Genomic DNA, 55,284 nt, shown 5'->3' on the forward strand with positions numbered 1-55,284 from the left:
CGCAAGCTGATCGGCGGCCAGGAGGACCAACTCATCGACATCGCCCTGGAGATCCAACGGGAGCGAGCCGCGAAATAATCGCGGCATGACCACACGGCCGCACGCCCAGGCGATTCTGGAGCAGCTGGCCGGACCCGGCGCGCAGCTGCGCGACGACCAGTGGACCGCGATCGAGGCACTGGTGGTCGCGCGGCGGCGCGCGCTGGTGGTGCAGCGGACCGGGTGGGGCAAGTCGGCGGTGTATTTCATCGCGGCGAAGCTGCTGCGCGCTGCCGGGCACGGACCGACGGTGATCGTGTCGCCATTGCTGGCGTTGATGCGCAACCAGGTCGCGGCAGCGGAGCGCGCCGGTGTGCAGGCGGCCACCATCAACTCGTCAAACGTGACGCAGTGGGCCGACGTGCAGCGCCGGGTGGCCGCGGGCGAGCTGGACGTACTGCTGGTCAGCCCGGAGCGGCTCAACAACCCCGATTTCCGCGACGAGGTGTTGCCGGCGCTGGCCGCTAGGGCCGGGCTGGTCGTCGTCGACGAGGCGCACTGCGTGTCGGACTGGGGCCACGACTTCCGGCCCGACTATCGCCGCATCCGCACGCTGATCGCCGAGCTCGGCGCCGGAGTCCCGGTGCTGGCGACCACCGCGACCGCCAACGACCGGGTGGTCGATGATGTCGCCGGCCAACTCGGCGTCGGCGGTGCCGACACGCTGGTGCTGCGTGGCGGCCTGGACCGGGAAACGCTGCGGCTGTCGGTGGTGCAGGCGGGCGGCCCGGCGCAGCGGGCGGCGTGGATCGGCGCTCACCTGGACCGGCTGCCCGGATCGGGAATCGTCTACACGCTCACCGTCGCCCAAGCCCACGACGTGGCTGCCGACCTGCGTGCCCAGGGCTTTGCGGTGGCCGCCTACACCGGAGCGACCGACTCTGCAGACCGCGAACAACTCGAGGCCGACCTGTTGGCCAACCGGGTCAAAGCGCTGATCGCCACCTCGGCGCTGGGCATGGGATTCGACAAGCCCGACCTGGGTTTCGTCGTCCACCTGGGCGCGCCGTCCTCGCCGATCGCCTACTACCAGCAGGTCGGGCGGGCCGGGCGCTCCGCCGCGAGCGCCGAGGTCGTGCTGCTGCCCGGTACCGAGGACTCCGACATCTGGAACTACTTCGCGTCACTGGCCTTTCCGGCCGAATCGTTGGTGCGCAAGGTGATCGGCGAACTGTCTCTCGAGCAGCCGCTGTCGACCCCGGCGCTGGAGGCCAGGGTCGACCTGAATCGGTCGCGGCTGGAGATGGTGCTCAAGGTCCTCGACGTCGACGGCGCGGTGCGCCGAGTCAAGGGCGGCTGGCTGGCCACCGGCGCCCCGTGGACCTACGACGAGCCGCGCTACCGCAAGCTCGAAGAGCTGCGCCGAGCCGAGCAGCAGGCCATGCTCGACTACCAGCGCACCGACGACTGCCGGATGAGCTTCCTGCGCGCCCAACTCAACGACCCGCACCTGAGCGCCGGTGAGCGCTGCGGGCGCTGCGACAACTGCGCCGGTCCGCGCTTCGACGCCGAAGTGGATCCCGCTGCCACCGCAGCCACCCGGGAGCGGTTGATGCGTCCCGGCGTGGAGATCACCCCGCGGCGCCAGTGGCCGTCGGGACTGGCGCAGCTCGGGGTGGACTTGTCGGGCCGGATCACCGACGGACCGCAACCCGGCCGGGTGATCGGCCGGCTCACCGACTTGGGGTGGGGCGTGCGGCTGCGTCGCCTGCTCGACGAGCCGGACCGCGAGGTTCCCGACGACGTGGTGCGTGCGGCTGTGAACGTGCTGGCCGGCTGGGAGTGGCAGCAACGGCCCACCGCGGTGATGGCACTGGATTCGGCGACCCACCCGGTGCTGATCGATTCGCTGGCCGATCGGCTGGCCGAGCTCGGTCGCCTGGCGCGCCTGGACACCCTGCGGTATGCGCCCGGCCGGCGCGCGACGGCGGCGGCCAATTCGGCTTACCGGGTCGCCGCGCTGCAGGGCTGCTGGCAGCCGCCGGCGCCGCTTCCCGCCGGCGTCGGTCCGGTGCTGTTGATCGACGACGTGACCGACACCGGCTGGACGCTGACCATGGCGGCCCGCGTGGTGCGCGCGGCCGGAGCGCCGCAGGTCCTGCCGTTCGCCCTGGCCAGCGTGAACTAGGACGCGGGTACCGTCGAAAGATGAGCGGTATTACCCGAGCGATTGCGGTCGGCCTGCTGAGCGCGGCGGGGGTCCTGACACCGGTGGCCAACGCCGAACCGTGCGATCAAACAGTGGGCGAATCCATCGACGCATACCTGAACCGTCATCCTGATGTCAGGGCCGAGCTGGATGAACGGGGAAAGCAAGAGGATCCCGGCGCGCCCAATCCGGTGCTGTCCTATCTGGAACGCCACCCGAACGTGCGCCAGGCGCTGATCACGCTGTCTCAGCAGTGTGCGTGACGAACGGCAGCCGAAACACATAGCGGCTGGTGGGCACCGTGTCGATGTCGCGGTGAGCACCGAAGCGAGAGACGCTGTCCACCATCTTCTTGACGCGGTCACCGAGGTCGGCGGCGTCGGCCGCACCGTAGAACGCGTAGGGGTCATGGACCGCTTCGTCGCAGAACAACTCCTCGACAATGGCGTCGATGCGCGGCGCGTCCGCGGTGAGCGGGCGAACCACCGTGTTCTGGGTGTAGCCGAATGTCGCCTGGGTGTCTATCGCCACCTGGGTGTGGTCGATGTGCCAGCGATGCAGCCAGGTCGCCTCGTCCAGCTCGGCAGGCCGGCGTAGCAACGCCACGTTGGCCAGACCGCGGGTGCGGCGGCCCTCGCCGGGATCCGGCGGCGGCATAGGCACCGATTCGGTTACCAGATACGCTGCCGCGGAATCGGATTCGGCGGCGATCGCCGCAATGGCGTTGCGTGTCTGTTCCCCGTAGTACTGCTGCGTCCACAGGGTGATGACGGCCGCCGCCGGCGGGTCCATTGTCGTCAGGACCATCATGGAGTCGCGCACCGGCGCATCGCGCACGTTGACCACCAGGCCCGGCAGCCCCAGGTCCAGCAACGCCGCCGCGACCGGGCCCCGCAGCCGTTGGCACCACTGCTCGTTGAAATCGGCTGTCCGCGCAACGATCATGACCTTTTCCATCGGCGTCTCCTTAGGTTGCGGCGCGGAACGCCGCGACGAGTTCGGTGAGCAGATCGGTGGCCCGCTCGGGGTCGCGGGGCAACGAGCAGGTGACGCGCACATCGGTGACCCCCGCGGCCACCAGTGCCGGGGCGCAGGCCGCGGTCGCTCCGGTGTCGAGGGAGCCGTCCGGGCGTTTGACGGTGGCTGCGTGACCCAGTACCTGTAGGTCGCCCGGGTCGCCGCCGAAAGCGGTGATGCGATCCTTCATCGCGGCGATGGCGCCGGCCGGGTCGCGCATGGCAGGGCCCCACGGGATCCAGCCCGACCCGAACCGGGCCAGCCGGCGCGCTACCGCGTCGTTGACCGTCCCGCTCACCCAGATCGGAATGCCGCCGGGCGCCGGCGGTTTGGGCATCTGATGAATGTTCTCGAACGTCAGCTCCGGGGAGGTGTAGCTGCTGCGCTGCTGGGTCCACAGCGCCTGGCACACCTCCAGGGTGTGGTCCAGCAGGCGCCCACGGCGCTCGAAGGACAGGCCGGCGGCCTGGTATTCCTCGCGCTGCCAGCCGACACCGACACCGAGATCCAGCCGCCCTTGCGACAGCACGTCCAGCGTGGCCAGTTCCTTGGCCAGCACCGCGGGCCGGCGCAGCGCCGCCAGCAACACCGCGGTGCCCAGCCGGATGCGGGTGGTGGTCGCGGCCAGCGCGGTCAGCACGATCAGGGGGTCCAGCCACTGGCCGTCCGGCCCGGTCGGCTGGCGTCCGCCGGCGATCCCGCCGAGCCGGGGGTCGGCGTAGGCCTGGGGGTTCTCGCCGAACACCACATGGTCGGAGACCACGACGCGATCAACGCCGGCGGCGTCCATCGCCCGGCCGAGCGCCAGGGTATTGGCCCAGTCGTGATCCGGGTCGTCGGTGAAAGTCCGCAGCTGCAAAGAGATCTGAGGTGGGCGGGCAGGTGTCATGACCGCACCTGATCAGCCGGCCGGGATTCGATGGCGTCGATGGTCAGCGCGCGCCGGGCGATCCGCCAGTCCGGCCCGACACGGTGATAGGTGTCGCGGTAGCGCAGGTACCAGACGTAATCGGTGAACGTGGCCCCCCGTTTCATCCAATGATGCGCAATCCCGGTGATCTCGCCGAACGCGACGTCGCCGCCGGGTTTTTCAGTGCCGGCGCCGGTGTAGAACTCGCCGACGACGCCGTGCTGAGTCCGGATGACACCGGCCAGGCCCGTCATCGCCTCGCGCACGCCGGCGTGGCCGTGGTGGTGCACACAGGGCTCCAGCCGATCCGGCGGGTCGGGCAGGACGAGTTCGGCCTCGGCGGTGAACAGTTGGGCAAGTTCGTCGAATCGCCGCGCGTCGACGTACCCGGCGTAGCGGTGCACGAGTTCGGACAGTGCGAGTCGTTCGGCGGCCGGCAACGTCATGGCGCCGTGCCTGTCGGCGGCGCGGGCTTGCTGCCGCCGAGTTGGGCGGTGAGCGCGTCGGCGGTCCGGAGCAGCCCCCGGGCCCACTTGGTGATCTCGGAGTCGGTCAGCGCCTGCCTCGCGTGCAGCGACAGCACCATCGCCTGGCGCTGGTGGTGATCGTAGACCGGCGCCGAGAGCACGCTGATGTCGTGCCGGCCCCGGCCGCCGGCTTCGCTGCGCAGATACACCCGTTCGCCGATATCGGAGACGAGTTCGCTGAGCAGGGCACGCAGTTCGCCGGGCAGGTCGCTGGGCAGGCCCGCCATCAACGCGTACAGCCGTTGGCCGCCCGGCGTCAGCCGCTCGACCAGATACCCGTCGGCGCGGCACTCGTCGATGACGCGCTGCAGGCGCTCGCTCTCCGATCGCAACGGGACGGTGGGTGCCCGGGACAGCCACTCCCGCAGGGCGTGGTCGTCCCAGAGCACGAACATCAACCCGACCGGCGGGGCGAACGGATAACTCTGGCCGGGCTGAACCCCCAGATGCGCGTTGGGAGCCGCCGCAAGTTCGAGCACGGTGATCCGGTCGTCGACCACCGCGCTCAGCGCGGCGGAGGTGGCGAACTCCGCGGACAGCCGGCGCAGGTGTTCGCGTGCCTCGGGACCGACCCGAAGCGACTGCTGGGCGGCGCGGCCCAACGAGATCAGTCCCGGCCCGAGGCGGTAGGTCTTCTCGGAATCGTCTCTGCGCAGGTAACCCGCATCGGCCAGGGCGTTGGCGATGCCCAGACACGTCGGCTTGGCCAGTCCGGTGCGGCGGGCGAGTTCGGAGACACCGAAGCTCTGGTCTGGATGGCGGGCCAGGAATTGGAGAACGGTCACCACGCGTTCGGTCGGGGGCGACGCGCGCACGGCTCGTCGGGGTGCCGAGGGTTCGAACGCCGCCTGTTCAGCCGCAGCCATTGCAGCATGCTACCGCGACCGTCTACAGTCGGTTCGAGATATCTACCACCTCGGTTCAATAATGGACCACCCTGGCGAATTGAGAGGTGCTGCAGCGATGTACTCCGAACCCCTGTCGGCCGCGATCGCCGAGGCGGAGAAGCTGGTAGCCGCGGCCCCGCACATCGAGACCGAGGCCGACCTGCTCGAAGGCCTGCAATACCTCGCCGGCGGCATCGAGGCCTGCGTGCATGCCGCCTTCAACGGCGAGCGCGACCACCCGTTCCTGCTGTCGGGCACCGGGCCGTTCACCAAGATGGGTCTGGACAACCCCGACACGCTCTACTTCGGCACCGTGGTGCGCCCCGGCAACGACTACGTGGTGCGCGGCACCCGCGGAACCACCACCGACCTGAGCTTCCAGCTGCTCGGTGGCGAATACACCGATGACCACGTCCCGGCCAGCGAGGCGGCCTTCGACGACCGCGAGCTCGACATCGCCCCCGACGGCACCTTCAGCTGGCGCTTCCAGCCGAAGACCCCGGCCCAGCTGGTGATCCGCGAGGTCTACAACGACTGGGACGCCCGGCGCGGCACGCTGTCGATCTCCCGCACTGACACCGAGGGCACCGCCCCGCCGCCGCCGACCCGCCAACTGATCGAGAAGCGTTATGCCGCAGCCGGAAAGCAACTGATCAACCGGGTCAAGACCTGGCTGGCCTTTCCGCAGTGGTTCTACCTCAACCTGCCGGTCAACACCATGGTCGCACCGCGCCTCACACCGGGCGGCCTGGCCACCCAGTACTCCTCGGCCGGGCATTACGAGCTTGAGCCCGGTCAGGCCCTGCTGATCACCCTGCCGGTCTCGGATGCGCCGTACCTGGGCTTCCAGCTGGGCAGCCTGTGGTACATCTCGCTCGACTACATCAATCACCAGACATCGCTGAACGGAACTCAGGCACAAGCCGATCCGGACGGCAAGATCCGGATCGTGGTCTCCGACACCGACCCCGGGATCACCAACTGGGTCGAGACGTGCGGGCACCGGCGCGGCTTCCTGCAGTTCCGCTGGCAGCGGGTGTCGCGACCGCTGACCGAGGCCGACGGCCCAACCGTGGAACTCATCGACGTCGACGGTGTCGAGGCCGCACTGCCCTTCTACGACCACAACAAGATTTCGCAGGACGGCTGGCGCGCGCGTATCGCGCAGCGGCAGCGCCAGATCGCCAACAGGATGCTGGGGTGAAGATGACCGGAATGCTGGCCGACAAAGTCGTTGTGATCAGTGGAGTCGGGCCGGGGCTCGGCACCACTTTGGCGCACCGGTTCGCCGCCGAAGGTGCCGACCTGGTGCTGGTCGCGCGCAGTGCCGATCGCCTCGAGGAGGTGGCGCAGCAGGTTCGGGCCGCCGGGCGCCGGGCGCTGGCGGTGCCGACCGACATCACCGACGACGACCAGGTGGCCCAGTTGGTGCAGGCGGCCTCTGCGGAGTTCGACCACATCGACGTGCTGATCAACAACGCCTTCCGGGTGCCGTCGATGAAGCCGCTGGCGCAGACCACTTTTTCGCACATCCGTGATGCCATCGAGCTCAGCTGCCTCGGTGCGCTGCGGCTGACGCAGGGTCTCACGCCCGCCCTGGCCGCGGCCGACGGCGCCATCGTCAACCTGAACTCGATGGTGATCAGGCATTCGCAGCCCAAGTACGGCGCCTACAAGATGGCCAAGGCCGCCCTGCTGGCGATGTCACAGTCGCTGGCCTCTGAACTCGGAGAGCAGGGCATCCGGGTGAACTCCGTTGCGCCCGGGTATATCTGGGGTGACACGCTGCAGGGCTACTTCGCCCATCAGGCCGGCAAGTACGGAACCACCGTCGAGCAGATCTACGCCGCGACGGCAGCGCAATCCGATCTGAAGCGGCTGCCCACCGAGGACGAGGTCGCCTCGGCCGTGCTGTTCCTATCCAGCGATCTGGCCAGCGGCATCACCGGCCAGGTCCTCGACGTCAACTGCGGGGAGTACCACAACTGATGACGACGCGAACCAACGTCGGAACCGTCGAGGATCTGCACGCCTCGGCCACCAAGATGGTGGGCCTGGACGACTTCGGCCCCGACGACGACAACTACCGAGAAGCGCTGGCGGTACTGCTGGAGTCCTACCGCGCCGAGGCCGATCTCACCGAGCTGGGCAGCAAGATGAACCGTTTCTTCCTGCGCGGTGCGCTGGTGGCGCGGTTGCTCTCGCAGGCAGGCTGGAATCAGCACCCCGAGTACGCCCAGGTCGCCGTCGAGCGGCCCATCTTCGTCACCGGACTGCCCCGCACCGGGACCACCGCGCTGCACCGGCTGCTGGGTGCCGACCCGGCCAACCAGGGCTTACAGATGTGGCTCGCCGAGTTCCCCCAGCCGCGTCCGCCACGCGAAACCTGGGACAGCAACCCGGTTTTCGCCCAGATGCAGGCGCAGTTCGCCCGCCACCACGAGGAGAACCCCGAGTACACCGGGCTGCATTACATGACTGCCGACGGCCTGGAGGAGTGCTGGCAGTTGCTGCGCCAGTCCCTGCACTCGGTGTCCTACGAGACGCTGGCGCACCTGCCGACGTACTCGCGCTGGCTCTCCCAGCAGGACTGGACTCCGGCGTACCGGCGACACCGCCGCAACCTGCAACTGATCGGGCTCAACGACCAGGACAAGCGGTGGGTGCTCAAGAACCCCAGCCACCTGTTTGCGCTGGACGCGATCATGACGGTCTACCCCGACGCGCTGATCGTGCAGTGCCACCGCCCGCCCGAGACCATCCTGGCGTCGATGTGCTCGCTGGCCCAGCACACCACCGAAGGCCAGTCCAACACGTTCGTCGGCGCGCAGATCGGCGCCGACGAGATGGAGACCTGGGCGCGCGGGCTGGAGCTGTTCAACGCGCAACGCGCCAAGTATGACCAGGCCCAGTTCTGCGACATTGACTACCGGGATTTCGTCGCCGATCCGCTGGCCACCGCGGCGAGCATCTACGAGCGTTTCGGTATCGAGCTCTCCGATGAAGCCCGCCAGGCCATGGCCGACGACTACGCCGCCAGCAAGACCGGTCCGCGGGCACCCAAACACGAGTACTCGCTGGCCGACTACGGATTGACCCCCGAACAGGTCCGGGAGCGCTTCGCCGGACTGTGACGGCCCCCTGTTTTCCCTTTGCGCGAGCAGACGTGAAAGCCCCCAAATCCGGGTCGATTTGGGGGCTTTCGCGTCTGCTCGCGGATGGAAACGGAGCTAGTCGATCCCGTCGCCGGGCGGGGGAGCGCTGGAGAACTCCTCCAGTGCACCCTCGGCGATCGCGTGCGCGATGCTCTTCGCCAGCTTCGGGCAGCCGCGGCTTCGGCCGCTGCTGTGGCCGGCCTCGCGTTCGGCGGCGAAGTGGGCGCACTGCTTGACCGCCGCCGAATCCCACTGCACCGAGGTGTGTCCGGGACCCAGCTTCTTCACCTCGACAGTGGCCGTGCAGTGCCGGCACTGCACCGGCATCAGGCCCGAATGCAGGTAGCGGTCGGTATCGCGTTGCGTCGCAGCACGAATCGCCGCGTAGCGTTGTGGGTCCGCCGGATGCCGCGAATACCGGGTATCGGGGCCGTCGTCGGCGGGCGCGTCGCCGTGCCCGTCATGGTCGTCGTGCGGGCCGTAGAACATCAGCATGGACCGGGCCAGCTCGCCGGCGTCGGGAACCTCGCGGGCCATGGCGTCGGGCCTACTCTGCCTTGACGGTTTCTGCGTCCTTCGCCTGCTCGGCTTGCACGCGCAGATTCTCGGCCACTTCGGCGTTCCACTTCTCGTTGGCCACCGTGGCGTCGATCTCGATCTCGAAGCGATCGGTCATCTCCGGGGTGACGTCAGCGGCGTCGACGTAGAACTGCGAGTACCACCGGCGCAGCTGGTAGACCGCCCCGTCCTCCTCGACCAGCAGCGGGTTCTCGATCCGGCTCTTGTGCGTCCAGATCTCGACATCCTGCAGGAAGCCCTTGCTGACACCGTCGGTCATGGCGTCCGCGATCTTCTCGGTGGTCGCGTCGTCCAAGCCCTTGGGCTTCTGCACGATCACACCCCACATCAGCCGGAACTGGTCCTGGCTGATCGGGTAGTGGCAGTTGATCAGGATCGACTCGGCCTTGAAACCGCCGTAGCTGTTGTGCAGCCAGTTGATCATGAACGACGGGCCGAAGTACGACGCCTCGGAGTCCAGTTCCGAACCGCCGTAGCTGGTACCGAGACCGGGCACGTCGGAACGCCCGACATTGTGCAGGTACTGCGAGGCGATGTGGCCCTCGAAGACGTTCTTGAAGGAGGTGGGCAGGCCGTAGTGGATGTAGAAGAAGTGCGCGAAATCCACGACGTTGTCGATGATGTCGCGGCAGTTGGAGTCGATCACCATCGAGTTCCAGCGCCAGTCGGTCCACTCACCGCTGGACCATTCCGGAATCTCCGGGATCCGCACCTCGTCGGGCGGCGGGTTGCCCTCCGGGTCGTGGTAGATGAACAGCAGGCCGCCGCGCACGTCGGTGGGGAAAGCCTGGGTGCGCGCCATCCGCGGCGTCCGCTTGGAGTAGGGCACCAGCTTGCAGCGGCCGTCGCCGCCCCAGCGCCAGTCGTGGAACGGGCAGGCGATCGCGTCGCCCTTGATCTCGCCGCGGCTCAAGTCGCCGCCCATGTGGCGGCAGTAGGCGTCGAGCACGTGCAGCTCGCCCTGCGAGTCGGCGAACACCACCAGCTTGGCGCCGAACGCGTGGATGGAATGCGGCTTGCCGTCCTGGAAGTCCTTCACCGGGCCTAGGCAGTGCCAGCCCCGGGCATAGCGATCCGGCAGTGTCCCGGTGTCGATGTGGCGGACGCCTACTTCGGCGCTGTCAGTGCTCACCTGTTGCCTCCAACCCTGTGCTTCTAACTAGAACACGTTACAGTTTTGACCTTCGATTGCGCAATAAACCCTGCTGGTCGGGGTCTTTGGTCCCTGGTATATCTGAACGATGCAGCTGTTTGCGTTCAACGGTCGCTCACCGAAGATCGACCCCACGGCCTTCGTCGCGCCCACCGCCACGCTGATCGGCGACGTCACCATCGAAGCCGGGGCCTCGGTGTGGTTCGGCACCGTGCTGCGCGCGGACGACGCGCCCATCGTGGTGCGTGAAGGCGCCAACGTTCAAGACGGCTCGGTGCTGCACGTACCGCCCGGCGTGCCGGTGGATATCGGCCCGGGCGCGACGATCGCCCACATGTGTCTGATCCACGGGGCCAACATCGGCGCCGAGGCGCTGATCGGCAACCACGCCACGGTGCTCGACGGCGCGGTGATCGGCAGTCGCTCCCTGGTCGCGGCCGGAGCGACGGTGCTGGCCGGCACCCAGATCCCCGACGGGGTGCTGGTGACCGGTTCGCCGGCCGTGGTCAAAGGCCCGATCGAGGGCACCAGCGCAGAGCTGTGGATCAACGCGAACCCGCCGTATTACCGGGATCTCGCGCAGCGCTACCGCGAAGGTCTGGCGCCAGTCGAACGAGGCGATTGAGGCAGCTTTGCCGAGCGTGTACTCAGACCGAGAAATCGCCGGGAAAGTCGGTCTGATTACACGTTCGGCGCGCGTATCGGCGCCGGGCTGGCCTTGGTTAGACGGGTTTGGCGGTCTTGGCCGCGCGGTCCAGTTCCCAGTAGGCGCGCAGCGCGACCAGTTCACCCTTGTCGTTGGCGCGGTAGGTGAACACGCCCTCGGTGACGATCTGGTGCCCGCCCATGGTGATCGTGATGTTTCCGGTGTTGGCTTCCTCGTCGCCGCACTGGAAAGTGTCGGAGAAGTTGAATTCGATCTTGTCGGTGCTCGCGATCGCCTTGTCCCAGAACGCGGAGATCTCGTCGCGACCCCGGTGACCTTTGCCCTCCGGGTCGAAGTGCGACGGCCCGATCGGGTCCTGCACGATCGCGTCCTCGGCGAAGTTCGCCAACCAGGCCTCTTTGTCGCGAGCCACTACCGCGTCCCGGGAGCGCTTACCTGCAACGTGGGCGGGGTGATCTGCGTTCATGCCGGTCGTCCTCTCAGTTGGCGGGCTTGTCGGCCGGCTTGTCGGCGGCGACCACCCACATCGAGTAGTACTGCGAACCGCCGCCGTAGGCGTGGCCCAACGCTTTACGCGCATTCGGAACCTGGTGATCGCCGGCCTTGCCCATCACCTGAATCGCCGACTCGGCGAACCGGATCATGCCCGAGGCGCCGATCGGGTTGGACGACAACACGCCGCCGGAGGCGTTCACCGGCAGCTTCCCGCCGATCGCGGTCTCCCCGGCCTGGGTGAGCTTCCAGCCGTCGCCGGGAGCCGCAAAGCCAAGGTTCTCCAGCCACATCGGCTCGAACCAGGAGAACGGCACATAGATCTCCGCGGCGTCGATCTCGTCGATCGGGCTGGTGATCCCGGCCTCTTTCCACAGCGCGGCCGCGGCATCGCGGCCGGCCTGCGGATTGACCTGGTCGCGCCCGGCGTACGCCAGCGGCTCGGTGCGCAGCGCGGTCGCGTGGATCCACGCCACCGGCTCGCCGGCGTCGATGCGGGCCTGCGCGGCGTCTTCGTCGCCGATCACGATCGCGCAGGCGCCGTCCGACGACGGGCAGGTCTCGTCGAAACGGATCGGGTCCCAGAGCATCTGGGAAGCCATCACCTTCTCGACGGTGATGTCGGGCTGGTGCAGGTGGGCCAGCGGGTTGCGGGCGCCGTTGAGCCGGTCCTTGACCGCAACGATCGCGCCGATGTCGGTCGGGGCCCCGGAACGGCGGATGTAGGCGCGCACGTGCGGAGCGAAGTAACCGCCGGCGCCGGCGCCGACCGGCTTGGTGAACGGCACCGGGATGCTCAGCGCCCACATGGCGTTGGACTCCGACTGCTTCTCCCAGGCCATCGCCAGCACCCGCCGGTACTTGCCGGACTTCACCAGGCTGGCCGCCACCACCGCGGTCGAGCCGCCCACCGAACCGGCGGTGTGCACCCGGATCAGCGGCTTGCCGGTGGCGCCCACGGCGTCGGCCATGAACAGCTCGGGCATCATCACGCCCTCGAAGAAGTCCGGCGCCTTACCGACCACCACGGCGTCGATGTCGGCAAACGTCGAGCCCGAATCGGCCAGTGCCCGGTCGATGGCTTCGCGCACCATGCCGTTCATCGACACGTCCTGGCGCTTGGCGACGTACTTGGTCTGCCCGGTGCCCAGCACCGCAGCGAGTTGGGCCATCAGTTGCGTCCTTCCATCACCGCGACCAGGTTCTGTTGCAGGGCAGGCCCGCTGGTGGCGTGCGCCAGCACCCGGCTGGCCGAACCCGAGAAGATGTGCTGGGCGGCAAAGCCGATGCGCTCCAGCCCCGCGACAAACATCGGGTTCGCCGCCAGGGCGCCACCGGACGGGTTCACCTTGGTCTTCGAGGGCAGTCGCATGGACTCGGTCAGGATCAGATGCTGATGGGTGAACGGAGCGTGGATCTCGGCGACGTCCACCGCGGGCATCTCGTCGCCGGTGGCGGCCTGCGCCGAGGCGGCGGCCGACGGCGACCGGGTCAGGTCGCGGCTACCCAGTACCGGGGACTCGATCCGGTGTTCGAAACCGGTGATCCAGGCCGGGTTTTCGCACAGCTCACGGGCTTTGTCGCCGGCGGCCAGCACGATCGCGGCAGCGCCGTCGGTGATCGGGGCGATGTCGTGGCGGCGCAGCGGGTCGGTGAAGAACGGACGCTGCAGCAGCTCGTCGAGGCTGTCGGTCGACTCCACCGAGTCCACCCGTTCGGCGACGGCGAAGGAGTCCAGCGCCACCCGGGCCATCTGTTCGGCGGTCCACTGGCCGCCGGACAGGCCCAGCCGGGCCTGCAGTGCGGCGATCGACACCGAGTCCGGCCACAGCGGGGCGACGGTATACGGGTCGGTCTGCAACGCCAGGACCCGGCGCAGGTTGCCGGCCGAAGACTTGCCGAAACCGTAGGCCAAGGCGGTGTCGACCTCGCCGGTCAGCACCTTGATGTAGGCCTCGTACAGGGCCCAGGCGCCGTCCATCTCCACGTGCGATTCGTTGATCGGCGGAACGGCGCCGATCGAGTCGATCGCCGAGATGAAGGAGAACGCCCGGCCGGCCAGGTAATCCGACGAACCCGAGCACCAGAAGCCGATGTCGGTCTGCGCGATACCCAAGTCGGCATACAACTGGGCGAAACACGGCATCAACATCTCGACGCCGTTGGTGGTTCCGTCAGTGCGGCGGACGTGCGGGGCGTGGGCGAAGCCCACCACCGCGACATCGCGTTGCGTCATGCTGCCCCTCACAGGTGGTGTTTGTAGGTGTCGTAGTCGGCGTCCGGTTCGCCGGTGGGCCGGAAGTACTCGATGTTGTCGATGCCCAGGCCCCACTGATCGCGGGGCTTCCACACCGCCTCGACGCGCAGGCCCATCCGCACCTCATGGGCGTCGATGTCGGACACCAAGTGCAGGAAGGGGATGTCCGCGCCGTCGAGCAGCACGTAGGCGGCCACATAAGGCGGCTTGATCCGCTGTCCGGCGAACGGGATGTTGATGATGGCGAAGGTGGTCACCGTGCCCTTGTCGGGCAGCTCCACGAAGGTGTCCAACTGCAGTCCGGTGGCCGGGTCGGCTTCGCGCGCAGGGAAATACACCTTGCCGGTCTCGCCGGTCCGGGCGCCCAGCAGCTTGCCCTCCTGCAGGGCCAGCAGATAGGCGCTCTCCGGGCGCGACGCGCTGTGCTGGATCTCGATGCTGCTCGGAACCACCACCATGGTCACCGGGTCGCGCTCGTCGGGGGTGTCGGGGACCGGTTCGGGGTCCTCGCCGATCGCGAAGTAGGCGATGTCGGTGATCGCGCCGACGGTCTCTTCGGCCCAGTGCGCGTGCACCCGGGTGCCGACACTGATGGCCTTGGGGTTCTCGGCGGCCACCGCGTGCAGCATCGGCACGTCGGCGCCGTCGAGCTTGATCAACGCCCAGGCGAACGGGGTGTCCAGCGGCTGGCCCTCCAGCGGCTCCGGCTGCCAGGACCATGACACGACAGTGCCGACACTGGACACCGGTACGATCTCGGTGAGCGGCTCGTAGCTGACCGGATCGTATTCGGCCGGGGGTACGTAGACCCGCCCGTCGGAACCACGGACCCCGACGATGCGGCGCTCACGCAGAGCGGTGAAGAATGCGCCAAGGGTAGGGCCGACTGAACGCGTGTAGTCGAAGGACAACTTCAGCGGCGCAGACAGCGGCGGTTCATGCTCGTCGATCTGCGCGCGGTGGCTTTGGCTGGCAGTCACGGCATCGAGTAGAACAGGTTCTAACAATGGTGGCAAGCAGGCGAGCGAGGAGCCGAGGATGAAGCTGGGACTGCAACTGGGATATTGGGGCGCACAGCCGCCGGCCAACCACCGCGAACTGGTGACCGCTGCCGAGGATGCGGGGTTCGACGCGATTTTCACCGCCGAGGCCTGGGGTTCTGACGCCTACACGCCGCTGGCCTGGTGGGGTTCGTCGACCTCACGGGTTCGACTGGGCACCTCGGTGGTGCAGCTGTCGGCGCGCACCCCGACCGCCTGCGCCATGGCCTCCTTGACTTTGGACCACCTGTCCGGCGGCCGCCACATCCTGGGGCTCGGCGTGTCCGGGCCGCAGGTGGTCGAGGGCTGGTACGGCCAGCGCTTCGCCAAGCCGTTGGCCCGCACCCGCGAGTACATCGACATCCTGCGCCAGGTGTGGGCCCGCGAGGCCCCGGTGACCAGCGCCGGCCCGCACTACCCGCTGCCGATCAGCGGTGAGGGCACCACCGGGCTGGGCAAGGCGCTCAAGCCGATCACCCACCCGCTGCGTGCCGACATCCCGGTGATGCTCGGCGCCGAAGGCCCCAAGAACATCGCGCTGGCCGCCGAGATCGCCGACGGGTGGCTGCCGATCTTCTACGCGCCGCGGCTGGCCGACATGTACAACGAGTGGCTTGATGAGGGCTTCTCCAGGCCCGGGGCGCGGCGCACCCGGGAAGACTTCGAGATCTGCGCGACGGCCAACATCGTCATCACCGAGGACCGCGCGGCGGCGTTCGCGGCCATGAAGCCCTACCTGGCGCTCTACATGGGCGGGATGGGCTCTGAGGACACCAACTTCCACGCCGAGGTCTACCGCCGGATGGGTTATGCGGAGGTGGTCGACGACGTGACGAAGCTGTTCCGCAGCAACCAGAAGGACAAAGCCGGCGAGATCATCCCCGACGAGCTGGTGGACGACGCCGCGATCGTCGGCGACATCGACTACGTCCGTAAGCAGATCAAGGTCTGGGAAGCCGCGGGCGTCACGATGATGGTGGTCACCGGCCGCAGCACAGAGCAGATCCAGCAGCTGGCCTCGCTGGTTTAGGTGGGGCGGGGCCCGGCGGCGCGACGCCGATTCAGGCGCTGAAGACCTCAGCGTCGCCGAACGTCATCTCGACGCGGCCCACCGTCGAGGACAGCATCGGCCGCTTGGGCAGACCCAGTGCGGCCAGCTCGCGGGCATACGGGTGGGTTCCCAGCCGCAGCTCGGCACCGCCGAGGGCCCACCGGACTTTGGAAACCTTCATCTCCCAAGGGATTTGACGGGCAACACCGTCGAGATAGCTGAACGCCTGCAGCGTCCGTGGCCGCGACGTGAACAGGCCCGGGACCGGCAGACCGCGGGCGAACTCCATGGTGGCGATGTGCTGACCGTCGGCGGCGACGTCGAAGCCCAGACGCCGGCCGTCACGAACGGTGAAGTCCGCCATGATCTTCGGGAATCCCCAGATGGTGCGTCCGGCCTCGAGAGTGAACGCCTGGTCGACCGGCAGGTGGTGGATGAACGCGCCGGCGGAACCCAGTGCTCGCCAGCCGCTGGCCTCGCTGCCCGGCGGATTGACCATCACCGCGGTGCCGAACTCGAGGTAGCGGCCCAGGTCGCCGTCGATGTAGCGGGCCAGCATGAGGTTCACCACCGCCCGACCCGGCTGGTGCTGGAAAACCCGCAGGCCGCTGTAGTCGATCATCGCCTGCGTGGCGTCCGCGGGCACCGAGAACATCGCGGAATGCACATCTGCGTGACGGACGCGGACCGGCATGGTAAGCACAGTGCCAGCGATGGTGTGCTGCGAAAGAACCATGACTCCCACTGTAATCCGGAGGACGCCCATGACCGAGGTAATGGCCGATGTCGCGCCGACCACCAAGCCGGATATCGACCTGACCGACGGCACCTTCTACGCCGACGGCGGTGCGCGCGCAGCCTACCGGTGGATGCGGGCCAACGAGCCGGTGTTCCGGGATCGCAACGGGCTGGCCGCGGCGTCGACCTACCAGGCGGTGATCGACGCCGAGCGCACTCCCGAGGTGTTTTCCAACGCCGGAGGCATCCGTCCCGACCAGCCGGGATTCCCGTACATGATCGACATGGACGACCCCGCCCACCTGTTGCGGCGCAAGCTGGTCAACGCCGGGTTCACCCGCAAACGTGTGCACGCCCAGCTGCCGTCCATCGAGACGCTGTGCGACACCTTGATCGACGCGGTCTGCGAGCGCGGCGAGTGCGACTTCGTCCGCGACATCGCCGCCCCGCTGCCGATGGCGGTGATCGGTGACATGCTCGGGGTGCTGCCCGAACAGCGCAGCATGCTGCTGAAGTGGTCCGATGATTTGGTGTGCGGACTGAGCTCGCACCTGGACGCCGAGTCGGCCACCTTCCAGGCCGTCATGGAGGCGTTCAGCGCCTACACCGCGTTCACCATGGACCTGATCGGCAAGCGTCGCGCCGAACCCGCCGACGACCTGTTCTCCATCCTGGTCAACGCCGAGGTGGACGGGCAGCGGATGAGCGACGACGAGATCGTGTTCGAGACGCTGCTGATCCTGATCGGCGGCGACGAGACCACCCGGCACACCCTGTCGGGCGGCACGGAGCAACTGCTGCGTCATCGCGACCAGTGGGAGATGTTGCAGCGCGAGCCCGATCGGGTGCCGGTGGCGATCGAGGAGATGCTGCGGTGGACCTCGCCGGTGAAGAACATGTGCCGCACCCTGACTCGCGACATCGAGTTCCACGGCACGCAGCTGCGTGAGGGCGAGAAGATGCTGCTGCTGTTCGAGTCGGCCAACTTCGACGAGACGGTTTTCGACGAGCCGGAACGCTTCGATGCCACCCGAGACCCCAACAGCCACGTGGCATTCGGCTTCGGCACCCATTTCTGTCTGGGCAACCAGCTGGCCCGCCTGGAGTTGCGGCTGATGACGCAACGGGTGCTGGAGCGGCTGCCCGACCTGCGGCTGGCCTCCGGTGACCTCCTGCCGCTGCGCCCGGCGAACTTCGTCAGCGGCCTGGAGTCGATGCCGGTGGTGTTCACACCCAGCAAGCCGGTGCTGAACTAAGTCGTCTTCGCCGAGCGTGTAATCAGACCGACAACTAGGCCGGATTCTCGGTCTCAGTACACGCTCGGCGTTCCCAGGCGTCGCTGAGTCGACCGATGATCCCGGCTTCGGTGTCTTCCCGGGTGATCCGCAGGTCGATCCAGCCCAAACCGGTCACGGTCTCGTGGCGGCGGATGTCCCGGTGGAACTGACGTGTGCTGGTGCGGTGGTGGTCGCCCTCGTAGTCCAAGCCCAGTTTGAGCTCCGCCCAGCCCATATCCAGCACGGCCACCAGTTGCCCCCACTGGTCGTGGACGGGCAGCTGGGTCTGCGGCGGCGGGAATCCGGCTCGAATCAGCAAGAGCCGCAACCACGTCTCGCGGGGTGACTCGGCGCCGGCGTCGACGAGCGCCAGGACCCGCCGCGCACGTCGGATGCCGCGCCGACCCGCATAGCGCCGGGCGATCACGTCGGCGTCGGCCGTGGTGAGTCGGGTCGCCCGGGCCAGCGCGTCGATGGCCGCCACCGCCTTCCCGGCCGGATAGCGGCAGGCAAGGTCCACCGCGGTGCGCGCCGGAGTGGCGACCCGCATGCCGTCGATCAGCTGGACTTCGTCGGGCTGAACCCGGTCCGACCAGGTCCGCGCCCCGGGTGGCGGCCGCCGGCAGTCGTAGAGCAACTCGGCCGGGGCGTGGTCGTCGACCCACTTCGCACCATGCAGCGCGGCGGCGGATTGACCGGCGATCACCCCGCGACGGCGCGACCACAGCCACGCGCCCTTCGCGCGCGGCACGGCGGTGAGCGCCGTGCCGCGCGGCACGTACACGTCGGGGTGGATTGCGACGAACCGACTGCTCAGCGCGTACTTCGACAACCGTCCCGCGGCGACGGCCTCGCTGCCTAGAAAGGGCTCACCCATGCCGGGAGTCTGCCGACGACCACCGACACAATCCCGAGCGTGTACTCAGACCGAAAAAACGCCGGAAAAGTCGGTCTGATTACACGTTCGGCGCGGGTGAGGCGCGGGTGAGGCGCGGGCCGGGGCGTGAGCAGGCGGCGCTACGCCTGCAGCGACGCGACGATCGCCTCGGTCGGCGACCGCCACGTCACGCCCAGATCGGCCAGCGTGGCCGAGTCGTCAGTCGGGGTGGCCGACGTGAGCAGCCAGGCCGCCTCGTAGCTCAGCGACTCGGGCAGCGGCAGCAGCTTGCTGGCCAGGTCGCTGACCCGGCCGATGCCCTTGAAAATGCTGGGCGCAATAGGGAATCGCCGCACCGGCTTGCCCAGGCCCCGCTCGACGGCGCTGATCATCTCGTCGAAGGTGACCATGATCCCGCCGCACAGGTAGCGGTGCGGACCGCGGCCGGGCCGCATCAGCGCCTCGTGCACCAGACCGATGTCGCGGACATCGACCATCGCCATGCCGCCGCGCACCACCGGTGCCACCCGGTACTTCACGATCGGCGCCCAGCCGCGTTCGGTGACGCCGGGCGCGGTGTGAAACGCCGGGCCGACCACGCTGGAGGGGTAGGTGACCACGACCGGCGCGCCCTCGTCCTGCAGCCGGCGGGCCACCCGCTCGCCGTAGGCCTTGGTGCGGGCGTAGGCGCTGCGGCCGGGCACGGTGGGCGAGTCCGGGCCGATGATTCCGTTCGGCGGCGGGAACAGCGCGCTGTAGGAGCTGACCGACACCACCGGGTCCAGGCCCGCGGCCACCGCACGGGTCAGGATCGACTCGGTGGCGTAGGCGTTGATGTCCCACATCAGCTTTTCCTGGCGGTCGTTGGTGCCGACCACCCCGGCGGCATGCAGGACCGAGTCGCAGCCGTCGAGCAGCGCCGCCACCACCCCGGTGTCGCGGATGTCGCCGTCGAGCACCTCCAGGGCGCCCAGCTCACGCAGCCGGGGGATGACGGGCTCGGCGCCGCAGCCGGGCGCGACCAAAAGCCGTACCGAATGTCCGGCTTCCAACAGCGTCTTGACGGTGTGGGCGCCGAGATAGCCGGTGCCTCCGGTGACCGCGACCTGCATCAGCGGTTCTTGAACTGCGGCTTGCGCTTCTCGGCGAAAGCCCGCGGGCCTTCCTTGGCGTCCTCGCTCAAGAACACCTTGATGCCGATCTTCGTGTCGATCTTGAAGGCGTCGTTCTCGTGCATGCCCTCGGTCTCGTGGATGGTGCGCAGCATCGCCTGCACGGCAAGCGGCCCGTTGTTGTTGATCTGCTCGGCGATCTCCAGGGCCTTGGTCAGGGCCTGCCCGTCGGGCACCACGTGGCCGATCAACCCCATCTCCAGGGCCTCGGCCGCGGTGATGTGGCGACCGGTGAACAGCAGGTCGCAAGCCATGGTGTAGGGAATCTGGCGAACCAGTCGCACCGCCGAGCCACCCATCGGGTACAGGCTCCACTTGGCCTCGGAGATGCCGAACTTGGCGCTTTCGCCGGCGATGCGGATGTCGGTGCCCTGCAGGATCTCGGTGCCGCCGGCGATAGCCGGACCCTCCACCGCGGCGATCAGCGGCTTGGTCAGACGGCGGCCCTTGAGCAGCCCGTCGATCCGCGACGGGTCATAGCTGCCGTCTTTGAACGAGTCGCCCGGCGCCTTCTTGTTGGCCGCCTTGAGGTCCATTCCCGCGCAGAAGTAGCCGCCGGCGCCGGTCAGGATGCATGAGCGGATCTCGTCGTCGTTGTCCACCCGGTCCCACGCCTCGACCATGATCGCCAGCATTTCGCCGGACAGTGCGTTGCGCGCCTCCGGCCGGTTCAGCGTGACGATCAGGGTGTGTCCGCGCTGTTCAAGCAGGGCGTGGGGCTGCTCTGACGACTCGCTCACCGGCGTCCGCCTTTCCGGGTTGGATCCTCGACTTGAAATCGAAATGTAACACGTTCTAGTTTGTGTGTTGTGGCTCTCAACATCGCCGACTTAGCCGAACACGCCATCGACGCTGTCCCCGATCGGGTCGCCCTGATCTGTGGGACCGAACAGCTGACCTATGCGCAGCTAGAGGAGAAGGCCAACCGGCTGGCCCATTACCTGATCGAGCAAGGCGTCAAGAAGGACGACAAGGTCGGCCTGTACTGCCGCAACCGCAACGAGATCGTCGTGGCGATGCTCGGCATCATCAAGGCCGGCGCCATCCTGGTCAACATCAACTTCCGTTACGTCGAGGGCGAGCTGCGCTACCTGTTCGACAACTCGGACATGGTTGCCCTGGTGCATGAGCGTCAGTACGCCGATCGGGTCGCCAACGTGCTGCCCGACACCCCGAAGGTCAAGACCATCCTGGTGGTCGAGGACGGCTCCGACCTGGACTACCAGCGCTACGGCGGGGTGGAGTTCGAGGCGGCGCTGGCGCAGAGCTCGCCCGAGCGTGACTTCGGCCCGCGCAGCGAAGACGACATCTACCTGCTCTACACCGGTGGTACCACCGGGTTCCCCAAGGGCGTGATGTGGCGCCACGAGGACATCTACCGCGTGTTGTTCGGTGGCACCGACTTCGCCACCGGCGAGCCGATCGCCGACGAGTACGACTTGGCCAAGCAGGCCGCCGCCAACCCGCCGATGGTCCGTCACCCGATCCCGCCGATGATCCACGGCGCGACCCAGTCGGCCACCTGGATGTCGCTGTTCAGCGGCCAAACTGTGGTGCTGGCACCGGAATTCGACGCCGACACGGTATGGCGCACCATCCACGAGCACAAGGTCAACCTGCTGTTCTTCACCGGGGACGCGATGGCGCGTCCGCTGCTGGATGCCCTGTTGGCCCACCAGGACGCCGGCAACGAGTACGACTTGTCGTCGCTGTTTCTGCTGGCCTCCACCGCGGCGCTGTTCAGCCCGAGCATCAAGGAACGCCTGCTGGAGCTGCTGCCCAACCGGATCATCACCGACTCCATCGGGTCCTCGGAGACCGGTTTCGGCGGCACCAGCATCGTCGCCAAGGGCGAAGCGCACACCGGCGGCCCCCGGGTCACCATCGACAAGAACACCGTGGTGCTCGACGAAGACGGCAACGAAGTCCAGCCCGGTTCCGGCGTGCGGGGCATCATCGCCAAGCGTGGGCACATCCCGGTCGGTTACTACAAGGACGAGCAGAAGACCGCCGAGACCTTCCGCACCATCAACGGCGTGCGGTATGCGATCCCCGGCGACTTCGCGCAGGTCGAGGCCGACGGCAGCGTGACCATGCTGGGCCGCGGCTCGGTGTCGATCAACTCCGGCGGGGAGAAGATCTACCCCGAAGAGGTCGAGGCCGCTCTCAAGACCCACCCGGACGTCTTCGACGCGCTGGTGGTCGGGGTGCCCGACGCCCGCTACGGCCAGCATGTCGCCGCGGTGGTGCAGGCCCGCGGCGACGCCCGGCCCACGCTGGAGGAGATCAACACCTGCGCGCGTACCGAGATCGCCGGCTACAAGGTGCCCCGCAGTCTGTGGTTCGTCGACGAGGTCAAGCGCTCCCCGGCGGGCAAGCCGGACTACCGCTGGGCCAAGGAGCAGACCGAGGCCCGGCCGGCTGACGAGGTGCACGCCAAGCACGTGACGGTCGACAACTAGATTCGCCGACACCTTTTGCCGGGGAGCCGCCCCCGGCGAGGCGGTGTCCGAGCTAGTCTCTTTCGATGCAGCGACTTTCGGGCGTGGACGCCGCGTTCTGGTCTGCCGAAACGGCGGGCTGGCACATGCACATCGGTGGACTCGCGATCTGTGACACCACCAATGCGCCGAACTACAGTTTCGAGCGCGTCCGCGAGCTGTTGATCGAGCGGCTGCCGCAGCTACCGCAGCTGCGCTGGAAGGTCAGTCCCGCCCCGCTGGGTCTGGACCGGCCGTGGTTCGTCGAGGACGACGAACTCGACATCGACTTCCACCTGCGACGCATCGGCGTTCCCGCGCCGGGCGGCCGGCGCGAGGTCGAAGAGCTCGTGGGGCGGCTGATGTCCTACAAGCTGGATCGATCGCGCCCACTGTGGGAGATGTGGGTGATCGAGGGCGTCAACGGCGGCCGCGTGGCGACCCTGACCAAGATGCATCATGCGATCGTCGACGGTGTCTCGGGCGCAGGACTGTTCGAGATCATGCTGGATGTCACGCCGGAACCGCGACCGCCGGAGCCGGCGACGCACGGCAAGTCGAACGGGGCCGCCATGCCCCGCTACGAGCGCCGGGTGGTGGAGGAGCTGGTCAACGTCGCGGTGATGACGCCGTACCGGATCGGCCGACTGGTGCAGCAAACCGTCCGCCAGCAGATCGCCACCGTGGGGCTGGGGCTGCCCCGCAAACCCCCACGGTATTTCGACGCCCCGGTGACCCGGTTCAACGCCAGCGTCGGGCCGCAACGGCGGATCAGTGCCGCCCGCATCGAGCTTGCCCGGATCAAGGCCGTCAAGGACGCCTACGGGGTGAAGCTCAACGATGTCGTGCTGGCCATCGTGGCCGGTGCCGTCCGCCAGTACCTGGGCGAGCGCGGTGAGCTGCCCGACAAGCCGCTGGTGGCCCAGATCCCGGTGTCGACCCGTAACGAGGAGAGCCAGGGGGAGGTCGGCAACAAGGTCAGTTCGATGACGGTGTCGATGGCGACCGACATCGAGGGAGCGGCGCAGCGGCTCAAGACCATTCACGCCAACACCCAGAGTGCCAAGCAGATGGCCAAGGCGCTGTCGGCCCACCAGATCATGGGGCTGACCGACACCACGCCGCCCGGGCTGCTGCAACTCGCCGCGCGCGCCTACACCGCGACCGGACTGTCGAATCGGCTGGCCCCGATCAACCTGGTGGTCTCCAACGTTCCGGGACCGCCGGTTCCGATCTACATGGCCGGGGCCGAACTGGAGTCACTGGTCCCGCTGGGTCCGCCGGTGATGGACGTCGCCCTGAACATCACCTGCTTCTCGTACCGGAATCACCTCGACTTCGGATTCGTGACCACGCCGGAAGTCGCCGAGGACATCCACAAGATGGCCGACGCCATCGAGCCCGCGCTGGCCGAGTTGGAGCGCGACATCGACCGGGGCAAGAACCGGACCGGCCGGCGCTGAGCGCTACCGGCCCGGTAGCGCCTGAATCACCCGGATCATCGGGGTCAGCAGCTTCTGCCACACCGGCCCGGAGATCCCCGGCGGCGGGTCCAGATTCAGGACGCGGGCGGTGGAGACGGTCTGCGACTCGGTGTACTTGAGGATTCCGTCGGCACCGTGGCGGCGGCCCACCCCGGAGGCCTTCATGCCGCCCATGGGGGCGGCGACGCTGCCGAAGGCCAGCGCGTAGCCCTCGTCGACGTTGACCGTGCCGGACTTGATGCGCGCGGCGATCGCCTCCCCTTGGGACTTGCTCGCGGCCCACACGCTGGCGTTCAGCCCGTACTCGGTGTCGTTGGCCTTCGCGATGGCCTCTTCGACGTCGGCGACGGGGTAGATGGAGACCACCGGGCCGAACGTCTCGTTGCGGGCGCACTCCATCTCGTCGGTGACGTCGGTCAGCACCGTCGGCTCGTAGAACAGCGGGCCGATGTCGGGGCGGGCCTTGCCGCCGGCGATCACTTTGGCGCCCTTGACCTTGGCGTCGTCGACGTGGTTGGAGATGGTCTTGACCTGGTCTTCGGAGATCAGGCTGCCCATGTCGGCGTTGAAGTCATAGGTGGCCGAGAGCTTCATGGCGCGTACCTGCTCGGCGAACTTGGCGGCGAACTCGTCGGCCACCTCCCGTTCGACGTAGATCCGCTCGATCGAGATGCACAACTGCCCGGCGTTGGAGAAGCAGGCGCGGGTGGCGGCCTTGGCGACCTCGGACAGGTTGGCGCCCTTGGTGACGATCATCGGGTTCTTGCCGCCCAGTTCGGCGGAGAAGCCGATCAGTCGGGCGCCGCACTGTTCGGCCAGGGTCCGGCCGGTGGCGCTGGAACCGGTGAACATCAGGTAGTCGCACTGCTGCACGATCGCCGTGCCGACCACCGAGCCCGGGCCGGGCACCACTGCGAGCAAGTCGCGGGGCAGACCGGCCTGATACAGCAGTTCGGCGTTGGCCAGGGTGCAGTACGGGGTCTGGCTGTCGGGTTTGATCACGACGGCGTTGCCGGCCAGCAGCGCGGGGATGGCGTCCGAAATCGACAGTGTCATCGGATAGTTCCAGGGGGCGATGACGCCCACGACACCCTTCGGGTGGTGGTTGATGACGGTCTTGACGATGCCGGGCAACAGCCCGGGGACCCGCTTGGAGGCCAGCAGTTTGGCGGCCTGACGCGCGTAGTAACGCGCGTTGAGCATGATGTCGAGGATCTCCTCCTGCGCCGCCGAACGTGCCTTGCCGGTCTCGGCCTGGCAGACGTCCATCAGGAAGTTCCGGTTGGCGATCACCAGGTCGCGGTAGCGCTCGATGATGGCGCAGCGCTCCTTGACCGGGCGCGCCGCCCAGACGCGCTGGGCTCCGCGGGCCTTGACGAATGCGGCCGCCACATCCTCGGCGTTGCCGACCGGGATGGTGGTCAGCGGCTGACCGGTGAAGACCTCGTCGATGGTCTTCGACTGCCGCGCGTCGATGTCGTCGATGGCGGCCAGCTGACGCAGCCGGTCGAACTCTGCGGCGGACGGGGCGGGCATGGGTGTCTCCTACTCGCGGGTAACACGTGGTTAGCGGCCAACCTACCCCGCGCAGCGGCCACCCGGTAGCTCGGCGGCATGAGCACTCAGCCACTGGGTCAGCTGGTTGAGTGCCGCGACCCCCGATCCGAAGCTGCCGTCTTTCGGCTCAGCGGCCAGCGCCACCGCCAGATCACCGCGCGGTGTGCCGACGATGCCGAACTGGCGCACCAGATACCCGCCGCCCTGGCCCGGGCCCCAGCCGCCCTTGGTCGGGGCGCCGATGCCGGCCAACCCCCAGCGCTGGTCGGTCACCGTGTTGCGCATCAAGCCGTAGACGGGTGCGGCGGCGGGCATGCAGGGCAGATGGGCGGCGAACACCGCTTGGCGGGCCAGCGGCCACTGGGTCTGGCCGAAGGCGCTGAATTCAGGACGCAGTCGCCGGGACTCGACGGCGGTGCCGGTGTCGCCGCCGGCCCGCAGCACGGCCTGCACCTGTTGGGCGGCCTGGGGTGCGGGCCCCAGGGAGGACCACAGCTGTTCGGCGGCGTCGTTGTCCGATGCGGTGACCGCCTTGGCCGCCAGTTCCTGGGCGTTGGGGCGGTTGGCGTGGATCGCCGCGATCGCCAGCGGAACCTTGATGGTCGACCAGGCGACGCCGCTCTGCAGCGAACCGAGCGTGACGACGCCGTTCTGGCCGACCGGGGCATAGGCGATGCCGACGTTGCCCGGGATGGTGTTGGCCAGCTGCGCGAACGATGCCTGCAAGGGCTCCGCGGAGGCGGGGGCGGGCAGGATCAGCGGCGCCAGCGCGGCCAGGACCGCGACGAGTATTCGGCGAGCGGCAAGCATTGGATCAGTATTGCCTGCCGATCGACCGAAACGGCGGTGCCCAGCGGTGGGTCGGCGGGTCGGCGCGGTGCCCGCCTGCCACACGTGAGCAAGGCCGCAGAGGTGAAAAATCCGTCGAAAATCCGCACTTTTTTCTCTTCTCACCTATCGTTTCGCCTATGGGATATCCAGTGGGCGTCGTGGCGAGCGCAGCGGCGGTAATGGCCTCAGTCGGAATCATCGGCGCTCCCGTGGCCGCCGCGCAGCCGGATATCTACTTCGTCGTATCTCCGAGTGGAAACATCGCGTGCGCGGTAGGCCCTGACTGGGTCCGGTGCGACATCCAGGATCGCGATTGGTCACCACCGCCGCGGCCGTCGGACTGTCCGAGCCAGACCGGATACGGGCAGGGCATTCAGCTCGACGCCTACGGTAAGGCGCAGTTCGTCTGTGCCGGAGACACCACGTTCGGCGGGGACGCGAGAACCCTCAAATACGGCGAACGTGACAGTACGACCACCCATCTGTGCACCAGCGAGACGTCCGGTATCCGGTGCGAGAACCGGGACGACCACGGCTTCATCATCAGCCGCGAGTCTTACGAACTCTTCTGAGCAGGGTCGTTCACCGCTGCGCCAACACCGCCATCTCCGGTGCCAGCACATCGGTCAGTGCCGACCACGGCACCGTGATCACCGGCAGCCCGTGTGCGAACTGGTAGTCGGCGAAATGCAGTTCCATACCCTGCTCGGTCGGAATCCAGTTCGCGAAGTTCGCGGCGACCGGTCGGTTGCCGGGTTCGTCGGCCATCGGGGTGCCATCGCCATAGACGTCCGGCCAAATCTGTTTGGTCTGCTGTGAAAGTCGCTCGAGGCCGGCTTGCTCATCGGCGAACAGGTCTGTGAGCGTGATCGGTTTGGCCGTGCGACTGTCGATCACCACCGTGCTCACATAGTTGCTCGGGTGTGCTGCGCCTTGTGCGTAGTAGACACCGGTGAGAAGTTGCGCAATCGCCGTGGGCCGAAACGTCAGCGTCGGCGTCACTTCGAAGGTCCATGATGATGCGCCGGTGCCGGCATCACGGCGCACCTGGTCGATCTGGTCGCGGGCTGACGCTTCACCGGCTTTGTTGAAAGCCTGGGCCACCAGCGGATCGCCTTCGGACACCTGGCCCACTTCAGCGTGCCAGTGCCCGTCGCCGCCTGGGGTGGCGCCCTCGATCACGGTGGCGGTGACGGCGTAGCTCCTACCGTTGGACACCTGTGCATCCGGCGTGGCCGACGGCAGGGACGCCTCCGATGCCTCCGGCGCTTCCGACGGCGCGGAGGTAGTCCGGGTCGGCGTCGGTTGTGTTGGTGCCGAGCGCGTTTCGGCGGTACACGACGCGATCAGGGCGGAGGTCGCCAGGACGATCACGGCGGCCGATGCCAGCCTTGTCCTACCCATCAGCTGCCCGATCTTCTCCGATTGTGAGCGCCACCAGCAGATCATCGCACCTTCGTCGTGGTCGGATGCGCTGTTTGGCGCCGGAGATTGTCGCCAAGCAGCGGAAGTTCCCGGCCGCGAATCCATATCGGACGGATCTCATGCCGGTGCGGCCGTGGGTCTGTCATCGTGGGTGTCATCGAGCCGGTCGACCACCCCCGCAACGCCGTGAACCAGGAGCACATCGATGTACGTTCGCCGCAGTCTGGCGATGCTGGATGCAGTGCGCGGCTCGGTGCTGCTCTGCGCGCTGCTGGGACTGTGCGTCACGGCGCTGCCGTTCGTCGCGAACGCGGCCTTCGGACCGCTGATGCAGGCGGTCGCGGCTGCGGGCATGAGCGGGGGCCTCGCCGAGGTGTGGGGTTCGCATGGCTCCCTGCTGAGCCGCGAGGGCGGCGGTGCGGGCCTGATCGGGTGGCTGGCGACACCGATGACCTTCGCGACATTGCTGGCCATCTGGTCGATTTCGCTGGTGGCAGCGCAGGCTCTGAGCTTCGCCAATGCCTGGATAGGCGCACACGTCGAGCGAAAGCTGCTGACCGCGATCCTGCAGCGGGTGCACGACCATATTCAGTCGCTGTCGCTGGATTTCTTCATCGGTGCGCGCAGCGGTGCGTTGATCCAGCGGGTACAGCTGGAGGCGCCGTGCGTGCAGCGGCTGTTGACCGAATGCGTTGTCCCGCCGGCGGTGGACGCCGTGGTGTTGGTCGTCGCACTGTGCTATCTGCTGGCGCTGTCCTGGCCGATGACGATCGTGGCGCTGGTGTTGACACCGCTGGCGCTGGTGGCGCTGCGCTTCGCCGGCAGAGGCCTCCAGGCGGCCACGCAGCGCGCGATGCTGGCGAATCGGTCGATGGGCAGTGAACTCGCCGAGACCACCAGTGGGATCGCCGATATCCAGGTTTTCAACGCGGGGAGCCGGCGCAGCGAACTGTTCCGCGAGTCCTCGATGGCGGCGACGAAGAACATGGCGTGGATGCGGATCTGGATGCAGGCGTCCACCCATGGCGTCCAGGTCTTCATCGCGCTGAGCACGGTCTTGGTGTTGCTCAGCGGGATCGCGTGGGGCGACCGGTTCGGTCTGAGCTTTGCCGGCCTGGTGGTGTTCATCGCCTATGTGCCGACGATGTTTGCGGCCGTGCAGCGAATGGTGCTGGCGTACACGACGTATAAGTCGATCCTGCCCCACGTCGCATCGACGTACGAACTACTCGACACCGAACCGACGGTGCGCGATCGACCGGATGCCGCGGCACTGCCCGCGGTCCGCGGAAACCTGGTATTCGACGACGTGTCGTTCAGTTATTCGCCGCAACAGAAGGTTCTCGACGGCCTGTCCTTCTCGGTTGAAGCAGGGGAGACGGTCGCGCTGGTGGGTCCGATCGGGTCCGGCAAGTCGACCGTCTTCAATCTGATGCTGCGGTTCCTGGAGCCCCAGCGTGGACGGATCCTGTTGGACGGCAACGATATCAGTGCGGTGACGTTGCACTCGCTGCGGGAACAGGTATCCAAGCTCGCGCAGTTCCCGTTCTACCTGAAGGACACGATTCGAGAGAACGTGCGGCTGGGCAGACACGACGCCACCGACAGCGACGTCGAAGAGGCCTGCAGACTGGCCCACGTCCATGCGGTGATCGTCGATCCGGCCAAGGTGCGTGACGGCTACGACACCGTCGTGGACCTCGAGGTGCCGTCGGGGGGACAGAAGCGGCTGATCGCATTCGCCCGGTGCCTGCTTCGCCGGCCGCAGGTGCTGCTGCTCGACGAGCCGACGGAGAACCTGGATGCCGATCAGCGGGCCCGCGTGACCGCGGTGATCCGGGAATACGCCCAATCCCGGACCTGCCTGGTGGTCAGCCACGACATGGATTTCATTGCGGCCGTGGCAGACCGGATCATCGTGCTGAACCACGGCAGGGCCGTGGAGCAGGGCACTCATGCGGACTTGCTGGATCGCGGGGGTCTGTACAAGCAGCTCTACGAAGCCGACAACGACTCCGCGCAATCGGGTGGTCCTGCGCAGACCGACGGCTCCGCCGCCTTGCAGGGCGCTGTTGTCGAGTGACCGTACGCCGGTTAGGCGCTCAGGCGCGCGGGGGCAGCGGTGCCGCCGTCTCGGGAGTGTCGCAGTGGCGGTTGTACCAGCCCATGTAGCCGTAGCCCGTGCTGCTGTCGGAGAGGTAGTTCCCGCTGCCCTGGGTGGTGGCGCGGACGTCGCCTACGTGCACGACCTGCGGGGGCGAATAGCTGCGCATCCTTCTAAGACCTCCATGATCGGTGGATCGCTGACCTGGTTACAAAAATGTACTTGTTGCCAAGGATGGCGACCAGGTGTTTGGCAGAATCAGTGCGTGGGCGCCGCGGACGGTCCGGTCAGCAGTCGCGGAGCGCCCACGTGATGCAGGTGGCGCAGCCAGACCTCGATCTGGATCGCGGTGTAGAACTGGGCGACGGCGCCGATCCGGCCCGCGGCGCGCAGCGCATCAGTCCACGCATCGGCGTCGGCGTAGCCGCGGTCCACCAGCTGCGGGCGTTCGCCCAGGTACTCGCGCCATCGGGAGTTGCGCTCGAAGCCGTGCAGCATGGCCTCGTCGGCGATCGGCTTGGACCGTCGCCGAAGGACCTTCTCGCTGACCAGTCCCGCGAAGGCGTATCGCTGCACTGCTCGGTCGACCCGGGGATCCACCGCGATGTCCCACGGGGTGGTCATCGCCAAGTCGACCAACGGCGGCGTCAGCAACGGATGCCGCAGGTCGAACGTGGCCGGCGGAAAGATGTGGCGGCTTCGGGCGAATTCCACGCCGCGCAGCACGTTCTCGACAACGGCCTGGCCGTGAACCGTCGGCGCCCGCATGGTCGTGGTGACCTGGGTGCGGCCTTGCAGATGATGGCCGTCGACGTACTCCCGGCGTAACCACGGTGCCGCATCGGCGATGCGCGCCGACGGTTGCAGCGCCAGGGTTCGTCCGCTTCGCCATCGGCGCCGGCCCTCGACGGCCGCACGTCGCACCCAGAACCCGGCGGAACGGCCCAGTTCGGACTCGGCACTCCACCGCAGCGCCTCGCGCCGCAGCGCTGCCAGCCGTCCGGCGCGCAGCAGGTCGGCCAGGTACCAGGGCAGCAGACCCGCGAAGAACACCGCATCGCCGCCTTCCCCGGTCAACAGGGTCGATACGCCCAGCTCCTGCGCGACGGTCTCTTCGGCGGCGCTGGGCGCCCAGTTGAGAATCCGCCGGGTCGGTGCGGGCAGGAAGACGCCCAGGTCGGGTCCCGCGGCGAAGGTGGCGTGCTCGGTGGCGTCAATGGGATGCCACGACACCGGTGTGGCTTCCAGAGCCGCGCGAACCCACGACGACTCGTCGCTGCCCGGGTGACCGGGATGAACGAAGCTCAGCGCATGGATCGGCGCCACAGCAGTGGCGGCGGCCAAGACCGTCGAGGTGTCCAGGCCGCCCGACAACTCGACCGCCTGGGCGCCATCGGACGACAACGCCGCTGCGACGGCGCGCTTGACGGTGTCGCGCAGGAGCTCCTGGTGACCGTCGAAGGTCTCCCGGAGCGGTTCCGCCGACGGCCGCCAGCCCCCGCGCAGCCGGGGACGGCCCGTCTGGCAGGTGGCGAATTGGCCCATTTCCAGCCGTCGTATGCCGCGGTAGGGGGTCCGCGGGCCCAGGTGCATGCCCGTGCTGAACATGTCGGCCAGATATTCTTCGTCCAGTTCGCGCCAGGCTCCGGTCTCACGGACTAGCGCTCCCAGGTCCGTCGACACCACGGTCGAACTCGGGCGGGCGGCGTAGTAGAGCGGCCGCAGGCCCATCCGGTCGCCGATCAGCACGGCATCGGAGGCGCTCACGACCACAGCCGCGTACTCGCCGATGAGGTGCTCGACGGCATCGGCCCGCCATCGCCGAATCCCGGCTTCCACGATCCGGCCCGGCGAGGCCGATGTGGGCAGGTTCAGCTCGGTGCGCAGCGGGCCGGGATGCGCCAGGTAGCCGTGGAACCAGACGGCGGTGTCGCCGACGACCTCATGCTCCGGCCAACCCTGGGTCGGGGCCTGCGCGTCGGTGGGCAGCGATACCAGAAACCCCTGAAGTTCGGCCGGCATCAGGCCTGCTGGATCACGGTGAAGCGCTGCAGGACAGCAGCACTCTCGTTGAGCGCGACGCCGTCCAACTCCACCCATGCATGGGCTTCGAACGGGTAAAGCGCAACTCCTATCACGTGCTGAGCCGGCCACCCGGCCGTCCGGAGGAAGCGGGTCAGGGCCAGGGAACGCGGCAGACAGTCCAGTGGCGCTTGGCGGGCGGGATAGATGCCCTCGGCGGTGCGAAAGCGCTGTGTCACCAGCCGCAGCTCTGCCCGTGGCTCCGTGGTGTCGGCGATCGGCTGGGTGCGCTCGCGGTAGGCGGCGGCGAAACCCCGTCGCAGGGCGCGGTCTGCACTTGCTCGTTCCCGCAAGGCGCGCACGAGCGTCGGCCGCCGCCGCGGGGCGCGGACGGCACGCGGGGTGTCGGGCTGTGGTGTCCGGACCAGCCGGCCCGCGGCCACCTGTGCGGCGGCGAACTCGGCGATGTCGGCCTCCACGGCAGCCGCCGGAACCCCGTATTCGCCGGCCAGGCCCGCGATATCGCGCTCCTTCGGCGGCCGGGCCAGCTGCGCCCACATTGCCGTGCCGATCTCATCGACCACGTCATAGCGGCCGGCAGACAGGTCAAGCAGCACCAGCCGGCCGGCTACCTCGGCGCACCGCAGGGTGGGCGCGCAGAACAGCTGGGGCAGTGACCTGGGTCCAAGATTTTGCACGGTGTCGGGTGATTGTCGAGGTTGCTGGGCCAAGAAGGCGACGTGAGGCGCGCCCAATAGTGCAGTTATACGCCCACATTTCCGAAATCGCGGCAGAAACCGCAAACCCCGTCGCTGCGGGACGTCAATCGCAGACCAGCTGCAGGCTCTCCAGCCGCCGGACCAGCAGGCTCGGCAACCATCTGCCCACATCGGCAGCGCGCAGTTCGGTGGTGTTCGCGAGCAGTTGGCCGATGACGATCTGCGCTTCCAATCGCGCGAGGGCGGCACCCACGCAAAAGTGGATGCCCTTCCCGAAGGTGATGTGCATCTTCCCGCCCGGACGGTCCAGCCTGAATTGGTCGGGATCGTCGAAGTGGGCCGGATCGCGGTTCGCCGCACCCCACAGCAACAGCAGGCGCGAATCGGCGGGAAGCCGCACGCCGCATAGTTCGGTGTCGTTGACCACGTGCCGATAGTGACCCCGAAACGGGGGCTCGTATCGCAGCACTTCCTCGAGGAATGCACCGAGCAGCTCCGGCTGCCGGCGCAGCTGGCGCTGGACGTCTTGGTGCGTGGCCAGAATCCACGCCGCAGAGCCGATCAGGGACGCCGTTGATTCGCCGCCGGCGCTGAACAAGATGATCATCATGGTCAGCGCGGTCAGGTCCTCGAGCTCGCCGCGCGCGCAGGCCATGGCCAGGTCGCCCAGCAGATTGTCCTGAGGATCTGCGGCGGCCCGTTGGAACTGATCGGCGATGTAGCCCGCCAGCTCCATCACGGCCATGCCGGCCGCGGTGAGCTGGTCTTCGCTGACCAGCCCCTCGACCACCTGGGTCGCCGCGTACCCCCAGCGGACCAGCTTGTCGGTGTCGGAGTCGGGTACGCCGATGATGCGTCCCACGATCATCATCGGGAGCCGATTCGCCATGGCGCCCATCCACTCGATACGCCCCTGGCTCAGCTGGGCGTTCCACAGCTGCTCGCCGGTCTCGGCGATAAACGGCTCGAACGCTTTGATTCGCTTGGCCGCCAATTGTGGAAGCAGCGCTTTGCGGTGCATGGCGTGGGCGGGTTCGTCGGCGGTGGCCAGCACATGGCCCTTGCCGCCCAGACCCTCCATCGCAAACGTGCCGACGTCGCCGCCGGGCTGATAGGTCATGGTCGCGGTCAGGTTCGAGGAGAAGTCCTCGGGCCGGGCAATGGCCTCGTTCACCGCATCCCAGCGGCACACCGCGTAAAAACCCGAGTCGCCGATGCGATGAACCGGTGCGCTCTCGGTCATGCGCCGGTAGAGCGGGTACGGGTCCTGCACGTAGTTGTCATCGAACAACAGCATGCCCAGCTGGCCTTCGCGCATCGTCACTTCGTCACGCTGACCGGTGCACACGTGGTGCGTCAACCATCGAAGCCAATGTTGAGATTCGCCGATCACCCGCGGCGGGTGCGTGCCGTTTCAGGCCGCTGAATGCACCAGCGCGAATGCTGAGATTAATGTCTGATTATGTCTCAACCCTGAGACGATGCGAACACGCGAATCGGGAGGCGGGACCGTGGCACGAGATGACTGGCTCTTGGGCGCCGAACGACGCGCGGCAGCCGCAGACCGCATCTATGCAGCCGCCACCGAACTCGTCCTGCGCGACGGGCTGGAGGCCTTCGACATCGAGGCGCTGGCCCAGCAGGTGCACTGCTCGCGGGCGACCATCTACCGCTACGCCGGCGGTAAAGCCCAGATCCGCGACGCCGTGCTCCTGCGCCTGGCGGCCCGCATCGTCGATTCGGTCCGAACTGCCGTGCAGGACCTGAGCGGACCGGAGCGCGTGGTCAAGGCGATCACCGTGGCCCTCGAACACATCCGCGCCGACCCGGTGCGCAAGATGATGGTCGGTGTCACCAACGGCCGTGATCTCACCGAGCTGCCCGCGTCGCCGGTGCTGGGCCGTCTCGCCGTGGACCTCACCGGAATCGCCGCCGACGATCCACAGGCGGCCCAGTGGATCGTGCGGGTGGTCATGTCACTGGCGATATGGCCCATCGGTGACAGCCACGCCGAACAGCAGATGGTGCGGCGATTCGTCACGCCGGCCTTCAACTGATCGGCGGTACACCAGCGTCTTTGGCGGAAATGGTGCGGTTACCGACAGATCCGGAATACCGGATCGGAGCACCCGGTACCCTCGGCGGACAACACCCGTTTGAGCACCTTGAACGTCTCGGTGCGCGGCAGTTCGTCGGACACTCGCACATAGGACGGCCACTGCTTGGGGCCCAGGTCGGGTTGCTCAGCGAGAAAAGCGCGGAACTCGTCGGCGTCGAACGACGCCCCTTCGGCCAGCACCAGTGCCGCCATCACTTGATCGCCTACCGCGGGGTCCGGGATCGGATATACCGCGACCTGGGCGACAGCATTGTGGCGCAACAGGATCCGTTCGATCGGCGCGGTACCCAGGTTTTCCCCGTCCACCCGCATCCAGTCGCCAAGCCGACCGGCGAAGTAGGCGTAGCCGGCCTCGTCGCGGTAGGCCAGGTCGCCGGAGTGATAGATGCCGCCGGCCATCCGTTGCGCCTCGGCCTCCGGATCGCGGTAATAGCCCCGGAACTGGCCGCGCCCACTGGCGTTCACCAGCTCGCCGACCACGCCGGGCGGGCATTCCTGGCCGGTTTCGACATCGATGATGGTGTTCCCATCGATCAGTGGGCCCAGTGCGCCGGGCGGAGTGTCCGGTGTGCGCCCGATCGCCACCCCGCCCTCGGTGGAACCGAAGGCGTCGACGACCGTGCAACCGAAGCGGGCCGCGAACCGCTCCAGGTCCCGCGGCGCACCCTCATTGCCGTAGAGCAGGCGCAGGGGGTTATCGGCGTCGTCGGACTGCACGGGCGTTGCCAGCACGTACGACAGCGGCTTGCCCACGTAGTTGGCGTAGGTGGCCCCGAACCGGCGCACGTCGGGAATGAACCCGGAGGCGGAGAACTTGCGCCGCAACGCGATCGACGCGCCCGCGGCAACCGCCACCGACCAACCCGCCATCACCGCGTTGGAGTGGAACAGCGGCATGGACAGATAGCAGACATCGGAGGTGCCCAGCCCGAATCGTTGCGACAGCATCACCCCCGGAAACGCCGCCTTCCACTGGGTGCAGCGCACCGCCTTCGGGTCGCCGCTGGTGCCCGAGGTGAAGATCAACATGAACAGTTCGTCGGCGTCGACGTCGCGGAAGGTCACCGGAGCACCGTCATAGCCGGCCAATTCCGCGTTCCACCCTGGTGATTCGACATCGATCATGCCCGCCACCTCGACACCGGCGGTCTTGTCGGCCAGTACCAGCTGACAGTCGGCGTGGGCGACATCGCGCTGCAGCGCCGCTCCTCTGCGGGTGGGGTTCAGGCCCACCGGCACGATGCCGGTCAGTGCGGCGGCCACCAGCACCGTCGAGAAGAAAGGGGTATTGCCCAGCAGCACACCGACATGCGGCGGTTTCTCCGGGTCGAGGCGGGCCCGCAGTGCGGCGCCCAGCCGGGCTCCGGCAGCAATGTGATCGCGCCAGCTGACGAAGCTGTCCTGGTAGAAGATGCCCCGGTCGTCCACGTCGGCCAACGGCGCCAGTAGAGCTGTAACGGTGGGCTGCTCGCCGAGGAGGGTCGGTGCTGACATGGGGGTCAGATTAGTGCTGCAATAGGGCGGTGACTGATTTCGAGGCCATAGAAGCCATCAAGGGCGTCAAGTACCGCTACCTGAGGGCACTGGACACCAAGCACTGGGACGACTTTGCGGCCACGCTGACCGAAGACGTCACCGCCGACTACGGCAAGTCGATGGGCAGCGACCACACCTTCACCGACCGCGAATCGCTGGTGGAGTTCATGCGCAACGCACTGCCGGCCAACCTGATCAGCGAGCACCGGGTCAACCACCCCGAGATCACCCTCACCGGAACCGACACCGCCACCGGCATCTGGTACCTGCAGGACCGGGTGATCGTGCCCGACTTCAACCTGATGCTGATCGGCGCCGCGTTCTACCACGACACCTACCGCCGGACCGCCGACGGCTGGAAGATCAGCGCCACCGGTTACCAGCGCACCTACGACGCCACCGTTCCGCTGTCGGACCTTCCCGGGTTCAAGGTGACGTTCGGGGATGCGCTGAACCGCTGAAGCGCCCGGCCCGGCCAACTACGCCGGTGTTTCGGCCAGTTCGCGGCCGATCGCCAGCAGCTGACCGGTGGTGCCGCCGAGCGCGAACTCGGTCTGCTTGGCCGCCAGAAAGTACCGGTGGATCGGGTGGTCGGTGTCGATACCGACTCCGCCGTGAATGTGCACGATGCTGTGCGCCACCCGGTGCCCGGCCTCAGCCGCCCAGAAAGCGGCCGTGGCCACCTGGGTGGTCGCCGGCAGTCCCTCGCTGACGCGCCAGGAGGCCTGGGTCAGAGTCAGCCGCAGGCCCTTGACGTCGATGTAGCCGTCGGCCAGCCGCTGCGAGACGGCCTGGAAGCTGCCGATGGGCTTGTCGAACTGCTCCCGCTCACGGGCGTATTGGGCCGTCAGGGCCAATCCGCGCTCCAGCACGCCGAGCTGGTAGGCGCTGTGACCCAGCGCCGCGAGACTGATCAGGTGGTCGAGCGCGTCGGCGCCACCGACGCGGCGCTCGGCCGCCAGCTCCGCCCCCGCGAACTCCAGGTGCCCGACGCTGCCGCGGCCGGTGGTGGCCAACGGCGTGATCGTCACACCGGGATCGGTGGCGGCCACCAGGAACACCGCGGTACCGGAATCCGTCTCGGCCGGCACCAGGAAGGCGTCGGCGACGGGCGCGAAACCGACCTGGGTGCGGGTACCGGTCAACCGGAATCCGCCGTCAGTCGCCGACGCGGCGACCGGGCCCTCGCCCATGTCGCCGTCGAGTGCGGCGGTGAGGATCTTCTGGCCGGCCACAGCCGGAGCGCCCCACTGCTGCTGCAGCTCGGCGGAGCCGAACTTCGCCAGCGTGCCGGCGGCCAGCACCACCGACTCCAGGTACGGCACGGCAGCCAGCTGACGCCCGAGCGCGGTCAGGATCGCCGTCTGCTCCAGCACACCGAACCCGCCGCCGCCCAGCGACTCGCTGGCCGCGCTGGACAGCACGTCGGCGTCGACGAGCTTGCGCCACAGGTCGGTGTCGAAGCGTTGCTCCAGGGCGTCCAGCGCGCGCTGGTGTTCCGGGGTGCACACCGCGTCGACGATGGTGGCGACCAGCCCCGAGAGGTCGTCGGATGCTTCGGTGGTGGTGAAGTCCATGAGTGCGTTGCCTCCAAAGTCCTTGGGGTAGTTAGGTCAGCGGTTACGGGGCAGGCCCAGGGCGACCATGCCGATGATGTCGCGCTGCACTTCGTTGGTGCCGCCGCCGAACGTCAGGATCAAGCACGCGCGGTGCATCCGTTCCACCCGTCCGCGCAGCAGTGCGCCGGGGGAGTCCTGGCGCACGGTGGCGGCGGTGCCGAGCACCTCCATCAGCAGCCGGTAAGCCTCGGTGGCCAGCTCGGTGCCGAAGACCTTCGCCGCTGAGGCGTCCGCCGGGGACGGCGCGGCCTTGTCCGAGGAGGCCAGCTCCCAGTTGATCAACTTGAGCACTTCGGCCTTGGCCAGCACCCGCGCCAGATTGAGCTGCACCCACTGGGAGTCGATGATCCGGTTGCCGTGCGCATCCTTGGTGTTCTGCGCCCACTCGCGAACCTCTTCGAGAGCCACGAAGATCGGCTGCGCCGACACCAGCGCAACGCGCTCGTGGTTGAGCTGGTTGGTGACCAGCTTCCAGCCCGCGTGCTCCTCGCCGACCAGGTTGCTCACCGGCACCCGCACATCCTGGTAATAGGTGGCGCTGGTGTCCGGGCCGGCCATGGTGTGCACCGGGGTCCAGGAGAACCCCTCCGCGCTCGTGGGAACGATCAGCATCGAGATACCGCGATGCTTCTTGGCTTCCGGGTTCGTCCGGGCCGCCAGCCACACATAGTCGGCATAGGCGATCAGCGACGTCCACATCTTCTGGCCGTTGATCACGTACTCGTCGCCGTCGCGCACCGCGGTGGTGCGCAGCGAGGCCAGATCGGTGCCGGCGCCCGGCTCGGAGTAGCCGATCGCGAAGTGCAGCTCACCCGCCGCGATCTTGGGCAGGAAGAACTTCTTCTGCTCCTCGGTGCCGAACGCCATGATCGTCGGGGCGACGCTGTTGATGGTCAGGAACGGCACCGGGGCGCCGGCGATCGCCGCCTCGTCGGTGAAGATCAGCTGATCCATCGCCGAACGCGCCTGGCCGCCGTACTCCTTCGGCCAGCTCAGCGTCAACCAGCCGTCCTGGCCCATCTGGGCCACGGTCTCGCGATAAACGTTGCCGGTGCCGTACTCGCCCTGAGTCGAACTCAGTGCCTCGCGCCGCTCCGGCGTCATCAGCGTGGCGAAGTAGGACCTCAGTTCGCTGCGCAGCTCTTCTTGGGCCGACGTGTAGCTGATCTGCATCGGGGGAGTCCTTCGCTGGTGATCGGTGTCACGATAAGATTCAGTTCGACAGCTCGTTGTAACACGTTCTATTCCCGGGGTCCAACGGCCCTAGCGGGTCGTTTGGGGACGCTGTCTGATCGTATGGTGACACTAGTAGACGACGTCGGCCCGACGTGCTCGGTCGGCGCAGGGCTTTAACAGGAGAATGTCATGCGAGTTGAGGTAGATCTGGATCGTTGCGAGGGCAACGCGATTTGCGTCGGAATCGACCCCGACCTCTTCGATCTGAACGACGACGAGCAGGCAGAGGTCAAATTCGCTCCGGTTCCCGCCGACCGGGAAGCCCACGCGGAGCAGGCGATCGCCGAATGCCCGCGCGCCGCACTGCGCCGCGTCGAGGACTAATCTCCACCGGCAACGACTAGAGGTATTCATAACCGCCGGCGCCGCAAGGCGCCGGCGACGCATAAGGAGCGGCGTAGATGACTGACAGCGCGAGGGATCTGACCGGCAAGGTCGCCGTGGTGACCGGCGCGGCCGCCGGCCTGGGCCGAGCAGAGGCGATCGGGTTGGCCCGCTCCGGGGCGACCGTGGTGGTCAACGACATTGCTGCGGCGCTGGAGTCCTCCGACGTCATCGACGAGATCGCCGCGGCGGGCGGCAAGGGCGTGCCGGTGGCCGGCGACATCAGCCAACGGTCCACCGCCGACGAGTTGGTCAGCACCGCCGACGGCCTGGGCGGGCTCAACATCGTCGTCAACAACGCCGGGATCACCCGCGACCGGATGCTGTTCAACATGACCGACGACGACTTCGACGCCGTGATCGCGGTGCATCTGCGTGGGCACTTCCTGCTGACCCGCAACGCGGCCGCCTACTGGCGGCAGAAGGCCAAAGAGTCCGACACCGGAACCGTCTACGGCCGGATCATCAACACCTCGTCGGAAGCCGGCCTGATGGGACCGGTCGGCCAGGCCAACTACGGCGCGGCGAAGGCCGGGATCACCGCGCTGACGCTGTCGGCAAGCCGGGCGCTGAGCCGCTACGGCGTGTCCGCCAACGCGATCTGCCCGCGGGCCCGCACCGCCATGACCGCGGATGTTTTCGGTCAGGCCCCGGATGTGGCGGCGGGCGAGATCGATCCCCTGTCGCCCGAGCACGTGGTGACTTTGGTCCGGTTCCTGGCGTCGCCGGCATCCGCGGCGGTCAACGGCCAGGTATTCGTGGTCTATGGACCCGAGGTCACCCTGATGGCCGCACCGACGGTGGAGCGCAGGTTCAGCGCAGACGGGCAGGCGTGGAACCCCACCGCGCTGTCGGACACCCTGGCCAACTACTTCGCTGGGCGTGACCCCGCCCGCACCTTCTCCGCCTCGGAGTTGATGGCCGGCGACTAGCGTCCATTAGAACGCGTTCCACCGTGTCGTGGGTCACAAATGGCTGTGACCAGGGCAAATGTCTCATGCGTTGAGCTGAGAACGGCCTTTTGACTCTGAGAACGTGTTCTAGTTAGTATGATCCGGCTCACGTCTGGCGGCGTCCGAATTGCACGAACGACACCGGTCGTAGGAGGTTGCCGGATACAGTTTTGCGACCACCGACGCCGCGGAAGCGCACTTGCGGGAAGGACGTGCCTTGATCGAACAGCTCACGGTTCCGGCCCGGGCCGTGGGCGGTTTCGTCGAGATGTCGATCGAGACTTTCCGGGCCATGTTCCGCAGGCCGTTCCAGTACCGCGAGTTCCTCGATCAGACCTGGATGATCGCCCGCGTCTCGCTGGTGCCGACCCTGCTGGTCGCAATCCCGTTCACCGTCTTGGTGGCGTTCACCCTCAACATCCTGCTGCGTGAGATCGGCGCCGCCGACCTGTCGGGGGCCGGCACCGCTTTCGGCACCATCACCCAGTTGGGGCCCGTGGTCACCGTGCTGGTGGTCGCCGGTGCCGGCGCCACCGCCATCTGCGCCGATCTGGGCGCGCGCACCATCCGCGAGGAGATCGACGCGATGCGGGTGCTGGGCATCGATCCCATCCACCGGCTGGTGGTGCCGCGCGCGCTGGCCTCGACGTTCGTCGCGCTCCTGCTCAACGGGCTGGTGTGCGCCATCGGCTTGGTCGGCGGCTACGTCTTCTCCGTCTTCCTGCAAGGCGTCAACCCGGGCGCCTTCATCAACGGCCTCACGGTGCTGACCGGACTGGGCGAGCTGGTGATGGCCGAGATCAAGGCGCTGCTGTTCGGTACCGCGGCCGGACTGATCGGGTGCTATCGCGGGCTGACCGCCAAAGGCGGACCTCAAGGCGTCGGCAACGCGGTCAACGAGACCGTCGTATACGCCTTCATCTGCCTGTTCGTCATCAACGTCGTCATGACCGCGATCAGCGTGCGGGTGTTGGTCAAGTGAGCTACGACGCCACCCTGCGGTTCCGGCGGTTGTTCCGCTGGATGCCCAAAGCCGTCGACAACTTCGGCGAGCAGGCCCTGTTCTACGCCGACTCGATCCGCTACGTCCCCAACGCCCTGACCAAATACCGCAAGGAGACGGTCCGGCTGATCGCCGAGATCACCATGGGCACCGGCGCCCTGGCGATCATCGGCGGAACCGTCGGCGTGGCCACCTTCCTGACGCTGGCCTCCGGTGGGGTGATCGCCGTTCAGGGCTTCTCGTCGCTGGGCAATATCGGCATCGAGGCGTTGACCGGATTCCTGTCGGCGTTTCTCAACGTACGGATCGTGGCGCCCGTGGTCGCCGGGATCGCCTTGGCCGCCACCATCGGCGCCGGCACCACCGCCCAGCTCGGTGCCATGCGGGTCGCCGAGGAGATCGATGCCGTCGAATCGATGGCGGTCCATGCGGTGTCGTATCTGGTGTCCACCCGGTTGGTCGCCGGCCTGATCGCGATCATTCCGCTGTACTCGTTGTCGGTGCTGGCCGCGTTCTTCGCCGCACGCTCCACCACCGTGTTCATCAACGCGCAGTCGCCGGGCCTCTACGACCACTACTTCGACACCTTTTTGATCCCGACCGACTTGCTGTGGTCCTTCCTGCAGGCGATCATCATGTCGATCGCGGTGATGCTGGTGCACACCAACTACGGATTCAACGCCGCCGGCGGTCCGGTCGGTGTGGGCATCGCCGTCGGTCAGGCCGTGCGGACGTCGCTTGTGGTGGTGGTGGTCATTACGCTGTTCGTTTCACTCGCCGTGTACGGCGGGTCCGGTAACTTCAACCTCTCGGGCTAGCAAGGACATACAGGTGGAAACGGGATCGAGGCGTACCCAGGTGCGGATTGCTGCGGCAATCCTGGGTGGGATCCTGCTTGCCGCCACGGTATTCACCTACCTGGCCTACACGTCGGCGTTCACCTCCACCGACAAGGTCACCGTCACCTCGTCGCGCGCCGGGCTGGTGATGGAGCAGGACGCCAAGGTCAAGTACCGCGGCATCCAGGTCGGCAAGGTCAAGGCGATCAAATACCAGGGCGACCAGGCCAAGCTGATCCTGGCGATGGACAGCTCGGCGATGTCCTACATCCCGTCCAACGCCGCGGTGCGCATCGCCGGCAACACCATCTTCGGCGCCAAGTCGGTGGAGTTCATCCCCCCGCCGGAGCCCTCAGGCAAGGCGTTGCACAACGGGGCCAACGTGCAGGCGTCCGCCGTCCAGCTCGAGGTCAACACGCTGTTCGAGAAGCTCACCGACGTGCTGGAAAAGGTCGACCCCGTTGAGCTCAACGGCACCATCAGCGCGCTGGGCGAGGGCCTGCGGGGCAACGGGGACAACCTGGGCGCGCTGCTGTCGGGACTCAACGGTTACCTGGACAAGATCAACCCCAAACTGCCCCAGCTGCAGACGGGATTCGCCAAGACCGCGGTGGTCGGGGACATCTACGGCGACGCCGCACCGGACCTGGCGACGACGTTCGACAACGTTCCGACCCTCAGTAAGACACTGCTGGAACAACGCGACAACCTCAGCCAGGCGCTGCTGGCCACCACGGGTCTGGCCAACAACGGCTACGACACGCTGGCGCCGGCCGCCGACGACTTCATCGCCGGTATTCAGCGCTTCCGTTCCCTGGGCAGCCTGCTGGCCGAGTACTCCCCGGAGTTCGGTTGCCTCTTCAAGGGGATCAAGCAGTCTCTGGAGCGGTTCGGCCCGTCCCTGGGCGGCACCAAGCCCGCCCTGTACGTGCACTCCAACTTCCTGCCCGGTGCGCCGGCCTACACCTTTCCGGAGAGCCTGCCGATCGCCAACGCGACCGGCGGCCCCAACTGTCGTGGCCTGCCGGACATCCCCAGCAAGCAGTTCGGCGGCTCCTGGTTCCGGTCGCCGTTCCTGGTGACCGACAGCGCCTACATCCCGTTCCAGCCGAACACCGAGCTGCAGTTCGACGCCCCGTCCACCGCACAGTTCCTCTTCAACGGCGCCTACGCGGAACGGGATGACTACTGATGAACACGCGCGGGACCCTGATCAAGGTCGGCATCTTCACCGTCGCCATGCTGCTGGTGTCGGCGGGGCTGGTGGTGGTATTCGGCGAATTCCGGTTCGCGTCCAGCCACACCTATCACGCGGACTTTGCCAGCGCGTCTCGCCTCCGGGGCGGGGAGGACGTGCGGATCTCCGGGATCCCGGTGGGCACGGTCAAACGTGTGGAGCTGACACCGGACAACAACGTCAAGGTCACCTTCGACGTCAACAAGCGCTACCAGATCTACGACTCGACCCGTGCGCTGATCCGGTACGAGAACCTGGTGGGCGACCGCTATCTGGAGATCGCCTCGGGCGTCGGGGACCTGCGCAAGCTACCGCCCGGTGGCACCATCGCCCGGGAGCACACCCAGCCGGCGCTGGACCTCGACGCCCTGCTGGGCGGGATGCGCCCGCTGCTCAAGGGCCTTGACGGCAACAAGATCAACGAGGTCAGCAACGCGATCATCGAGCTGCTGCAGGGCCAGGGCGGCGCCTTGACGCAGATGCTGGCCAGCACCAACTCCTTCACCACCACCCTGGCCTCCCGCGACCAGCTGATCGGCGACGTGATCAACAACCTGAACACGGTGTTGACCACGGTCGACGAAAAGAGCGAGCAGTTCGACGCCACGGTCGACCGGTTGCAGCAGCTCATCACCGGCCTGGCCGAGGGCAAGGACGCGATCGCCGGGGCGATCGGCCCGCTGGCCGCCGTCGAGAACGATCTCACCGACACGCTGCGCCGCACCCGGCGGCCGCTGCAGGGCGTGATCGAGAACGCGCGGCCGCTGGCCACCGTGCTGAACAAGCGCAAGCAGGAGCTCAACGACGTCATCGATCCGCTGGAAGAGAACTACCTGCGGCTCAACGCACTGGGCGCCTACGGTTCGTTCTTCAACATCAACTACTGCACGGTCTCGATGAAGTTCAACGGACCCGCCGGCAGCGACATCATCCTGCCGATGGGCGGACAGACCGACACCACCAAGGGGAGGTGTTCTCCTGTCAAAAATTGACCGCTCAGATCCGGTTCGCACCGGAACCCTGGGCATCGCGCTGATCGCCTGCCTGCTCTTGGTGTCTTTCGGCTACACCAGCCTGCCGTTCTATCCGCAGGGCAAGACCTATCACGGCTACTTCGCCGATGCCGGCGGGATCATGCCCGGCAACGACGTGACAGTGTCGGGGATCCGGGTGGGCAAGGTGACCAAGGTGGCGCTGGACGGAGCCAGCGCCAAGGTGAACTTCACCGTTGACCGCGATGTACGGGTGGGGGACCAGTCGCTGGCCGCGATCCGCACCGACACCGTGCTGGGTGAGAAGGCGCTGTCGATCACGCCGGGCGGTGCCGGATCGGTGCGGGAGATCCCGCTGGAACGCACCCGCTCGCCCTACACGCTCAACAACGCGCTGCAGGACCTCGGCGGCAATGTTCGCGACCTGGACAAGCCGCGTTTCGAGGAGGCGCTGGCCGTTCTGACCGACTCGATGCGCGAAGCGACGCCGCAGCTACGCGGGGCGCTCGACGGGGTGGCGGCGTTGTCCCGCAGCATCAACCGCCGTGACGAGGCGCTGGGCCAGCTGCTGACCCACGCCAAGTCGGTCACCGGAGTACTCAACCAGCGCGCCGCGCAGGTCAATCAGTTGGTGCTCGACGGCAACCAGCTCTTTGCCGCGCTCGACGAGCGCCGGCAGGCGCTCGGCGCACTGATCGCGGGCATCGATGACGTATCCGAACAGCTGTCGGGTTTGGTCGCCGACAACCGCCAGGAGATCGGTCCGACCCTGGACAAGCTCAACCTGGTGCTGGACAACATGATCGAGCGCAAGGACCGGATCGCCGGTGCGCTGGACCGGTTGCCCGGATACGCCACCACACTGGGCGAGGTGGTCTCCTCGGGCCCAGGTTTCCAGATCAACCTCTATGGCCTGCCGCCGCCCACTATGTCCGAGGTGCTGCTCGACATGTACTTCCAGCCCGGCAAACTGCCGGACAGCCTGGCCGACTACCTGCGCGGGATGATTTCCGAGCGCACCGTGATTAAGCCGAAGTCGCCATGACGCGCCCGACTTCGCGAATCGTGCTCGCCGGCGTACTGGCCGTGTTGCTGGCCGCCGGGGTGTATCTGGTGCTGCCCGCGCAGCGTGGCTACCGGATCACCGGCTACTTCGCCTCGGCGGTCGGCCTGTATCCGGGTGACGACGTTCGGGTGGTGGGGGTCCCGGTCGGCCGGATCGAGTCGATCGAACCGCGCGCGGAGAACGTCAAGATCACCATGTCGGTGAACCGGGACGTGTCCTTGCCGGCGGACGTGCACGCGGTGCTGATGGCGCCGAACATCGTGTCGGCGAGGGTCATTCAGCTTGCGCCGGCCTATACCGGAGGCGAGCGACTGGCTGATGGAGCAGTGCTCGGCGAGGATCGCACCGCGGTGCCCGTCGAGTGGGACGAGGTCAAGAAGGAGCTGACGCAACTCAGCGCGCAACTGGCACCCGAGCCGGGCAAGGCCAACGGCGCGCTGAGCGTGTTCGTCAACCAGGCCGCGGACACCTTCGACGGCAACGGGGACTCCTTCCGCAACGCACTGCGGGAGCTGTCGGCCACGACCGGCCGGCTCGGCGACTCGCGCACCGACCTGTTCGGCACCGTCAAGAACCTGCAGGTGCTGGTCGATGCGCTGTCCGGAAGCAACGAGCAGCTCGTGCAGTTCACCGATCACGTCGCCGCCGTGTCCGCGGTGCTCGCCGACAGTTCGACCGACCTGGACGTCACACTGGGCACCCTGAACCAGGCGCTGCGCGATGTGCGGGGTTTCCTGCGCGACAACAACGACGCCTTGATCGCCCAGGTCGACAAGCTGTCGGAGTTCACCAAGGTGCTCAGTGACCAGAGCGAGGACCTGGAGCAGGTGCTGCACATCACGCCGCACGGGCTGGTCAACTTCTACAACATCTACAACCCCGCCCAGGGCACCCTGTCGGGCTTGCTGTCGCTGCCCGACTTCGCCAACCCCGTGCAGTTCATCTGCGGCGGCGTGTTCGACGTCGGTTCGGTGCCGGACAACTTCAAGCGGGCCGAGATCTGCAAGGAACGAATGGGTCCGGTCATGCGCCGCTGGGCGATGAACTTCATACCGTTCCTGTTCCACCCGATCAACTCGATCACCGCCTACAAGGGCCAGATCATCTACGACACCCCGGCCACTGAGGCCAAGGCGCAGACCCCGGTGCCCTACTTGAAGTGGATGCCCGAGCCGGGTGTCACCCCGCCCAGCCACGACGACGTCGCCGCCCTGTTCCTGCCGCCGCCGGCGCCGGGGCAGCTGGGCAGGGCCCCGGGCCCGCAGCAGCCTGGAGCCGGTGCACCAGGGGAGGGCGGATGAGCGTGAAGTCTCTGGCCGGTGCCGCTCGGCGCTCAGCGGTCCTGGGCGCCGGCGTGCTGGTGCTGTCCGGATGCCAGTTCGGCGGTCTGAACTCGCTGAACATGCCCGGCACCGCGGGCCATGGCCGCGGGTCCTACAGCATCACGGTGCAACTGCCGGATGTGACGACCCTGCCGCAGAACTCACCGGTGATGGTCGACGACGTCACCGTCGGCAGTGTCTCCGGGCTTGAAGCAGTCCAGCAGCCCGACGGCAGCTTCTATGCAGCGGTCAAACTGTCGCTGGACGGCGACGTCGTGCTGCCGGCCAACGCCATCGCCAAAGTCGCTCAGACCTCTTTGCTGGGCTCCCAACACATCGAGCTGTCCGAACCGCACGATGAAGCGGCGGTGGGCCGGCTCGCTCACGGCGATCAGATCCCGCTGAGCCGGACCGGGCGCTACCCCAGCACCGAAGAAGTGCTGTCGTCGCTGGGAGTGGTGGTCAACCAGGGCAATCTCGGAGCACTGCAGGACATCACCGAGGAGGCCTACGCGGCGGTCGCCGGCCGGGTCGGCACCTTCACCGGTCTGTTGCCGCGCCTGGCCGAGCTCACCGCGTCGCTGGACCTGCAGGCCCGCGACATCATCGCGGCCGCCGACGGCCTGAACCGGGTCGGGGCGACCCTGGCCGGCAGTGCTCCCAGCCTGGCTCGGGCACTGGAGACCATGCCGGCCGCACTGCAGGTACTCAACGACAACCGCTCCAACATCGTCGATGCGTTCGGGGCGCTGCAGCGGTTGGCGATCGTCGGTTCGCGGATCATGACCGAGACCAAAGAGGACTTCGCCGCCGACGTCAAGGACCTGTACCCGATCGTCAAAGCCTTCGCCGACAACGCCAACGAACTGGTGTCGGCGTTCCCGTTCATCCCGACGTTCCCGTTCCCGTCGATGTACCTGCGCAATGCGGTGCGCGGCGACTACCTCAACGTGTACACCACCTTCGACATGACGTTGCGGCGGTTCGGCGAGTCGATATTCACCACCGGGGCCTTCGACCCGAACATGCCGCACATGCACGAGGTCCTGAATCCGCCCGACTTTTTGATCGGCGAGATGGCCAACCTGTCGGGCCAGGCGGCCGACCCGTTCAAGATCCCGCCCGGAACGGCTGTCCGTTATGAGGAATGACCTGCCATGCTGAGCCGACTCGTCCGAATCCAACTCGGGATCTTCGCCGTGGTCACGGTGCTGGCCGTCGGCGCCATCTCGATCCTGTACCTGCATGCGCCGAGCCGGCTGGGTATCGGCACCTACAAGGTGACCGCCGACTTCATCGGTGGCGGCGGTATCTACAAGAGCGCCAATGTGACCTACCGCGGCGTGACGGTGGGCCGGGTGGAAGACGTGCGTCTCACCGACCACGGGGTCGACGCCCAGATGCGGCTCAACAGCAGCGCCAAGATCCCGGGGAACGTCACCGCGACCGTCAAGAGCATGTCCGCGATCGGTGAGCAGTACATCGACCTGGTGCCGCCCGCGGACGCCACCGCGGCCGCGGCCGCCGGGTCGCTGCGCGGCGGTGCCCGCATCGGCCAGGACCGCACCGCGATCGGCCAGGACATCGCCGGGTTGCTCGACGAGGCCCAGACACTGGTCAACAGCGTCGCCAACAGCCGGCTGCGGGAACTGCTGCACAGCGCGTTCGAGGGGTTCAACGGTTCGGGGCAGGAACTGGCCCGGATGATCGCGTCATCAAGGCAACTGGTCGACGAGGCCAACGACAACTTCGACGCGACGTCGGCGCTCATCGACCAGTTCGAGCCGTTCCTGGACGCTCAGATTCGCAGCGGGGACGACATCAAGAGACTGACCCGCTCGTTGGCGGCGGTCACCACCGAGGTGCGCAACGCCGATCCGCAACTGCGCGAGGTGCTGCAGATCCTGCCGTCCGTGACCGACGAGGTGAACACCACCTTCAGCGGGATCCGGGCGTCGTTCCCCACATTGGCCGCCAGCATGGCCAATTTCGGGCGGATCGGTGTCATCTACCGCAAGTCGATCGAACAGGCGCTGGTGGTGTTCCCCGCGCTGATGGCCGCGCTGATGACCGTCGCCGGCGGCGTGCCCATGGAAGAAGGCGTCAAGCTGGACTTCAAGATCGACATGCACGACCCGCCGCCGTGCACCGTCGGGTTCCTGCCGTTCACCGACATGCGCTCGCCTGCCGACGAGACGGTGCGTGATCTGCCCAAGGATCTGTACTGCAAAGCGGCCCAGAACGATTCGGTCGCGGTCCGCGGTGCGCGCAACTATCCCTGTATGGAATACCCGGGCAAACGGGCGCCGACCATTCAACTGTGCCGTGACCCCAGGGGCTTTGTCCCGATCGGCAGCAATGCGTGGCGTGGTCCGCCGGTTCCCTACGGCACCCCGGTCACCGACCCCCGGATGACCAACCCGATGAACAAGTTCCCGTACATCCCGCCGGAGGCCGACTACGATCCCGGCCCGCCGGTGGTGGCCCTGCCGCCCGGTGTGCCCGCGGGTCCCGGGCCGGCGCCCAACCCGCCCTTCCCGCTGCCCTACCCGCCGAACGCGCTGGGGCCGGCCCCGGCGCCGTGGCCCTACTACGCGCCGCCGGACCAGAACATGCCGACCAGCCCCGGGGGCAACGGCGGCCTGCCGGCCTACGGACGCGATCCCGCGCCTGGGCCGGCGCCCGGGCCGGCACCGGCCGAGGCCCAAGCCAACGGCGTGGCCTACAGCAGCTACGACCAGCGCAGCGGCAAGTTTGTCGACCCCGCAGGTGAGACCGGCGTGTTCGTCTCGGGAGCCGACAAATGGCTGCCCGCCGAGAACTGGGCCGACCTGATGCTCGAGCCGAGGCAGACGTGACCGGTCCCGAGCCCACCAGGCCGCGGCGCCGGGCCTCGCGTGCGGCCGGTCCGGCCGGCGACACCGCCGAGGCGACGGCCGTTCAGGTGCCGACGCCGAGCCGGGCCGCCGTGCGAGCGGCGCGCCCGGTGGGACCGCCGCCCCGGCGGCGAGCCAACGCCCGGCAAGTTGCCGTCCTGGCCGCCGCCGCCGTGCTGGGCGCCAGTACCGTGCTGGGCGGGGCGGTGGCGGTGCTGCTGCTACAGCATCGGCACGCCGTCGCTTCCGACAGCCGCGACCAGCGTTTCGTCGACACCGCAGTCCAGACCGTCCTGAACATGTACAACTACACGCCTGACACCGTGAACGAGCAGGTCGAGCGCTTCGTCGCGGGCACCAGCGGCCCGCTGCGAGACACGATGGCCAGCAATACCGAGAACCTCAAGGCGCTGCTGCGCGAGACCAAACACAGTTCCGAGGCCGTGATCAACGCCGCGGCCCTGGAGAGCGTGGACGATGTCGCCGGCAATGCGTCGGTATTGGTGGCGATGCGCGCAACCGCGACCGACGCTGACGGCGTCAACAAGCCGTCGCAGCCCTACGCGTTGCGGATCATCGTCCACGAAGACGCCGCCGGCAACATGACCGCCTACGACTTGAAGTGGCCGGACGGCAGCCGATGAGTCGCCGATGGGCAGGGCTCGTCGCCATGGTCGGGCTGCTGGGAGTATTCGTGGGTCTCGGTGCCACCGCGGGCTCGCTGTATTGGAGCCGGGTCGAGGCGCGCGGTGAACAGGCGACCCGCACCGAGCTGACCCAGCTGACCACCGACGAGATTCCCAAAGTACTCGGCTACGAGTACAAGACCGTGGAGCGCAGCCTGACCGAGACGTTCCCGTTGTTCACCGGGGACTACCGTCGCGAGTTCGAGGCCCGGGCCGTCAACGAGATCATTCCGCAGGCCCGGGAGAAGCAGCTGGTGAACCAGGTCGACGTGGTCGGCGTCGGCGCACTGGACGCCAAGCGGACCACCGGTTCGGTGCTGGTCTTCGTGAACCGGGTGGTGACGGGCAAGTCCAAGGAGAAGTACTACGAGGGCAGCCGGTTGCGCGTCGACTTCCGCAAGATCGACCGCAAATGGCTCATCAGCAATATCGTGCCGATCTAGCGGAAAGGATGGGTGCCATGGGAAAACTCATTCGAGGCCTGGTGGCTGTGGCCGTGGCGATGACGGCGGCCACCGGGCTGGCCGCCCCGGCCGCCGCCGACGACGATGCGGCGCCGGAGGGCACGCTCGAGGGCGTCTTCACCTACACGCAGGGCAACACCACCGCCACCTGGCGGATCTACCCACTGTGCGTGCCCACCGTGGGCGACGGAAGGGTGCCGCTGCACCTGGCGATCGGCTGCAAACTGCAGGTCGAGAGCAACGGTCCGCCGGGGCAGGCCGGAGCCTACCGGCTGTCCAACGGACAGTGGACCTACAAGACGCCGATCCTGGCCGGCACCAAATGCTCCGACGGCACCACGGCCGCCAGCGAAGAGATGTACCAGTTCGACACGTCGCTGCGGGGCACCTATACCCATTCCCACAGCGCGGTCTGCGGGCTGCAGCCCGGGCTGGAGAAACACCCCTTCACGCTGACATTCGTTTCGCCGCTGCCCAATCCGGTGATTCACTACCCCCTGACCTGCCAGGACAACCCCATCCACCTGTGTAGCTGAGCCCGGCATCCGCCGCGCTCGGCCGCGGCGGGGATCCCCCGTCAGGTCGCCGCGTTGGCGAGCGCGTCGAGGAACGACCGGGCCCAGCGGTCCACGTCGTGCGCCAGGACCTGGCGGCGCAGCGCCCGCATCCGCCGGCGGCCCTCGTCCTCGGTCTGGTTGATCGCTGCCTCGATGACGTCTTTGACGCACTCGATGTCGTGCGGGTTGACCAGGTAGGCCTGGCCCAGCTCTGCCGCGGCTCCGGTGAACTCGCTCAGCACCAGGGCGCCGCCCAGGTCGCTGCGGCATGCCACGTACTCCTTGGCGACCAGATTCATCCCGTCGCGCAGGGGAGTGACCAGCATGACGTCGCTGGCCACAAAGAACGCGATCAGTTCGTCGCGGGGGACCGGGCGATGCAGATAGTGCACCACCGGGTGGCCGACCTCGCTGTACTCGCCGTTGATGTGGCCCACCTGGCGTTCGATGTCGTCGCGCAGGATCTGGTAACTCTCCACCCGCTCCCGGCTCGGCGTCGCCAATTGCACCAGCACGGTGTCGTCGCGCTTGGCGCGTCCTTCGGCCAGCAGTTCGTTGAACGCCCTGAGCCGCACGTCGATGCCCTTGGTGTAGTCGAGCCGGTCGACGCCGAGCAGGATCTTGCGGGGATGGCCGAGTTCGGCGCGAATCTCCTTGGCGCGACGCCGGATTCCGCGCTCCCGGGCTTTGCGGTCGAGTTCGCCGGAATCGATCGAGATGGGGAAGGCGCCGACTCGCACCGTGCGGTCGGGAAGTCGCACTTCGCCGAACCGGCTGCGCACCCCCACCGACCCGCGTGAGGTGGGCGCACCGACGAGCTTGCGCGCCAGGAACAGGAAGTTCTGTGCCCCGCCGGCCAGGTGGAAGCCGACCAGGTCGGCGCCGAGCAGCCCTTCGACGATCTCGGTGCGCCACGGCAGTTGCATGAACAGCTCTACCGGCGGAAACGGGATGTGCAGGAAGAAGCCGATGGTCACGTCGGGGCGCAGGGTCCGCAACATCTTGGGGACCAGTTGCAGCTGGTAGTCCTGGACCCACACCGTGGCGCCCGGCGCGGCGGCCCGCGAAGCGGCCTCGGCGAAGCGGCGATTGACGTCGACGTAGCGGTTCCACCACTCCCGGTGGTAGATGGGCTTGACGATCACGTCGTGATACAGCGGCCACAGCGTGGCGTTGGAGAAGCCCTCGTAATATTCGGCGATATCGGTGGGACTCAGCGGAACCGGGTGCAGGCGCAGATCTTCGACGTCGATGGGTTCGGCAGGGGCATCCAGACTGCCCGGCCAGCCCACCCAGGCCCCGCGCCGCTTACGCAGCAGCGGCTCCAGCGCGGTGACCAGCCCGCCCGGGCTGCGCTTCCACGCTGTCGTGCCGTCGGGCTGCACCTCGATGTCGATGGGCAACCGGTTGGCCACGACGACGAAATCGGAGTCTCCCGGTTCAACCGGCGGCAGCTGGCCCGCACCGTTGGGTTGGTGCGGCCGAGACGCGCCGGGGCCCCCCGACTCGGGCATTACGCCCCGTTTTTCTCGGGTCCCGCAGGCCCGATCCCCAGCATGGCGAGAAACACCCGGCATTCGTCGGCGTCCTCCGCGTAGGCGGCAACCACGCGCCGGGCCTGGCTCGCGGTGCTGTCGGCCAGCGGTTCCACGTCCACGATGTCGGCGGGTTCGGATTTAGCAGGCATGACTCGACTCTAGCGAAGTGCGCGCTGTGTCACACCTGGCTCGGGCAGCTGGTGGTCGCCGCCGTAGCCTGTGATGCGACGACGACGAGGGTGGAGGCAATGGTCACATCGCAGACCGCATCGAACCAGACCGGCAACGCTGCGGGCGGCAACGTCGAATATGAGACCGTCGACGACGGGCGCATCGCCCGGATCTGGCTGAATCGCCCGGAGACCCACAACGCACAGAACCGGACCCTGCTGGTGGAGCTCGACGAAGCGTTCTGCCGGGCCGAAACCGACGACAACGTGCGGGTGGTGATCCTGGGGGCGCGCGGCAAGAACTTCTCGGCCGGGCACGACCTGGGCTCGGAGGCGGCGGTGACCGAACGCCTGCCCGGGCCGAACCAGCACCGGAGTTTCACCGGCAACGGCGGCACCCGGGAGGCGAGGGTCGAGAAGACCTACCTGCAAGAGTGGCATTACTACTTCGCCAACACCTCCCGCTGGCGCGACCTGCGCAAGATCACCATCGCGTCGGTACAGGGCAACACCATCTCCGCCGGGCTGATGCTGATCTGGGCCTGCGACCTGATCGTCGCGGCCGACAACGCCCGATTCTCCGACGTGGTCGGGGTGCGGCTGGGAATGCCCGGGGTGGAGTACTACGCCCACCCCTGGGAGTTCGGGCCGCGCAAGGCCAAGGAACTGCTGCTGACCGGCGACTCGCTGGACGCCGACGAGGCCTACCGGCTGGGCATGGTCTCCAAGGTGTTTCCCACCGAGGAGCTGGCCGACCGCACCCTGGAGTTCGCCCGCCGCATCGCCGACCTGCCGACGATGGCCGCGTTGCTCATCAAGGACTCGGTGAACGCCGCCGCCGACGCGATGGGATTCAGCGAGGCCCTGCGGCACGGCTTCCACATCCACCAGCTGGGCCACGCGCACTGGACGGCGCATAACGACAACAACGCTCCGATTGCGCTGCCCCCCGAGGTGCCGGACTGGCGCACCGCCAAGGCCACCGGCCTGGCGCGCCGCGACCAGCCCTGACCGGCCGGTGCTCGCGTGGATGGCAGCACCAGACCTGTTCGACAATGACGACGTGAGGGGCCGGCGTGCAGCTCAGCTTTGAAGACCGCAGTTACCTGGTCACCGGTGGCGGCAGCGGCATCGGTAAGGCCGTGGCCGCCGCACTGGCCGCCGCCGGCGCCGACGTGCTGATCGTGGGTCGCAACGGCGAACGCCTGGCGGCCGTCGCCGCCGAGCTCGGCGACCAGGTGCGCCACCTGGCGGCCGACATCACCGATGAAGACAGCGTGATCGCCGCCGTCGAGGCCGCCGCCGCTCCGCACGGCAGGCTGCACGGGGTGGTGCACTGCGCCGGCGGCTCGGAGACCATCGGGCCGATCACCCAGATCGACTCCCAGGCCTGGCGGCGCACCGTCGACCTCAACGTCAACGGCTCGATGTATGTGCTCAAGCACGCCGGGCGGGCCCTGGTGCGCGGCGGGGGCGGCTCGTTCGTCGGGATCTCCTCGATCGCGGCCAGCAATACCCACCGCTGGTTCGGCGCCTACGGGCCGACCAAGTCGGCGCTGGACCACCTCATGCAGCTGGCCGCCGACGAACTGGGCCCCTCCTGGGTGCGGGTCAACAGCATCCGCCCGGGCCTGACTCGCACCGAGCTGGTCGCCCCGATCCTGGACTCGCCCGAGCTTAGCGAGGACTACCGCATCTGTACGCCGCTGCCGCGGCCGGGCGAGGTCGAGGATGTCGCCAACCTGGCACTGTTCCTGCTCAGCGACGCGGCCGGCTACATCACCGGCCAGATCATCAACGTCGACGGTGGGCAGATGCTGCGCCGCGGGCCGGACTTCACGGCGATGCTGGAGCCGGCGTTCGGCGCCGACGGGCTGCGCGGAGTGGTGGGGGACTAGCCGTGGGCACCTATGCGGTCACCGGGTCGGCATCCGGAATGGGACGACAGGCGGCGGAGAAACTGCGGGCCCAAGGCCACACGGTGATCGGAGTCGACCTGCGCGACGCCGACGTAGTCGCCGACCTCTCCGGCCCGGATGGGCGGGCGGCGGCAGCCCAGCAGGTTCTGGAGCGCTGCG

The 55,284-nt window shown here is 67.7% G+C and carries 57 protein-coding genes (1 of these 57 only partly in view); 31 read left to right on the forward strand and 26 right to left on the reverse strand.

Annotation, left to right across the window (positions count from 1 at the left end):
* The 3 genes from AWC02_RS01870 to AWC02_RS01880 all read left to right on the forward strand — a co-directional run.
* The coding region (locus AWC02_RS01870; protein ID WP_133055594.1) for a hypothetical protein at positions 1-78 on the forward strand (78 nt) is incomplete at its 5' end.
* 7 nt (positions 79-85) lie between these two features.
* Positions 86-2,167 carry a RecQ family ATP-dependent DNA helicase gene (locus AWC02_RS01875; RefSeq protein WP_085126702.1) on the forward strand — a complete coding sequence of 694 codons (2,082 nt, stop codon included), beginning with the start codon at positions 86-88 and terminating at the stop codon, positions 2,165-2,167.
* 20 nt (positions 2,168-2,187) lie between these two features.
* Positions 2,188-2,451 (forward strand): heme-binding protein, encoded by a 264-nt coding sequence (locus AWC02_RS01880; protein WP_085126704.1) that lies wholly within the window; start codon positions 2,188-2,190, stop codon positions 2,449-2,451.
* On the opposite strand, the gene AWC02_RS01885 is transcribed toward AWC02_RS01880, so the two are convergent.
* The 4 genes from AWC02_RS01885 to AWC02_RS01900 are packed head-to-tail and all read right to left on the reverse strand — an operon-like array spanning position 2,426 to position 5,508.
* The gene (locus AWC02_RS01885) at positions 2,426-3,145 is read right to left on the reverse strand and encodes an EthD domain-containing protein (protein WP_085126706.1); all 720 of its coding nucleotides are present in this window, start codon (positions 3,143-3,145) and stop codon (positions 2,426-2,428) included. The genes AWC02_RS01880 and AWC02_RS01885 overlap by 26 nt on opposite strands.
* 10 nt (positions 3,146-3,155) lie before the next feature.
* Positions 3,156-4,094 carry a TIGR03619 family F420-dependent LLM class oxidoreductase gene (locus AWC02_RS01890; RefSeq protein ID WP_085126707.1) on the reverse strand — a complete coding sequence of 313 codons (939 nt, stop codon included), beginning with the start codon at positions 4,092-4,094 and terminating at the stop codon, positions 3,156-3,158.
* Positions 4,091-4,561: a nuclear transport factor 2 family protein gene (locus tag AWC02_RS01895; protein WP_085126709.1), complete on the reverse strand. Its 471-nt coding sequence runs from the start codon at positions 4,559-4,561 to the stop codon at positions 4,091-4,093. The genes AWC02_RS01890 and AWC02_RS01895 overlap by 4 nt, the downstream gene beginning before the upstream one ends.
* Positions 4,558-5,508 carry an IclR family transcriptional regulator gene (locus AWC02_RS01900; protein ID WP_085126710.1) on the reverse strand — a complete coding sequence of 317 codons (951 nt, stop codon included), beginning with the start codon at positions 5,506-5,508 and terminating at the stop codon, positions 4,558-4,560. Before AWC02_RS01900 ends, AWC02_RS01895 begins: the two co-directional genes overlap by 4 nt.
* A gap of 97 nt (positions 5,509-5,605) precedes the next feature.
* Here AWC02_RS01900 and AWC02_RS01905 point away from each other — a divergent pair, with 97 nt between their 5' ends.
* Genes AWC02_RS01905 through AWC02_RS01915 form a run of 3 tightly spaced genes read left to right on the forward strand, consistent with a single transcriptional unit; the run spans position 5,606 to position 8,663 of the window.
* On the forward strand, positions 5,606-6,733 hold the full coding sequence (locus tag AWC02_RS01905; RefSeq protein WP_085126712.1) for a hypothetical protein: 1,128 nt from the start codon (positions 5,606-5,608) through the stop codon (positions 6,731-6,733).
* A gap of 2 nt (positions 6,734-6,735) precedes the next feature.
* Entirely contained in the window at positions 6,736-7,518 is a 783-nt protein-coding gene (locus AWC02_RS01910; RefSeq protein ID WP_109560823.1) for an SDR family oxidoreductase, read from the forward strand.
* The gene (locus AWC02_RS01915; protein ID WP_085126716.1) at positions 7,518-8,663 is read left to right on the forward strand and encodes a sulfotransferase family protein; all 1,146 of its coding nucleotides are present in this window, start codon (positions 7,518-7,520) and stop codon (positions 8,661-8,663) included. The genes AWC02_RS01910 and AWC02_RS01915 overlap by 1 nt, the downstream gene beginning before the upstream one ends.
* A gap of 96 nt (positions 8,664-8,759) precedes the next feature.
* On the opposite strand, the gene AWC02_RS01920 is transcribed toward AWC02_RS01915, so the two are convergent.
* Together AWC02_RS01920 and AWC02_RS01925 are read right to left on the reverse strand one after the other, a co-directional pair.
* Entirely contained in the window at positions 8,760-9,221 is a 462-nt protein-coding gene (locus tag AWC02_RS01920) for a hypothetical protein (protein WP_085126717.1), read from the reverse strand.
* 10 nt (positions 9,222-9,231) lie between these two features.
* Positions 9,232-10,395: a 3-ketosteroid-9-alpha-monooxygenase, oxygenase component gene (locus AWC02_RS01925; RefSeq protein WP_085126719.1), complete on the reverse strand. Its 1,164-nt coding sequence runs from the start codon at positions 10,393-10,395 to the stop codon at positions 9,232-9,234.
* 109 nt (positions 10,396-10,504) lie between these two features.
* Here AWC02_RS01925 and AWC02_RS01930 point away from each other — a divergent pair, with 109 nt between their 5' ends.
* Positions 10,505-11,041, forward strand: coding sequence for a gamma carbonic anhydrase family protein (locus tag AWC02_RS01930; protein ID WP_085126721.1), 537 nt, complete (start codon positions 10,505-10,507; stop codon positions 11,039-11,041).
* Between the two features lie 97 nt (positions 11,042-11,138).
* On the opposite strand, the gene AWC02_RS01935 is transcribed toward AWC02_RS01930, so the two are convergent.
* From AWC02_RS01935 to AWC02_RS01950, 4 genes are read right to left on the reverse strand one after another with little or no spacing between them, the layout of a single operon-like run.
* Positions 11,139-11,549, reverse strand: a complete 411-nt coding sequence (locus AWC02_RS01935) for a nuclear transport factor 2 family protein (RefSeq protein ID WP_085126723.1) — start codon at positions 11,547-11,549, stop codon at positions 11,139-11,141.
* Between the two features lie 13 nt (positions 11,550-11,562).
* Positions 11,563-12,747, reverse strand: coding sequence for a thiolase domain-containing protein (locus tag AWC02_RS01940; RefSeq protein WP_085126725.1), 1,185 nt, complete (start codon positions 12,745-12,747; stop codon positions 11,563-11,565).
* Positions 12,747-13,811 carry a thiolase domain-containing protein gene (locus AWC02_RS01945; RefSeq protein ID WP_085126726.1) on the reverse strand — a complete coding sequence of 355 codons (1,065 nt, stop codon included), beginning with the start codon at positions 13,809-13,811 and terminating at the stop codon, positions 12,747-12,749. The genes AWC02_RS01940 and AWC02_RS01945 overlap by 1 nt, the downstream gene beginning before the upstream one ends.
* 8 nt (positions 13,812-13,819) lie before the next feature.
* A complete protein-coding gene (locus tag AWC02_RS01950) occupies positions 13,820-14,812 on the reverse strand; it encodes a Zn-ribbon domain-containing OB-fold protein (protein ID WP_085126728.1) in 993 nt (330 codons plus the stop codon).
* Between the two features lie 58 nt (positions 14,813-14,870).
* Here AWC02_RS01950 and AWC02_RS01955 point away from each other — a divergent pair, with 58 nt between their 5' ends.
* Positions 14,871-15,902, forward strand: coding sequence for an LLM class F420-dependent oxidoreductase (locus AWC02_RS01955; RefSeq protein ID WP_085126730.1), 1,032 nt, complete (start codon positions 14,871-14,873; stop codon positions 15,900-15,902).
* A gap of 31 nt (positions 15,903-15,933) precedes the next feature.
* Here AWC02_RS01955 and AWC02_RS01960 read toward each other — a convergent pair whose 3' ends face one another.
* Positions 15,934-16,659 (reverse strand): acetoacetate decarboxylase family protein, encoded by a 726-nt coding sequence (locus AWC02_RS01960; RefSeq protein ID WP_109560828.1) that lies wholly within the window; start codon positions 16,657-16,659, stop codon positions 15,934-15,936.
* Positions 16,660-16,699: 40 nt separating this feature from the next.
* On the opposite strand from AWC02_RS01960, the gene AWC02_RS01965 reads away from it, so the two are divergent.
* Positions 16,700-17,917, forward strand: a complete 1,218-nt coding sequence (locus tag AWC02_RS01965; RefSeq protein WP_085126820.1) for a cytochrome P450 — start codon at positions 16,700-16,702, stop codon at positions 17,915-17,917.
* A gap of 34 nt (positions 17,918-17,951) precedes the next feature.
* Here AWC02_RS01965 and AWC02_RS01970 read toward each other — a convergent pair whose 3' ends face one another.
* From AWC02_RS01970 to AWC02_RS01980, 3 genes are all read right to left on the reverse strand, one after another.
* Positions 17,952-18,815, reverse strand: coding sequence for a hypothetical protein (locus tag AWC02_RS01970; protein ID WP_085126733.1), 864 nt, complete (start codon positions 18,813-18,815; stop codon positions 17,952-17,954).
* Between the two features lie 140 nt (positions 18,816-18,955).
* Positions 18,956-19,927 (reverse strand): NAD-dependent epimerase/dehydratase family protein, encoded by a 972-nt coding sequence (locus tag AWC02_RS01975; protein WP_085126735.1) that lies wholly within the window; start codon positions 19,925-19,927, stop codon positions 18,956-18,958.
* Positions 19,927-20,727, reverse strand: a complete 801-nt coding sequence (locus tag AWC02_RS01980) for a crotonase/enoyl-CoA hydratase family protein (protein WP_085126737.1) — start codon at positions 20,725-20,727, stop codon at positions 19,927-19,929. The genes AWC02_RS01975 and AWC02_RS01980 overlap by 1 nt, the downstream gene beginning before the upstream one ends.
* Positions 20,728-20,796: 69 nt before the next feature.
* Here AWC02_RS01980 and AWC02_RS01985 point away from each other — a divergent pair, with 69 nt between their 5' ends.
* Both AWC02_RS01985 and AWC02_RS01990 read left to right on the forward strand, forming a co-directional pair.
* Positions 20,797-22,449 (forward strand): acyl-CoA synthetase, encoded by a 1,653-nt coding sequence (locus AWC02_RS01985; protein WP_085126738.1) that lies wholly within the window; start codon positions 20,797-20,799, stop codon positions 22,447-22,449.
* Positions 22,450-22,514: 65 nt separating this feature from the next.
* Complete coding sequence (locus AWC02_RS01990) at positions 22,515-23,930, forward strand: WS/DGAT/MGAT family O-acyltransferase (RefSeq protein WP_085126740.1); 1,416 nt, start codon at positions 22,515-22,517, stop codon at positions 23,928-23,930.
* A 3-nt stretch (positions 23,931-23,933) separates the two neighbouring features.
* Here the strand turns inward: AWC02_RS01990 and AWC02_RS01995 are convergent, their stop codons facing one another.
* Together AWC02_RS01995 and AWC02_RS02000 are read right to left on the reverse strand one after the other, a co-directional pair.
* Positions 23,934-25,487, reverse strand: coding sequence for a succinic semialdehyde dehydrogenase (locus AWC02_RS01995; protein ID WP_085126742.1), 1,554 nt, complete (start codon positions 25,485-25,487; stop codon positions 23,934-23,936).
* 42 nt (positions 25,488-25,529) lie between these two features.
* Positions 25,530-26,318, reverse strand: coding sequence for a serine hydrolase (locus AWC02_RS02000; protein WP_237160286.1), 789 nt, complete (start codon positions 26,316-26,318; stop codon positions 25,530-25,532).
* A gap of 158 nt (positions 26,319-26,476) precedes the next feature.
* On the opposite strand from AWC02_RS02000, the gene AWC02_RS02005 reads away from it, so the two are divergent.
* Complete coding sequence (locus tag AWC02_RS02005; protein WP_085126744.1) at positions 26,477-26,911, forward strand: DUF6636 domain-containing protein; 435 nt, start codon at positions 26,477-26,479, stop codon at positions 26,909-26,911.
* A gap of 10 nt (positions 26,912-26,921) precedes the next feature.
* On the opposite strand, the gene AWC02_RS02010 is transcribed toward AWC02_RS02005, so the two are convergent.
* Positions 26,922-27,557 (reverse strand): DUF3298 domain-containing protein, encoded by a 636-nt coding sequence (locus tag AWC02_RS02010; protein ID WP_237160287.1) that lies wholly within the window; start codon positions 27,555-27,557, stop codon positions 26,922-26,924.
* Positions 27,558-27,969: 412 nt separating this feature from the next.
* On the opposite strand from AWC02_RS02010, the gene AWC02_RS02015 reads away from it, so the two are divergent.
* Positions 27,970-29,847 carry an ABC transporter ATP-binding protein gene (locus tag AWC02_RS02015; protein ID WP_085126746.1) on the forward strand — a complete coding sequence of 626 codons (1,878 nt, stop codon included), beginning with the start codon at positions 27,970-27,972 and terminating at the stop codon, positions 29,845-29,847.
* A gap of 19 nt (positions 29,848-29,866) precedes the next feature.
* Here the strand turns inward: AWC02_RS02015 and AWC02_RS21065 are convergent, their stop codons facing one another.
* The 4 genes from AWC02_RS21065 to AWC02_RS02030 all read right to left on the reverse strand — a co-directional run bounded on the left by AWC02_RS21065 (position 29,867) and on the right by AWC02_RS02030 (position 33,927).
* Entirely contained in the window at positions 29,867-30,037 is a 171-nt protein-coding gene (locus tag AWC02_RS21065; RefSeq protein WP_109560825.1) for a lasso RiPP family leader peptide-containing protein, read from the reverse strand.
* Between the two features lie 89 nt (positions 30,038-30,126).
* Positions 30,127-31,890 carry an asparagine synthase-related protein gene (locus tag AWC02_RS02020; protein ID WP_165757825.1) on the reverse strand — a complete coding sequence of 588 codons (1,764 nt, stop codon included), beginning with the start codon at positions 31,888-31,890 and terminating at the stop codon, positions 30,127-30,129.
* Positions 31,890-32,507, reverse strand: a complete 618-nt coding sequence (locus tag AWC02_RS02025; RefSeq protein WP_165757826.1) for a lasso peptide biosynthesis B2 protein — start codon at positions 32,505-32,507, stop codon at positions 31,890-31,892. The genes AWC02_RS02020 and AWC02_RS02025 overlap by 1 nt, the downstream gene beginning before the upstream one ends.
* A 205-nt stretch (positions 32,508-32,712) precedes the next feature.
* Positions 32,713-33,927 (reverse strand): cytochrome P450, encoded by a 1,215-nt coding sequence (locus AWC02_RS02030; protein ID WP_207567976.1) that lies wholly within the window; start codon positions 33,925-33,927, stop codon positions 32,713-32,715.
* Positions 33,928-34,120: 193 nt separating this feature from the next.
* Between AWC02_RS02030 and AWC02_RS02035 the strand changes: the two genes are divergently transcribed.
* Positions 34,121-34,666 carry a TetR/AcrR family transcriptional regulator gene (locus tag AWC02_RS02035; protein WP_207567975.1) on the forward strand — a complete coding sequence of 182 codons (546 nt, stop codon included), beginning with the start codon at positions 34,121-34,123 and terminating at the stop codon, positions 34,664-34,666.
* Between the two features lie 38 nt (positions 34,667-34,704).
* Here AWC02_RS02035 and fadD17 read toward each other — a convergent pair whose 3' ends face one another.
* Complete coding sequence (fadD17, locus tag AWC02_RS02040; RefSeq protein WP_085126754.1) at positions 34,705-36,222, reverse strand: long-chain-fatty-acid--CoA ligase FadD17; 1,518 nt, start codon at positions 36,220-36,222, stop codon at positions 34,705-34,707.
* 29 nt (positions 36,223-36,251) lie between these two features.
* Here fadD17 and AWC02_RS02045 point away from each other — a divergent pair, with 29 nt between their 5' ends.
* On the forward strand, positions 36,252-36,725 hold the full coding sequence (locus AWC02_RS02045) for a nuclear transport factor 2 family protein (protein WP_085126756.1): 474 nt from the start codon (positions 36,252-36,254) through the stop codon (positions 36,723-36,725).
* Between the two features lie 18 nt (positions 36,726-36,743).
* Here the strand turns inward: AWC02_RS02045 and AWC02_RS02050 are convergent, their stop codons facing one another.
* Positions 36,744-37,841, reverse strand: a complete 1,098-nt coding sequence (locus AWC02_RS02050; RefSeq protein WP_085126757.1) for an acyl-CoA dehydrogenase family protein — start codon at positions 37,839-37,841, stop codon at positions 36,744-36,746.
* A gap of 36 nt (positions 37,842-37,877) precedes the next feature.
* Positions 37,878-39,056: an acyl-CoA dehydrogenase gene (locus AWC02_RS02055; protein ID WP_085126759.1), complete on the reverse strand. Its 1,179-nt coding sequence runs from the start codon at positions 39,054-39,056 to the stop codon at positions 37,878-37,880.
* A gap of 192 nt (positions 39,057-39,248) precedes the next feature.
* Here AWC02_RS02055 and AWC02_RS02060 point away from each other — a divergent pair, with 192 nt between their 5' ends.
* The 13 genes from AWC02_RS02060 (at position 39,249) to AWC02_RS02120 (ending at position 51,477) form a co-directional block, all read left to right on the forward strand.
* Positions 39,249-39,443, forward strand: a complete 195-nt coding sequence (locus AWC02_RS02060; RefSeq protein ID WP_046316706.1) for a ferredoxin — start codon at positions 39,249-39,251, stop codon at positions 39,441-39,443.
* 77 nt (positions 39,444-39,520) lie between these two features.
* Positions 39,521-40,435, forward strand: coding sequence for a 3-oxoacyl-ACP reductase (locus tag AWC02_RS02065; RefSeq protein ID WP_085126761.1), 915 nt, complete (start codon positions 39,521-39,523; stop codon positions 40,433-40,435).
* Positions 40,436-40,673: 238 nt separating this feature from the next.
* Positions 40,674-41,438: an MlaE family ABC transporter permease gene (locus AWC02_RS02070; protein WP_085126763.1), complete on the forward strand. Its 765-nt coding sequence runs from the start codon at positions 40,674-40,676 to the stop codon at positions 41,436-41,438.
* Positions 41,435-42,277 carry an MlaE family ABC transporter permease gene (locus AWC02_RS02075; protein WP_085126764.1) on the forward strand — a complete coding sequence of 281 codons (843 nt, stop codon included), beginning with the start codon at positions 41,435-41,437 and terminating at the stop codon, positions 42,275-42,277. The genes AWC02_RS02070 and AWC02_RS02075 overlap by 4 nt, the downstream gene beginning before the upstream one ends.
* Before the next feature lie 40 nt (positions 42,278-42,317).
* Entirely contained in the window at positions 42,318-43,490 is a 1,173-nt protein-coding gene (locus AWC02_RS02080; RefSeq protein ID WP_085126766.1) for an MCE family protein, read from the forward strand.
* On the forward strand, positions 43,490-44,527 hold the full coding sequence (locus AWC02_RS02085; protein ID WP_085126768.1) for an MCE family protein: 1,038 nt from the start codon (positions 43,490-43,492) through the stop codon (positions 44,525-44,527). Before AWC02_RS02080 ends, AWC02_RS02085 begins: the two co-directional genes overlap by 1 nt.
* On the forward strand, positions 44,514-45,572 hold the full coding sequence (locus AWC02_RS02090; RefSeq protein ID WP_085126770.1) for an MCE family protein: 1,059 nt from the start codon (positions 44,514-44,516) through the stop codon (positions 45,570-45,572). The genes AWC02_RS02085 and AWC02_RS02090 overlap by 14 nt, the downstream gene beginning before the upstream one ends.
* A complete protein-coding gene (locus AWC02_RS02095; protein WP_085126772.1) occupies positions 45,569-46,894 on the forward strand; it encodes an MCE family protein in 1,326 nt (441 codons plus the stop codon). Before AWC02_RS02090 ends, AWC02_RS02095 begins: the two co-directional genes overlap by 4 nt.
* Complete coding sequence (locus AWC02_RS02100; protein WP_085126774.1) at positions 46,891-48,066, forward strand: MCE family protein; 1,176 nt, start codon at positions 46,891-46,893, stop codon at positions 48,064-48,066. The genes AWC02_RS02095 and AWC02_RS02100 overlap by 4 nt, the downstream gene beginning before the upstream one ends.
* Before the next feature lie 6 nt (positions 48,067-48,072).
* Positions 48,073-49,773 (forward strand): MCE family protein, encoded by a 1,701-nt coding sequence (locus AWC02_RS02105; RefSeq protein ID WP_085126776.1) that lies wholly within the window; start codon positions 48,073-48,075, stop codon positions 49,771-49,773.
* Complete coding sequence (locus tag AWC02_RS02110; protein WP_085126778.1) at positions 49,770-50,435, forward strand: mammalian cell entry protein; 666 nt, start codon at positions 49,770-49,772, stop codon at positions 50,433-50,435. The genes AWC02_RS02105 and AWC02_RS02110 overlap by 4 nt, the downstream gene beginning before the upstream one ends.
* Entirely contained in the window at positions 50,432-50,920 is a 489-nt protein-coding gene (locus AWC02_RS02115) for a mammalian cell entry protein (RefSeq protein WP_085126828.1), read from the forward strand. Before AWC02_RS02110 ends, AWC02_RS02115 begins: the two co-directional genes overlap by 4 nt.
* A gap of 17 nt (positions 50,921-50,937) precedes the next feature.
* The gene (locus AWC02_RS02120; RefSeq protein WP_085126780.1) at positions 50,938-51,477 is read left to right on the forward strand and encodes a hypothetical protein; all 540 of its coding nucleotides are present in this window, start codon (positions 50,938-50,940) and stop codon (positions 51,475-51,477) included.
* A 41-nt stretch (positions 51,478-51,518) separates the two neighbouring features.
* On the opposite strand, the gene AWC02_RS02125 is transcribed toward AWC02_RS02120, so the two are convergent.
* On the reverse strand, positions 51,519-53,012 hold the full coding sequence (locus AWC02_RS02125; RefSeq protein ID WP_237160289.1) for an alpha,alpha-trehalose-phosphate synthase (UDP-forming): 1,494 nt from the start codon (positions 53,010-53,012) through the stop codon (positions 51,519-51,521).
* Positions 53,012-53,185 (reverse strand): hypothetical protein, encoded by a 174-nt coding sequence (locus AWC02_RS21070; RefSeq protein WP_109560827.1) that lies wholly within the window; start codon positions 53,183-53,185, stop codon positions 53,012-53,014. The genes AWC02_RS02125 and AWC02_RS21070 overlap by 1 nt, the downstream gene beginning before the upstream one ends.
* 99 nt (positions 53,186-53,284) lie before the next feature.
* Here AWC02_RS21070 and AWC02_RS02130 point away from each other — a divergent pair, with 99 nt between their 5' ends.
* The 3 genes from AWC02_RS02130 to AWC02_RS02140 form a co-directional block, all read left to right on the forward strand.
* Entirely contained in the window at positions 53,285-54,217 is a 933-nt protein-coding gene (locus tag AWC02_RS02130) for an enoyl-CoA hydratase (protein WP_085126781.1), read from the forward strand.
* Positions 54,218-54,282: 65 nt separating this feature from the next.
* Positions 54,283-55,104, forward strand: coding sequence for an SDR family oxidoreductase (locus AWC02_RS02135; protein ID WP_085126783.1), 822 nt, complete (start codon positions 54,283-54,285; stop codon positions 55,102-55,104).
* A 2-nt stretch (positions 55,105-55,106) separates the two neighbouring features.
* Positions 55,107-55,284, forward strand: the beginning of a protein-coding gene (locus AWC02_RS02140; RefSeq protein WP_085126785.1) for an SDR family oxidoreductase. Its footprint extends 689 nt past the window's final position; only the first 178 of its 867 coding nucleotides appear in the window; it begins with the start codon at positions 55,107-55,109; its stop codon lies off the right edge, out of view.

Source organism: Mycolicibacter engbaekii, from assembly GCF_002101585.1.
In the GTDB taxonomy this organism is placed as follows: Bacteria; Actinomycetota; Actinomycetes; order Mycobacteriales; family Mycobacteriaceae; genus Mycobacterium; species Mycobacterium engbaekii.

What these genes read in the sequence shown, in the direction of transcription:
- AWC02_RS01875 (WP_085126702.1), top strand. Translation starts at nt 86, where the DNA reads ATGACCACACGGCCGCACGCCCAGGCGATTCTGGAGCAGCTGGCCGGA.
- AWC02_RS01880 (WP_085126704.1), top strand. Translation starts at nt 2,188, where the DNA reads ATGAGCGGTATTACCCGAGCGATTGCGGTCGGCCTGCTGAGCGCGGCG.
- AWC02_RS01885 (WP_085126706.1), bottom strand. Translation starts at nt 3,145, where the DNA reads ATGGAAAAGGTCATGATCGTTGCGCGGACAGCCGATTTCAACGAGCAG.
- AWC02_RS01890 (WP_085126707.1), bottom strand. Translation starts at nt 4,094, where the DNA reads ATGACACCTGCCCGCCCACCTCAGATCTCTTTGCAGCTGCGGACTTTC.
- AWC02_RS01895 (WP_085126709.1), bottom strand. Translation starts at nt 4,561, where the DNA reads ATGACGTTGCCGGCCGCCGAACGACTCGCACTGTCCGAACTCGTGCAC.
- AWC02_RS01900 (WP_085126710.1), bottom strand. Translation starts at nt 5,508, where the DNA reads ATGGCTGCGGCTGAACAGGCGGCGTTCGAACCCTCGGCACCCCGACGA.
- AWC02_RS01905 (WP_085126712.1), top strand. Translation starts at nt 5,606, where the DNA reads ATGTACTCCGAACCCCTGTCGGCCGCGATCGCCGAGGCGGAGAAGCTG.
- AWC02_RS01910 (WP_109560823.1), top strand. Translation starts at nt 6,736, where the DNA reads ATGACCGGAATGCTGGCCGACAAAGTCGTTGTGATCAGTGGAGTCGGG.
- AWC02_RS01915 (WP_085126716.1), top strand. Translation starts at nt 7,518, where the DNA reads ATGACGACGCGAACCAACGTCGGAACCGTCGAGGATCTGCACGCCTCG.
- AWC02_RS01920 (WP_085126717.1), bottom strand. Translation starts at nt 9,221, where the DNA reads ATGGCCCGCGAGGTTCCCGACGCCGGCGAGCTGGCCCGGTCCATGCTG.
- AWC02_RS01930 (WP_085126721.1), top strand. Translation starts at nt 10,505, where the DNA reads ATGCAGCTGTTTGCGTTCAACGGTCGCTCACCGAAGATCGACCCCACG.
- AWC02_RS01935 (WP_085126723.1), bottom strand. Translation starts at nt 11,549, where the DNA reads ATGAACGCAGATCACCCCGCCCACGTTGCAGGTAAGCGCTCCCGGGAC.
- AWC02_RS01940 (WP_085126725.1), bottom strand. Translation starts at nt 12,747, where the DNA reads ATGGCCCAACTCGCTGCGGTGCTGGGCACCGGGCAGACCAAGTACGTC.
- AWC02_RS01945 (WP_085126726.1), bottom strand. Translation starts at nt 13,811, where the DNA reads ATGACGCAACGCGATGTCGCGGTGGTGGGCTTCGCCCACGCCCCGCAC.
- AWC02_RS01955 (WP_085126730.1), top strand. Translation starts at nt 14,871, where the DNA reads ATGAAGCTGGGACTGCAACTGGGATATTGGGGCGCACAGCCGCCGGCC.
- AWC02_RS01960 (WP_109560828.1), bottom strand. Translation starts at nt 16,659, where the DNA reads ATGGTTCTTTCGCAGCACACCATCGCTGGCACTGTGCTTACCATGCCG.
- AWC02_RS01965 (WP_085126820.1), top strand. Translation starts at nt 16,700, where the DNA reads ATGGCCGATGTCGCGCCGACCACCAAGCCGGATATCGACCTGACCGAC.
- AWC02_RS01970 (WP_085126733.1), bottom strand. Translation starts at nt 18,815, where the DNA reads ATGGGTGAGCCCTTTCTAGGCAGCGAGGCCGTCGCCGCGGGACGGTTG.
- AWC02_RS01975 (WP_085126735.1), bottom strand. Translation starts at nt 19,927, where the DNA reads ATGCAGGTCGCGGTCACCGGAGGCACCGGCTATCTCGGCGCCCACACC.
- AWC02_RS01990 (WP_085126740.1), top strand. Translation starts at nt 22,515, where the DNA reads ATGCAGCGACTTTCGGGCGTGGACGCCGCGTTCTGGTCTGCCGAAACG.
- AWC02_RS01995 (WP_085126742.1), bottom strand. Translation starts at nt 25,487, where the DNA reads ATGCCCGCCCCGTCCGCCGCAGAGTTCGACCGGCTGCGTCAGCTGGCC.
- AWC02_RS02000 (WP_237160286.1), bottom strand. Translation starts at nt 26,318, where the DNA reads ATGCTTGCCGCTCGCCGAATACTCGTCGCGGTCCTGGCCGCGCTGGCG.
- AWC02_RS02005 (WP_085126744.1), top strand. Translation starts at nt 26,477, where the DNA reads ATGGGATATCCAGTGGGCGTCGTGGCGAGCGCAGCGGCGGTAATGGCC.
- AWC02_RS02015 (WP_085126746.1), top strand. Translation starts at nt 27,970, where the DNA reads ATGTACGTTCGCCGCAGTCTGGCGATGCTGGATGCAGTGCGCGGCTCG.
- AWC02_RS21065 (WP_109560825.1), bottom strand. Translation starts at nt 30,037, where the DNA reads ATGCGCAGCTATTCGCCCCCGCAGGTCGTGCACGTAGGCGACGTCCGC.
- AWC02_RS02020 (WP_165757825.1), bottom strand. Translation starts at nt 31,890, where the DNA reads ATGCCGGCCGAACTTCAGGGGTTTCTGGTATCGCTGCCCACCGACGCG.
- AWC02_RS02030 (WP_207567976.1), bottom strand. Translation starts at nt 33,927, where the DNA reads ATGCGCGAAGGCCAGCTGGGCATGCTGTTGTTCGATGACAACTACGTG.
- fadD17 (WP_085126754.1), bottom strand. Translation starts at nt 36,222, where the DNA reads ATGTCAGCACCGACCCTCCTCGGCGAGCAGCCCACCGTTACAGCTCTA.
- AWC02_RS02050 (WP_085126757.1), bottom strand. Translation starts at nt 37,841, where the DNA reads ATGGACTTCACCACCACCGAAGCATCCGACGACCTCTCGGGGCTGGTC.
- AWC02_RS02055 (WP_085126759.1), bottom strand. Translation starts at nt 39,056, where the DNA reads ATGCAGATCAGCTACACGTCGGCCCAAGAAGAGCTGCGCAGCGAACTG.
- AWC02_RS02060 (WP_046316706.1), top strand. Translation starts at nt 39,249, where the DNA reads ATGCGAGTTGAGGTAGATCTGGATCGTTGCGAGGGCAACGCGATTTGC.
- AWC02_RS02065 (WP_085126761.1), top strand. Translation starts at nt 39,521, where the DNA reads ATGACTGACAGCGCGAGGGATCTGACCGGCAAGGTCGCCGTGGTGACC.
- AWC02_RS02085 (WP_085126768.1), top strand. Translation starts at nt 43,490, where the DNA reads ATGAACACGCGCGGGACCCTGATCAAGGTCGGCATCTTCACCGTCGCC.
- AWC02_RS02095 (WP_085126772.1), top strand. Translation starts at nt 45,569, where the DNA reads ATGACGCGCCCGACTTCGCGAATCGTGCTCGCCGGCGTACTGGCCGTG.
- AWC02_RS02100 (WP_085126774.1), top strand. Translation starts at nt 46,891, where the DNA reads ATGAGCGTGAAGTCTCTGGCCGGTGCCGCTCGGCGCTCAGCGGTCCTG.
- AWC02_RS02105 (WP_085126776.1), top strand. Translation starts at nt 48,073, where the DNA reads ATGCTGAGCCGACTCGTCCGAATCCAACTCGGGATCTTCGCCGTGGTC.
- AWC02_RS02115 (WP_085126828.1), top strand. Translation starts at nt 50,432, where the DNA reads ATGAGTCGCCGATGGGCAGGGCTCGTCGCCATGGTCGGGCTGCTGGGA.
- AWC02_RS02120 (WP_085126780.1), top strand. Translation starts at nt 50,938, where the DNA reads ATGGGAAAACTCATTCGAGGCCTGGTGGCTGTGGCCGTGGCGATGACG.
- AWC02_RS02125 (WP_237160289.1), bottom strand. Translation starts at nt 53,012, where the DNA reads ATGCCCGAGTCGGGGGGCCCCGGCGCGTCTCGGCCGCACCAACCCAAC.
- AWC02_RS21070 (WP_109560827.1), bottom strand. Translation starts at nt 53,185, where the DNA reads ATGCCTGCTAAATCCGAACCCGCCGACATCGTGGACGTGGAACCGCTG.
- AWC02_RS02130 (WP_085126781.1), top strand. Translation starts at nt 53,285, where the DNA reads ATGGTCACATCGCAGACCGCATCGAACCAGACCGGCAACGCTGCGGGC.